This is a genomic window from Streptomyces sp. NRRL S-244, assembly GCF_000717915.1.
Lineage (GTDB): Bacteria > Actinomycetota > Actinomycetes > Streptomycetales > Streptomycetaceae > Streptomyces.
In genome coordinates this window covers 1-43894 of sequence record NZ_JOCX01000041.1, presented here as the reverse complement: position 1 = coordinate 43894, position 43894 = coordinate 1, and the positions used below count along the sequence as shown (strand labels likewise).

37 protein-coding genes are annotated in these 43894 nt (G+C 74.2%); 17 read left to right on the top strand and 20 right to left on the bottom strand.

The window, feature by feature from the left end; all coding sequences use genetic code 11:
* The first annotated feature begins 512 nt into the window (after positions 1-512).
* Both IF02_RS0130330 and ptsP read left to right on the top strand, forming a co-directional pair.
* Positions 513-962 carry a PTS sugar transporter subunit IIA gene (locus IF02_RS0130330; RefSeq protein ID WP_030162663.1) on the top strand — a complete coding sequence of 150 codons (450 nt, stop codon included), beginning with the start codon at positions 513-515 and terminating at the stop codon, positions 960-962.
* 75 nt (positions 963-1037) lie between these two features.
* Positions 1038-2708, top strand: coding sequence for a phosphoenolpyruvate--protein phosphotransferase (gene ptsP / locus IF02_RS0130325; protein ID WP_030162661.1), 1671 nt, complete (start codon positions 1038-1040; stop codon positions 2706-2708).
* Positions 2709-2817: 109 nt separating this feature from the next.
* Here the strand turns inward: ptsP and IF02_RS0130320 are convergent, their stop codons facing one another.
* Positions 2818-3768: a hypothetical protein gene (locus IF02_RS0130320; RefSeq protein WP_030162659.1), complete on the bottom strand. Its 951-nt coding sequence runs from the start codon at positions 3766-3768 to the stop codon at positions 2818-2820.
* 63 nt (positions 3769-3831) lie between these two features.
* On the bottom strand, positions 3832-5814 hold the full coding sequence (locus tag IF02_RS0130315) for an acetoacetate--CoA ligase (RefSeq protein WP_030162657.1): 1983 nt from the start codon (positions 5812-5814) through the stop codon (positions 3832-3834).
* Between the two features lie 219 nt (positions 5815-6033).
* Here IF02_RS0130315 and IF02_RS0130310 point away from each other — a divergent pair, with 219 nt between their 5' ends.
* Positions 6034-8535, top strand: a complete 2502-nt coding sequence (locus IF02_RS0130310) for a glycoside hydrolase family 31 protein (RefSeq protein WP_078622422.1) — start codon at positions 6034-6036, stop codon at positions 8533-8535.
* Positions 8536-8625: 90 nt separating this feature from the next.
* Positions 8626-9156, top strand: a complete 531-nt coding sequence (locus tag IF02_RS0130305) for a hypothetical protein (protein ID WP_158708586.1) — start codon at positions 8626-8628, stop codon at positions 9154-9156.
* Positions 9157-9231: 75 nt separating this feature from the next.
* On the opposite strand, the gene IF02_RS0130300 is transcribed toward IF02_RS0130305, so the two are convergent.
* Positions 9232-9744 (bottom strand): NUDIX domain-containing protein, encoded by a 513-nt coding sequence (locus tag IF02_RS0130300; protein ID WP_030162651.1) that lies wholly within the window; start codon positions 9742-9744, stop codon positions 9232-9234.
* Between the two features lie 118 nt (positions 9745-9862).
* On the opposite strand from IF02_RS0130300, the gene IF02_RS0130295 reads away from it, so the two are divergent.
* Genes IF02_RS0130295 through IF02_RS0130285 form a run of 3 tightly spaced genes read left to right on the top strand, consistent with a single transcriptional unit; the run spans position 9863 to position 11948 of the window.
* Entirely contained in the window at positions 9863-10231 is a 369-nt protein-coding gene (locus IF02_RS0130295; RefSeq protein WP_030162649.1) for a DUF962 domain-containing protein, read from the top strand.
* A gap of 41 nt (positions 10232-10272) precedes the next feature.
* Complete coding sequence (locus tag IF02_RS0130290) at positions 10273-10761, top strand: Zn-ribbon domain-containing OB-fold protein (protein WP_030162647.1); 489 nt, start codon at positions 10273-10275, stop codon at positions 10759-10761.
* Positions 10758-11948, top strand: a complete 1191-nt coding sequence (locus IF02_RS0130285; RefSeq protein WP_030162645.1) for a lipid-transfer protein — start codon at positions 10758-10760, stop codon at positions 11946-11948. The genes IF02_RS0130290 and IF02_RS0130285 overlap by 4 nt, the downstream gene beginning before the upstream one ends.
* A gap of 270 nt (positions 11949-12218) precedes the next feature.
* Here the strand turns inward: IF02_RS0130285 and IF02_RS0130280 are convergent, their stop codons facing one another.
* The 4 genes from IF02_RS0130280 to IF02_RS0130265 are packed head-to-tail and all read right to left on the bottom strand — an operon-like array spanning position 12219 to position 16479.
* Positions 12219-12845 (bottom strand): GTP-binding protein, encoded by a 627-nt coding sequence (locus tag IF02_RS0130280; RefSeq protein WP_030162643.1) that lies wholly within the window; start codon positions 12843-12845, stop codon positions 12219-12221.
* Complete coding sequence (locus IF02_RS0130275; RefSeq protein WP_030162641.1) at positions 12826-13263, bottom strand: DUF742 domain-containing protein; 438 nt, start codon at positions 13261-13263, stop codon at positions 12826-12828. Before IF02_RS0130275 ends, IF02_RS0130280 begins: the two co-directional genes overlap by 20 nt.
* A 10-nt stretch (positions 13264-13273) precedes the next feature.
* A complete protein-coding gene (locus IF02_RS0130270) occupies positions 13274-13711 on the bottom strand; it encodes a roadblock/LC7 domain-containing protein (protein WP_030162639.1) in 438 nt (145 codons plus the stop codon).
* Positions 13708-16479 carry a nitrate- and nitrite sensing domain-containing protein gene (locus IF02_RS0130265; protein WP_420708221.1) on the bottom strand — a complete coding sequence of 924 codons (2772 nt, stop codon included), beginning with the start codon at positions 16477-16479 and terminating at the stop codon, positions 13708-13710. Before IF02_RS0130265 ends, IF02_RS0130270 begins: the two co-directional genes overlap by 4 nt.
* A gap of 383 nt (positions 16480-16862) precedes the next feature.
* Between IF02_RS0130265 and IF02_RS35785 the strand changes: the two genes are divergently transcribed.
* Positions 16863-17357 carry a hypothetical protein gene (locus tag IF02_RS35785; protein WP_051696648.1) on the top strand — a complete coding sequence of 165 codons (495 nt, stop codon included), beginning with the start codon at positions 16863-16865 and terminating at the stop codon, positions 17355-17357.
* A gap of 103 nt (positions 17358-17460) precedes the next feature.
* Here the strand turns inward: IF02_RS35785 and IF02_RS0130255 are convergent, their stop codons facing one another.
* The 4 genes from IF02_RS0130255 to IF02_RS0130240 form a co-directional block, all read right to left on the bottom strand.
* A complete protein-coding gene (locus IF02_RS0130255) occupies positions 17461-22140 on the bottom strand; it encodes a hypothetical protein (RefSeq protein WP_030162633.1) in 4680 nt (1559 codons plus the stop codon).
* Positions 22141-22246: 106 nt separating this feature from the next.
* Entirely contained in the window at positions 22247-23185 is a 939-nt protein-coding gene (locus IF02_RS0130250; RefSeq protein ID WP_030162631.1) for a hypothetical protein, read from the bottom strand.
* On the bottom strand, positions 23182-23604 hold the full coding sequence (locus IF02_RS0130245; protein WP_030162629.1) for a hypothetical protein: 423 nt from the start codon (positions 23602-23604) through the stop codon (positions 23182-23184). The genes IF02_RS0130250 and IF02_RS0130245 overlap by 4 nt, the downstream gene beginning before the upstream one ends.
* Positions 23601-25106 (bottom strand): hypothetical protein, encoded by a 1506-nt coding sequence (locus IF02_RS0130240; RefSeq protein ID WP_030162627.1) that lies wholly within the window; start codon positions 25104-25106, stop codon positions 23601-23603. Before IF02_RS0130240 ends, IF02_RS0130245 begins: the two co-directional genes overlap by 4 nt.
* A 113-nt stretch (positions 25107-25219) precedes the next feature.
* On the opposite strand from IF02_RS0130240, the gene IF02_RS0130235 reads away from it, so the two are divergent.
* The 3 genes from IF02_RS0130235 to IF02_RS0130225 are packed head-to-tail and all read left to right on the top strand — an operon-like array spanning position 25220 to position 27473.
* Entirely contained in the window at positions 25220-25990 is a 771-nt protein-coding gene (locus IF02_RS0130235) for a LamB/YcsF family protein (RefSeq protein ID WP_420708222.1), read from the top strand.
* Positions 25987-26604, top strand: a complete 618-nt coding sequence (locus tag IF02_RS0130230; protein ID WP_030162623.1) for a 5-oxoprolinase subunit B family protein — start codon at positions 25987-25989, stop codon at positions 26602-26604. The genes IF02_RS0130235 and IF02_RS0130230 overlap by 4 nt, the downstream gene beginning before the upstream one ends.
* Positions 26601-27473, top strand: coding sequence for a biotin-dependent carboxyltransferase family protein (locus IF02_RS0130225; protein WP_030162620.1), 873 nt, complete (start codon positions 26601-26603; stop codon positions 27471-27473). The genes IF02_RS0130230 and IF02_RS0130225 overlap by 4 nt, the downstream gene beginning before the upstream one ends.
* A gap of 84 nt (positions 27474-27557) precedes the next feature.
* On the opposite strand, the gene IF02_RS0130220 is transcribed toward IF02_RS0130225, so the two are convergent.
* Together IF02_RS0130220 and IF02_RS0130215 are read right to left on the bottom strand one after the other, a co-directional pair.
* A complete protein-coding gene (locus IF02_RS0130220) occupies positions 27558-28955 on the bottom strand; it encodes a hypothetical protein (RefSeq protein WP_030162618.1) in 1398 nt (465 codons plus the stop codon).
* A 344-nt stretch (positions 28956-29299) separates the two neighbouring features.
* Positions 29300-29722 (bottom strand): ankyrin repeat domain-containing protein, encoded by a 423-nt coding sequence (locus tag IF02_RS0130215; RefSeq protein WP_051696646.1) that lies wholly within the window; start codon positions 29720-29722, stop codon positions 29300-29302.
* 292 nt (positions 29723-30014) lie between these two features.
* Between IF02_RS0130215 and IF02_RS0130210 the strand changes: the two genes are divergently transcribed.
* Positions 30015-30209: a hypothetical protein gene (locus tag IF02_RS0130210; protein ID WP_030162614.1), complete on the top strand. Its 195-nt coding sequence runs from the start codon at positions 30015-30017 to the stop codon at positions 30207-30209.
* 54 nt (positions 30210-30263) lie between these two features.
* Positions 30264-31931 (top strand): membrane protein, encoded by a 1668-nt coding sequence (locus tag IF02_RS0130205; RefSeq protein WP_030162612.1) that lies wholly within the window; start codon positions 30264-30266, stop codon positions 31929-31931.
* 110 nt (positions 31932-32041) lie between these two features.
* On the opposite strand, the gene IF02_RS0130200 is transcribed toward IF02_RS0130205, so the two are convergent.
* On the bottom strand, positions 32042-33544 hold the full coding sequence (locus tag IF02_RS0130200) for a PLP-dependent aminotransferase family protein (protein WP_030162610.1): 1503 nt from the start codon (positions 33542-33544) through the stop codon (positions 32042-32044).
* Positions 33545-33736: 192 nt separating this feature from the next.
* On the opposite strand from IF02_RS0130200, the gene IF02_RS0130195 reads away from it, so the two are divergent.
* From IF02_RS0130195 to IF02_RS0130185, 3 genes are all read left to right on the top strand, one after another.
* Positions 33737-34507, top strand: coding sequence for a glycerophosphodiester phosphodiesterase family protein (locus IF02_RS0130195; protein WP_030162607.1), 771 nt, complete (start codon positions 33737-33739; stop codon positions 34505-34507).
* Positions 34508-34574: 67 nt separating this feature from the next.
* A complete protein-coding gene (locus IF02_RS0130190) occupies positions 34575-35960 on the top strand; it encodes an MFS transporter (protein ID WP_030162605.1) in 1386 nt (461 codons plus the stop codon).
* Between the two features lie 299 nt (positions 35961-36259).
* The gene (locus IF02_RS0130185) at positions 36260-36634 is read left to right on the top strand and encodes an RNA polymerase-binding protein RbpA (RefSeq protein ID WP_007262928.1); all 375 of its coding nucleotides are present in this window, start codon (positions 36260-36262) and stop codon (positions 36632-36634) included.
* 110 nt (positions 36635-36744) lie between these two features.
* Here IF02_RS0130185 and fxsA read toward each other — a convergent pair whose 3' ends face one another.
* The 4 genes from fxsA to IF02_RS0130165 form a co-directional block, all read right to left on the bottom strand.
* Positions 36745-37329: an FxsA family membrane protein gene (fxsA, locus tag IF02_RS0130180; RefSeq protein ID WP_030162602.1), complete on the bottom strand. Its 585-nt coding sequence runs from the start codon at positions 37327-37329 to the stop codon at positions 36745-36747.
* Positions 37330-37389: 60 nt separating this feature from the next.
* Entirely contained in the window at positions 37390-38223 is an 834-nt protein-coding gene (locus IF02_RS0130175; RefSeq protein WP_037837398.1) for a polyprenol monophosphomannose synthase, read from the bottom strand.
* 327 nt (positions 38224-38550) lie between these two features.
* Positions 38551-40185, bottom strand: a complete 1635-nt coding sequence (locus tag IF02_RS0130170; RefSeq protein ID WP_030162597.1) for an amidohydrolase — start codon at positions 40183-40185, stop codon at positions 38551-38553.
* A gap of 66 nt (positions 40186-40251) precedes the next feature.
* Positions 40252-40692 carry an Lrp/AsnC family transcriptional regulator gene (locus tag IF02_RS0130165; protein ID WP_030162595.1) on the bottom strand — a complete coding sequence of 147 codons (441 nt, stop codon included), beginning with the start codon at positions 40690-40692 and terminating at the stop codon, positions 40252-40254.
* Positions 40693-40909: 217 nt separating this feature from the next.
* Here IF02_RS0130165 and IF02_RS0130160 point away from each other — a divergent pair, with 217 nt between their 5' ends.
* The gene (locus tag IF02_RS0130160; RefSeq protein ID WP_030162592.1) at positions 40910-41353 is read left to right on the top strand and encodes a hypothetical protein; all 444 of its coding nucleotides are present in this window, start codon (positions 40910-40912) and stop codon (positions 41351-41353) included.
* 129 nt (positions 41354-41482) lie between these two features.
* Here the strand turns inward: IF02_RS0130160 and IF02_RS0130155 are convergent, their stop codons facing one another.
* Positions 41483-42580, bottom strand: coding sequence for a phosphotransferase family protein (locus tag IF02_RS0130155; RefSeq protein ID WP_030162590.1), 1098 nt, complete (start codon positions 42578-42580; stop codon positions 41483-41485).
* A 13-nt stretch (positions 42581-42593) separates the two neighbouring features.
* A complete protein-coding gene (locus IF02_RS0130150; RefSeq protein WP_030162589.1) occupies positions 42594-43727 on the bottom strand; it encodes a hypothetical protein in 1134 nt (377 codons plus the stop codon).
* Between the last annotated feature and the right edge of the window lie 167 nt (positions 43728-43894).

Genomic DNA, 43894 nt, shown 5'->3' with positions numbered 1-43894 from the left:
AAGGAACGGACGCTTCCTTTGTACTCACCCTCTCGGGCTTTCCTCCGGGCTTTCGTTCTTCGTTCTTGCGTTTCCGACTCTATCAGAGTCAGTTCCGCTCGCTTTCCGGGGTCTTCGCTTTCGCGTTTTCCCTTTCCGGCGATTCCGACTCTATCAGGGCTTTTCCAGCTCCCTGACCACTCACTCGATTCACCGGGAAGGCAAAAAGAAGAGCAGCACGGATCAAGATCGGCACTGAAGAGGAGGATTCCCGTCCATCCGTTGTTCGCGAGAAGTTCACGCGGCACGTCCTGGCGGGAGTCACGACAGTACAGGGCCCGTGGTGCCCAAGCAAATCGATTCAGGCGTATGGTCTAGTCCACTACGTCGTCGCGGTCGCGCGTCGTGCCCTCCGAGAGGGGGTGCACATCGAGCGAACCGGGACGTGTCATGACATACCCTTCTGAAAGTACGTCGCCACAGCACAGGTTGTGACGACGACACGTAGAAGCCCCACCCCTGGGAGGCCCCCCATGACCAGCGTGACGTCCCCACTTGCCGGGCGCGCCATCGGACTCGCGGCAGTGCCCGATCCGGTGTTCTCCGGCGCAATGGTGGGTCCGGGCACCGCTATTGACCCCGTGCGCGAGCCGTCGGAGGCGGTGGCCCCCGTCGACGGTGTGGTCGTCTCCCTGCACCCGCACGCGTACGTCGTCGTCGACGGCGAAGGGCACGGCGTACTCACCCACCTCGGGATCGACACCGTTCAGCTCAACGGCGAGGGCTTCGAGCTGCTCGTCAACAAGGGCGACACCGTGACCCGTGGCCAGGCCGTCATCCGTTGGAACCCGCAGGCCGTCGAGGACGCCGGCAAGTCGCCGATCTGCCCCGTCGTGGCCCTGGAGGCGACCCCGGACTCCCTGTCCGCGGTCGTCGAGTCCGGAGACGTGAAGGCCGACGACGCCCTGTTCAGCTGGCAGTGACTTCGTCCGCCTGCACGGGCGAGTCGGACATCCACCGCGGCGGCTGGGCCCGCCGCTCAATCGGAGACGGGTGAAATGGAGACAACGCTGCGAGGCGTCGGCGTGAGCCACGGTGTGGCGATCGGCGAGGTGCGGCACATGGGCACGGCGGTTCTCGAACCGCCGGCCAAGCAGATCACCGCGGACGAGGCGGAGCGCGAACAGGGGCGCGCCCGCAAGGCCGTGGAGGCTGTGTCCGCCGACCTGATCGCGCGCGGCCAGCTGGCCGGCGGCGAGGCCCAGCACGTGCTCGAGGCCCAGGCGATGATCGCCACGGACCCCGAGCTCATGGCGGACGTCGACCGGCGCATCGCCGTCGGCAGCACGGCCGAGCGCGGCGTCTACGACGCGTTCGCCTCGTACCGCGACCTGCTCGCGGGGGCCGGGGAGTACATGGCCGGCCGGGTGGCCGACCTGGACGACGTACGGAACCGCATCGTGGCGCGGCTGCTGGGCGTGCCGATGCCGGGTGTGCCGGACAGCGACGAGCCGTACGTGCTGATCGCGCGGGACCTTGCCCCCGCCGACACCGCGCTGCTCGACCCGGCGCTCGTCCTCGGCTTCGTCACCGAGGAGGGCGGCCCGACCAGCCACAGCGCGATCCTCGCGCGGGCGCTGGGCGTGCCGGCGATCGTGGCGCTGCCGGGTGCCGGTGAGATCGCCGAGGGTACGGTCATCGCCGTCGACGGCAGCACCGGTGACCTGTTCGTCGAGCCCACCGCCGAGAAGCGGGCCGAGCTGGAGGCTGCGGCCGCCGAGCGCAAGGCCGCTCTCGCGGCCTCGTCGGGTCCGGGTGCGACGTCCGACGGTCACAAGGTGCCGCTGCTGGCCAACGTCGGCGGTCCGGCGGACGTTCCTGCGGCCGTGGAGGCCGGGGCCGAGGGTGTGGGCCTGTTCCGCACCGAGTTCCTGTTCCTGGACGACAGCAAGAAGGCGCCGTCCGAGGAGAAGCAGATCGAGTCGTACCGCAAGGTGCTCGAGGCCTTCCCCGAGGGCCGCGTCGTCGTACGTGTCCTGGACGCCGGCGCCGACAAGCCGCTGGACTTCCTGACGCCGGCGGACGAGCCGAACCCGGCGCTGGGCGTGCGCGGTCTGCGGTCGCTGCTGGACCACCCGGACGTGCTGCGCACGCAGTTGACCGCGCTGGCGAAGGCGGCCGAGGGGCTGCCGGTCTACCTCGAGGTCATGGCTCCGATGGTGGCCGACCGGATCGACGCGAGGGCGTTCGCGGACGCGTGCCGCGAGGCCGGGCTGCAGGCGAAGTTCGGCGCGATGGTGGAGATCCCCTCCGCCGCGCTCCGGGCGCGCTCGATCCTCCAGGAGGTCGAGTTCCTGTCGCTGGGCACCAACGACCTCGCGCAGTACGCGTTCGCCGCGGACCGTCAGGTCGGTGCGGTGTCGCGGCTCCAGGACCCGTGGCAGCCGGCACTGCTCGACCTGATCGCCATGTCGGCCGAGGCCGCCAGGGCGGAGGGCAAGAGCTGCGGCGTCTGTGGTGAGGCCGCTTCCGACCCGCTGCTGGCGTGTGTGCTGACGGGTCTGGGTGTCACCTCTCTCTCGATGGGTTCCGCTTCGATTCCCTACGTGCGGGCGACGCTCGCCAAGTACACGCTGGCCCAGTGCGAGCGTGCCGCGGCCGCGGCGCGTGCGGCGGACAGCGCCGAGGAGGCCCGCGTGGCCGCCCAGGCGGTGCTGTCCGGCGAGTAGCCGAGCAGGGTGGTGTCGATCGAGGGGCCTTCGCCGGTGGCGGGGGCCCCTCGGTCGTCTCCGGTCGTCTCCGGTCGTGTCCGGGCGCGTCCGGCGTGTCCTCCTTGGGTCAGTGGTTCGGCGTGGGGTCGTCCACCTCGTAGCCGGGGCAGTATTCGACCCCGGGCTCGGGGGCCACGGGGTCCCCGGTGTCGGCGTCCGTGCAGTAGGCGTTGAACACGGCCGCCGCGGAGAGCGGGACCAGGCGGCCGCGGTCCAGGCGCCAGCCGTGGACCCGGTCTCCGATGCCCCCGGTGGTGCTGCGCAGCACCAGTCCCCCGGGGCCGCCGAGGGCGAGGCCGGTGGCGAGGACGGTCACGAAGTCGAGTCCTTCGCGGCCCTCGATGCGCGGCGGGCCGTCCCGGTCCGGGGTGACCTCGGCGTGCAGGACGGCGACGAGCTGTTCGTCCCGGGTCGGGACGCTGCAGACGAGGTGGTGGTGTCCCGGCCCGGCGCCTTCGACGAGTCGGGTGAGCGCCCCGCTCGCCCGGGTGAAGGAGGCGTGGCCGATGTCCTCGCCGCAGTCGGCGCAGCTGCCGACGCCGGCGAGCAGGGTGGTGGCGTACTCCCAGGTGGCCTGGCGGACGGCCTCGTCGACGAGGAGCGGGACGAGCTCGTCGATGGGCTGGCCGGTGTAGGGCAGTACGGCCCCGGCGCCGGCGAGTTCGGCCGTGAAGCGGGTACGGGCCTCGGCGGTGTCCGGGTCGATGCCGTGTTCCCTGCAGAACTCGGTGTACTCGTCGGGGTCGAACAGGGCGACGGTGGTGTGGATGCCCTGGGCCGCGAGGGACCGGAGCAGGCCGTCGACGTGGCGGAGGTAGTCGCCGTAGTCGTCGTGGTGGTCGAAGGTGAAGCTGCGGTAGCCGCGCATGGCCGCGAAGTCCCCGGCGTCGGCCAGGAGGCCGACGGTGCTGGGGACTTCGCGGCGCAGCATGCGGCGCCGGGTGGTGCGGCGGCCGGTCTGCGAGGCCTTTGCGGCCTTCCCGGCGGTCTGACCGGTGTCGTGGCGTGTCCGTGGCATGGCTCCCCCTGAGTGGCGCATTCGATTGCTCACTCACGGTAACCGTCGCCACTGACAGTGACCTCAGTCGCGCGTGCGGGTGCGGCCGAGCTCCTCGTAGAAGTGCAGGAGTTCGATGTTGTCGACTGAGCCCGGGTTGACCGCCTTCGCCATCGGCGTGCCCTGGAGGAGGCGCTTGACCGGGACCTCGATGCGCTTGCCCGTCAGGGTGTGCGGGATGGCGGGGACCTCGATGACCTCGTCGGGGACGTGGCGCGGGGAGAGCTCCTCGCGGATCGTCGCCTTGATCCGGCCGCGGAGGTCGTCGTCGAGGGTCGCCCCGGGCGCGAGGTGGACGAACAGCGGCATCCAGTAGCCCCCGTTCGGCTCCTCCAGGCCGATGACCAGGGACTCCTTGATCTCGGGGAGGCGTTCGACGGCCTCGTAGATGTCGGCGGAGCCCATCCGGACGCCCTGCCGGTTGAGGGTGGAGTCGGAACGGCCGTGGATGACGACGGAGCCGTGGTCGGTGATCGTGATCCAGTCCCCGTGGCGCCAGACGCCGGGGAACATCTCGAAGTAGCTGTCGCGGTAGCGGCTGCCGTCCGGGTCGTTCCAGAAGCGGATCGGCATGGAGGGCATCGGGTTGGTGACGACCAGCTCGCCGACCTCCCCGATCAGCGGCTTGCCGGACGGGTCCCAGGACTGGAGGTCGGTGCCGAGGCAGGCGGCCTGGAGCTCCCCGATGTGGACGGGGAGGGTGGGGACGGCGCCGGCGAAGCAGCTGCAGACGTCGGTGCCGCCGCTGACGGAGGCGATCCAGAGGTCTTCCGCGACCTCGTCGTGCAGCCAGCGGAAGCCGTCGGGCGGCAGCGGGGAGCCCGTGGTCGCCACGCACTTCACGGCGGAGAGGTCGAAGTCCCGGCCGGGGTGGACCTCCGCCTTGCGGCAGGCCATGACGTACGCCGCGGAGGTCCCGTACAGGGTGGCCTTGGTCCGCTCGGCGATCCGCCACTGGGCCCCGGTGTCGGGATGGCCCGGGCTGCCGTCGTACAGGACGACCGTCGTCCCGGTGAGCAGGCCGGAGACGAGGAAGTTCCACATCATCCAGCCGGTGGAGGTGTACCAGAAGAACCGGTCCTCGGGGCCGAGGTCGCAGTGCAGCCCGAGCTGCTTCAGGTGCTCCAGGAGGATGCCGCCCTGGGACTGCACGATCGCCTTCGGCAGGCCCGTCGTACCGGAGGAGTAGAGCACCCAGAGCGGGTGGTCGAACGGGACCGGCTCGAAGACGGGCTCGGCGGCGCCGGAGACCAGGTCCGACCAGGCGACGGCGCCTTCGGGGGCCTGCGTGCCGAGCAGTGGGATGTGGACGACGGCGCGCAGCGAGGGGAGCTCGGCGCGCAGTTCGGCGACGGTGTCGCGGCGGTCGTGCTCCTTGCCGCCGTAGCGGTAGCCGTCGACGGTGAACAGGACCACCGGCTCGACCTGCTGGAAGCGGTCGAGGACGCTGCGGGCGCCGAAGTCGGGGGCGCAGGAGGTCCACACGGCGCCGACGGCGGCCGTGGCGAGGAGGGCGGTGACGGCCTCGGGGATGTTGGGGAGGTAGCCGCTCACCCGGTCGCCGGGGCGTACGCCTAGGGCGCGCAGCTCGGCGGCGAGTGCGCCGACCTGGCGGCGGAGCTCGGCCCAGGTGACGGGGGTGGCCTCGTGGGTCTCGTCCACGTACAGCAGCGCGGCCTCGTCCGCGCGCGCCGGGTCCTCGGCGGCGCGCAGGGCGTGCTCGGCGTAGTTGAGGGTGGCGCCGGGGAACCAGCGCGCGCCGGGCATGGAGCGGTCCGCGAGGACGGACTCGTATGGGGTGGTGAAGCGGACGTCGAACCACTCGGCGACGGCCTGCCAGAAGGTGTCGAGCTCGTCGACGGACCAGCTGTGCAGTGCGGGGTAGCCGCCGTCCGCGGGGGCTCCGAACCGCTCCGCGGCCCAGGCCTGGAAGGCGGTGATGCGGGCCGCGGCGATCCGGTCGGGGCCCGGGGACCAGAGGGGTTCCGGCGGGGTGGCTGAGGTCATGGGTCGGCTCCCGGTCAAGACTGCGGCTCGCGCGTCGTGTGCGTGATGTGTGCGTGGCGTGTGCGTGGCGTGCGTACGGCGCCCCCGCGCGATGGGTGTGCGCGGCGGCCCACAGGGACCATGCCACGTGATCCACCTCCGCACCAGGGGCCTCTTGGACGAGTGAACGGAAGTTGAACGCCCCCCGCTCGCCGCGCCGCCGGTGGCAGGGTGAGCAGCATGAACGGTCGCGATCTGATGCGTGCGGTGAAGGAAATCGGTACGGAGCGCGGGCGGCGCGCGTGGCGCTCGGCCTTGCGCAACCGGCGCGCGGACGCGGTGGGGCTCCCGCGCCGGGGCGCGGAGCGGGCCCGCGTGCCGGGTCTGCTCACCGGTACGGAACCGCGGCCGGGCGGCGGGGTCCTGCGGTTCACGCGCTCGGAGCTGCTGGTACGGGTCACGGCGGGCGGTGCGGTGTTCTGGGGCTGGGACGGGGCCGGGCCGACGCCCTCGTACGCGCTGGTCGGCAGCGGCCCGGAGCCCGATCCGCGGGCCGTGCTGGAACCGGACACCGGCGGCGGCTGGCGGGTGGTGTCGGAGCGGGTGACGGTGGCGGTGTCGCGGCACGGGGCGATCGAGGTCCGCACGCCCGGCGGGACGGTGCTGCGCCGGGAGCTGCCGCCGCGCTGGTGGGAGCCGGCGCAGCCGGTCGCCGGGGAGCCGGTCGAGGCACGGTGGCTCCAGCGGGCGGAGGTGCCGGCGGACGCGCGGTTCTTCGGGCTGGGCGGGCGGGCCGGCGGTCCGCGGCTGCGCGACGGGGTGTACCGGCTGTGGAACACGGACCCCAAGGGCGGCTTCGGGCCGGGTGACGATCCGCTGTACATCACGATGCCCGTGCAGTTGGTGGTCGCGGACGCCGGTACCCACCTGGTGTTCCACGACAACTCGTGGGACGGCCGGGTGGCGCTGCGCGAGGGCGAGGAGGGCGCCGGGTCGGGGGCGGACCGGCCGGGGGCGAGCGAGCTGCGCATGGAGGGCGGGCCGCTGCGGTGCTGGGTGCTGGTGGGGACGCCGGCGCGGGTGCTGCAGGGCTGGTCGGGGCTGACCGGCGGGGCCGCCGTACCGCCCGAGTGGGCGCTCGGGTACCAGCACGCCCGGTGGGGGTTCGGGAGCGCGCAGGAGGTGCGGCGGGTGGTGTCGGGCTACACCGCGCGCGGGCTCCCGCTGTCGGCCGTGCACCTGGACATCGACCATTACGACGAGCACCGTGTGTTCACGGTGGACAAGGAGCGGTTCCCCGATCTGCCGGGGCTGGCGCGGGAGCTGGCGCAGCAGGGCGTACGGCTCGTGTCGATCGTCGACCCGGCGGTGAAGGCGGGCGACGCCGTGCACGAGGCGGGCCGCGCGGTGGGGGCGGGCGGGGCCTTCGTACGGGACGCCCGGGGGCAGGAGGTGCGGGGCGAGGTCTGGCCCGGGGAGTGCGCGTACCCGGACTTCACGGATCCGGCGGTGCGCGCCTGGTGGGGCGGGCTGTACGCGGAGCGGCTGGAGCAGGGCTTCGCCGGGGTGTGGCACGACATGAACGAGCCGGTGTCCTTCGCCCCGTTCGGGGACATGACGCTGCCCCGTTCGGCGCGCCACGCGATGGACGGGGCCGGCGGGGACCACCGGTCCGCGCACAACGTGTACGCGCTCGGGATGGCGCGGGCGGGCTGGGAGGGGCTGGTCCGGCTGCGGCCCGCGGAGCGGCCGTTCCTGTTCTCCCGGTCGGGGTGGGCGGGGATGCAGAGGTACGGGGGCACCTGGTCCGGGGACGTGGAGACGGGCTGGGAGGGACTGCGGGCCTCGCTGGCGCTGGTGCTGGGGCTCGGTCTGTGCGGGGTGCCGTACTCGGGCCCGGACGTCGGCGGTTTCGGGGGCTCGCCCTCGCCGGAGCTCTATCTGCGGTGGCTGCAGCTGGGGTCGTACCTGCCGCTGTTCCGGACCCACTCGGCGATCTGGGCCGGGCGGCGGGAGCCGTGGGAGTTCGGGCCGGAGGTGGAAGAGGCGGCGCGGGCCGTGCTGGCGGAGCGGGAGCGGCTGCGGCCGTACTTCCTGACGCTGGCCCAGCTGGCGCGGCGGACGGGGGCCCCGTACGTGCGGCCGCTGTGGTGGGGGGCGCCGGAGGACCGGGCGCTGCGGGACTGCGAGGACGCGTTCCTGCTCGGCGACACGCTGCTGGTGGCGCCGGTGCTGGAGTGCGGGGCGGACCGGCGGGCGGTCCGGCTGCCGCGGGGGCGCTGGTACGACACCGCGACGGGGACGGCGTACGAGGGCCCCGGGCAGGTCCTGCTGGACGCCCCGCGGGGGCGGATCCCGGTGCTGGCCCGGGCGGGCGCGGTGCTGCCGGTCCGGCGGGCCGGTGACGGCGGGGTGGGGTTGGAGGTGTGGGCTCCGGCCCGGGGGCGCGCGGGCGGCGGGGTGGTGATCGGGGACCCGGGGCCGGGGTTCGAGGCGGGCGCGGTCGAGCGGTACGCGGTGCGGTGGGTGGAGGACGCGGTGGTGGTGGAGAACGAGGCCGGCGAGCCGGTGGAGGGGGTGGAGGTACGGGGGCTCGGTCTCGGGGCCGGGACCGGGGACGGGACCGGGCCCGGGGACGGGACCGGGCCCGGGGACGGGACCGGGCCCGGGGACGGGACCGGGCCCGGGGACGGGACCGGGCCCGCGCGAGGATCCGCTCAAGGGGTTCCGGGGCGGCTCTAGGGCGGTTCCAGGCGGCCGCGGGACCCTGTCGCTGCGCGCGGAGCGGCCGCGCCGCCGTCGGAACCGTCGTTCAGGGGGACAGTCGTGGTCATGGCGAATCCGGCCGGCAGCCGTTCGCACCGCTGGGACATCGCGCCGGGGTCCGAGGTCGTGGGCGCCTGCCAGCTGCTCCTGGCGTGGGGGCTCCTCGTCGCGGCGCGGCAGACGCCGCCGGTCGCGTCCCTGGTCGTGTTCGGGGTCGGGTCGGTCGCCGCGGTGGCGGTGGGGTTCCTGCACGGGCTGCTGCTCGTCAAGCCCGTGGCGGTACTGGGGCGGCTGACGGCCCGTCTGACGGCGTGGCCGGAGCCGATCGCGGTCCTGGTCCTGACGGTGCCGGTGTCGGCGCCGCCGGCCCTGCTGGCCCACGAGTGGCTGAGCGGCCACCTGGCGTCGGCTCCCGGCTTCGAAGTGGTCTGGGCGGGCGCGGCGGCGAGCGCGGTGCTCCCGATGGCCGCGGGTGCGCTTCTGCGGGCCCGGCCGGTGCCGTTGCGCGCGCTGTGGACGCGCGGGCTGGCGGTGACGGCAGCGGTGGCCGTGGCGGTGGTGGCCATGGCGGACTTCGTCCTGACACCGGGGGCGTGAGCCGCAGGCGCCGGTCGGCGGGGCCCCGCGCCGTCGCGCCCCGGCGCGAGCCGGAGTGAGCCGGACCGCCCGGCGTCAGCCGGTGTAGCGGCCCGCGAACCAGGCTGCCGTGGCGCGGGTGTGGAGGGGGAAGGCCAGCTCCGTCGGGGTGCGCAGGACGTGCCAGCCCGAGGTCTCGTCCGTCGGGGCCGACGGCGGGAGGGATGCCGTCGGACGCGGCGGCAGCAGCCCGAAGAGCAGCAGGTGGCCCGCCGGGGAGCTCATGGCGTCGGCCAGGGCGACCTCCGAGGCCGGGGCGTGGATGCCCGTCTCCTCGCGCAGCTCGCGGACGACCGCGTCTCGCCAGTCCTCGCCGAAGTCCATGAAACCGCCGGGCAGGGCGATGCCCCCGAGGGCCGGCTCGATGGTGCGGGTGATCACGACCAGCCCGGTGCCCGCCTCGTCCTCGACCGGGAGCAGCGTGACGGCCACCGGGAGCGGGTTGCGGTACGTGACGGCCCCGCACGAGGCGCACGTACGGGGCCAGGCGGTCGTGTCGAACAGCGATCCGCAGGTGGAGCAGTGCGAGTCCCTCTGTTGTGCCGGCATGCGGCGATGGTATGCCAAGGGGTGTGCGGGTGCTCTCAGTTGTGCGGTCACGGCTTCGGATTCGGCTTCGGCTTCCCGGTCCCTGTCGCCCCGATCCGGCCGTGAGTACCGTGCCCGCATGACTTTCGCTTCGTACGAGGAGTTCTGGCCCTACTACGTCGCCCAGCACTCCCGCGCCGCCACCCGCTGGATCCACCTCACCGGCACCCTGACCGGGCTCGCCCTCACCGCGTACGGCCTGGCGCGCGGCCGCAAGCGGTTTCTCGCCGCGCTGCCCCTGATCGGGTACGGGACGGCCTGGCCGGCCCATTTCCTGATCGAGGGGAACAACCCGGCCACCTTCGGACATCCGGCGTGGTCGTTGCGCGGGGACGCGCAGATGATCCGGATGATGCTGGCCGGGCGCGACGCGGAGCTGGGAGCGATCGCGCAGAAGTGGCTTGCCGAGAACCCGTGCCAGGACTGCCTGCCCGTGACAGACTTCTGACGATCCGTCAGATCGCTGTGACCGGCTGGGGAGGGGTTCCCTTGGGACGTACACGTACACCCGTCGTGAGCGGGTGGTTCACCGAGGACGGACCGGAGGGCGGCGGCTTCCGGCTGCTCGGCACCCGGTGTTCCGCCTGCGCGGCGGTGTTCTTCCCGCGCGAGGACGCGTACTGCCGCAATCCGCACTGCCCCGGCGACGGCCTGCTCGCCGAGGTTCCGCTGTCCCCGCGGGGCCGGGTGTGGTCCTACACCGACGGGCGGTACCGGCCGCCCGCGCCGTACGTGTCCGACCCGGACGCGCCCTGGGAGCCGTACACCCTGGTCGCGGTGGAGCTGGAGGCCGAGGGGATGGTCGTGCTCGGGCAGACGGTCCCCGGGGTCACCGTCGCCGATCTGGCGGTCGGAATGGAGGTCGAGGTGGTCGGCGGCGTGCTGAACGAGGACGCGGACGAGGACGCGGACGAGAACGCGGACACCGGGACCGTCTGGACCACCTGGCGGTTCAAGCCGACGGGGGGCACCGCATGAGCGCCGACATCGCCGTCCTCGGGGCCGGTATGCACCCCTGGGGCAAGTGGGGCCGCAGCTTCGTCCAGTACGGACGGGCCGCGGCCCGGAGCGCGCTCGCCGACGCCGGGCTGGACTGGGCCGACGTCCAGTCGATCGTCGGCGCCGACACCGTGCGCTCCGGGTATCCCGGCTACGTGGCCGGGGCGACCTTCGCCCGGGCCCTCGGCTGGCAGGGCGCGCGGGTGACCAGCGTGTACGCGGCCTGCGCCTCCGGGGCCCAGGCCATCGGGGCGGCGCGGGCGCAGATCCTGGCCGGGCTGGCCGACGTCGTCCTGGTGGTCGGCGCGGACGCGGCGCCCAAGGGGTTCTTCGCCCCGGCCGGCGGGGACCGGCCGGACGATCCGGACTGGCTGCGGTTCCGCGTCCTGGGCGCCACGAACCCGGCGTACTTCGGCCTCTACGCGCGCCGCCGGATGGCCGTGTACGGGGACACGCTGGAGGATTTCGCGCAGGTGAAGGTGAAGAACGCCGCGGCCGGCGCCCTGAACCCGCTCGCCCGGTACCGCAAGCCCGTCACGGCCGAGGAGGTCGCGGACTCGGCGGTCGTCGCCGATCCGCTGCGGCTGCTCGACATCTGCGCCACCTCGGACGGGGGCGCGGCGCTGGTCCTCGGCAGCATGGACTTCGCGCGCTCGCGCGGGGTCGCCGATCCGGTGCGGATCCGGGCGGTGTCGACGGTGACGCCGACGTATCCCCGTACGGTCCTGGACCTCCCGGACATCGCCACGGACTCGGTGACCGCCGTGCGGCCGGCGCCGGGCTCGTTCCGGGCCTCGATCGCGCGGGCCGCGTACGAGGAGGCCGGGCTCGGGCCCGGGGACCTGTCGCTCGCCGAGGTGTACGACCTCTCCACCGCCCTGGAGCTGGAGTGGTACGAGGACATCGGCCTGTGCGCCGAGGGCGAGGGGGCCAAGCTCGTACGGGAGGGGGCGACGGCGCTCGGCGGGCGGGTGCCGGTGAACACCAGCGGCGGACTGGCCTCCTTCGGGGAGGCGGTGCCGGCGCAGGCCATCGCCCAGGTGTGCGAGCTGACCTGGCAGCTGCGCGGCACGGCCGGGGACCGGCAGGTGCCGGGGGCGCGGGCGGGGATCACCGCGAACCAGGGGCTGTTCGGGCACGGATCGGCCGTCGTCGCGGTGCGGTGACGGGTCGGCCGCGCAGGGGTGACCGCTGCGGGGCGGGAGGCCGGTCTGTGACGCCTGCGGCTACGCCCGGGTGACGGCGGCCGACCGGGTGCGGACCCTGAACAGGGGCTGTTGTCCGAAGGCTTGACGGCCCCGGGAGGCAGGTTCACACTCGCTCCACAGCCTCCCGCCGCGTACGACGCCGCGGCCGGGGCCCCCGTCCCCCATGAGAGCCGCGGCCCGTACCCCAGTCGGCGGGGGTACGGGCCGCCTCCTGTGTGTCCAGGGGCCTCAGGTCCCCGCGGTCAGGCTCCGGCGGCGGGCCCGCGCCAGCGACATCGCGTGTTCCACGACCCCCACCAGCACGTCCTTGACGGACTCCCGGTCTCGCGCGTCGCACAGCAGCACCGGCACCCCGGGGTCGAGGTCGAGCGCCTCCCGTACGGTCACCACCGGATGGCGTTCGGCCCCGTCGAAGCAGTTGACGGCGACCGTGAACGGGATCCCCCGCCGCTCGAAGTAGTCGACGGCGGCGAAGCAGTCGGCGAGGCGGCGGGTGTCGGCGAGGACCACGGCGCCGAGCGCGCCCTGGGCCAGCTCGTCCCACAGGAACCAGAACCGGTCCTGTCCGGGCGTGCCGAACAGGTACAGCACCAGGTCCTCGCGCAGCGTGATGCGACCGAAGTCCATCGCCACGGTGGTGGTGCTCTTGCCCTCCACTCCTCCGGTGTCGTCGATGCCGACGCCCGGCTCGGACAGCAGTTCCTCGGTCCGCAGCGGTCTGATCTCGCTCACCGCACTGACCAGGGTGGTCTTGCCCACCCCGAAGCCGCCCGCGACCAGGATCTTCAGGGTCAGCGGCTCGACCGGTGACACGGCATGCATGGCACCGGTGCGGCTAGAGCGCCCGAAGGCCATCGATCACCTCACGCAGAATGGATTCATCGGGCAGTTCGGCCGGGGGTACCGGCCGGTTCACGTGGACCAGTTCCTCATCGGCCAGGTCGCCGATCAGGACGCGTACGACCCCGACCGCGAGGTCGAGTTCGGCCGCGAGTTCGGCGACCGACTGCGGCCGCTCCCGGCACAGTCCGAGGATGTGGGAGTGCTCGGGGGGCAGGGTCAGGTCCCAGACCGGATCGTCGGCCGCTGGTTCGGCGACGACGAGCGCGATCAGGTCGAGCCGGTGCTGGCCGGCGTGGCTGGTCCGGCCGCGGGTCATCGCGTACGGGCGCACGACGGGGCCGGCCTCGTCGTCGAACCAGTGCGGGTGGGCGGGGTCGTGCGGCCGGCCTGGATCGTTCTCGGCCGGATCGTTCTGGCCTGGATCGCTCATGCCGTCCGCCTCACCCTCCGGCTGGCAGCCCGGAGCGGGGAGCGGTCGCCAGGTGGTCGCCTACCCGCTTGACCATGAGGGTCATCTCGTACGCGACCTGCCCGACGTCGGAGTCGGCGTCGGAGAGCACGGCCAGGCAGCTGCCGTCGCCGGCGGCCATGACGAAGAGGAAGGCCTCGTCCAGCTCGACGACGGTCTGGCGGACGCTGCCGGACTCGAAGTGGCGGCCGACGCCCTTGGCCAGGCTGTGGAAACCGGAGGCCACGGCGGCCAGGTGCTCGCTGTCCTCGCGGGTCAGGTCCTTCGAGCTGCCCGTGGGCAGGCCGTCGCCGGAGAGGACCACGGCCTTGCGGATGCTGCCGACCCGGTCGACGAGCTCGTCGAGGAGCCAGTTGAGCGGACCGGAGCCGCGGCCCCGGGTGTCGTTGCCGGTCTGCGGTGCGGTCATCGACCGTCCCCCTCGTTCTCGTTTCCGGGACCTGTGGCGGCGGAAGTGCCGGCCCCGGTTCCGGACTGCTGCTGGGCCTGCTGCTGAGCCTGCTGCGTCTGCTGTGCCTGCTGCTGCGCCTGCTGGGTGCGGCCCGCCGTCCAGCCGCGCTGGAGTGCGGACATGCGCGTACGTACCTCTTCCGCGTCGCGGTCGGCCACCTGGTCTGCGGCGGCTTCGGCGGGTGCGGGGGTCTGGGCGTTCTTCAGCTGGGGCGCCAGGTTGGCCTGGCGGACGCGCTTGGGCAGCCCGCCGGGGCCCGGGGCGGCCGGCTCCGGCTGCGCCGCGGGCTTCGGGACCGCGGTGACCGGTCGGGGCTCCACGCGGCGGCCGTGCTCGGCGACCAGCGTCGGGGTGGGCCTGCGGCGCGGCAGCGGCACGGAGCCGGCGGACCGGGCCCCGTCGGGGCGGGCGCCGCGGACCGGGTCGGCGCGGTGGCTCTCCAGCCGGACCGGGCCGGTGGGGGCCAGCGGCTCCCGCTCGCGCTCGCGCTCCGGGCCGCCCTTGCGGTCGGTGTGCGCCCGGTCCGCCGGGCGGAGCCCCAGCAGGGCGCTGCGCGGGGTGCCGTTCGGCGGGGTCTCGTCGTCGAGGGTGGCCATGGCGGGGCGGCCGCCGATGCCGGTGAGTCCGGCGATCCCGGTGGTGATCTCGTCCAGGGCGGCCGGGTCGTCGAGGCCGTCCAGCCCGAGCACGCCGAGCGGGGCCTCCAGTTCGACCGGGCCGCGCAGTTCGGGGGCGGCGAGCGAGCGGCCTGCCGGGGCGCGCTCCATGGCGGCCGGGGCGGGCCGGGCGGAGCCCTGGCCGTTCTTGGCGCCGAGGCCGGCCCGGCCGCCCTTGCCCTCGCCGAGGCGCAGGCCGGTGCCGTTGGTCTCGGGGGCTTCGGTGAGCAGGGCCGCCGGGAGGAACACCACGGCGGTGGTGCCGCCGTACGGACTGGGCTGGAGGACGACCTTGACGTCGTGGCGCTGGGCGAGGCGGCTGACGACGAACAGGCCGAGGCGGTCGGTGTCGGAGAGCTCGAACTCGGGGGTCTCGGCGAGCCGGAGGTTCGCGTCGAGCAGCGCCTCGGGGTTCATGCCGAGGCCGCGGTCGTGGATTTCGAGGGTGAAGCCGTTGGCCACGCGTTCGCCGTGCACCTGGACGGCGGTGTGCGGCGGGGAGAACACGGTGGCGTTCTCCAGGAGTTCGGCGACGAGGTGGGTGACGTCGGCGACGGCGGGGCCGGCTATGCCGAGCCTCGGCAGCCTCCGTACCTCGATGCGCTCGTAGTCCTCGACCTCGGCGACGGCGGCCCGTACGACGTCCATGAGCTGGACGGGCTTGCGCCACTGGCGGGAGGGGGCCGCGCCGGAGAGGATCACGAGGCCCTCGGCGTGGCGGCGCATGCGGGTGGTCATGTGGTCGAGGCGGAAGAGGTCGGCGAGCTCCTCGGCGTCCTCGGTGCGCCGCTCCATGGTGTCGAGCAGGGTCAGCTGGCGGTGCAGCAGGACCTGGTTGCGGCGGGCGAGGTTGACGAACACCTCGGAGACGCCCCGGCGGAGCTCGGCCTGCTTGACGGCGGCCTCGACGGCGGCGCGCTGGAGGGTGTTGAGGGCTTGGCCGACCTGGCCGACCTCGTCCTTCTCGTACTCCAGGCGCGGGGCCTCGGTCTCGATGTCCACGTGTTCGCCGGCGGCGAGGCGGCGCATGACGGCGGGCAGCCGGACGCCGGAGACCTCGTGGGCCTCCTTGCGGAGCCGGGACAGGTCGCGGACCAGGTCGCGGCCGATGCGCACGGAGAGGACGACGGAGAAGACGAGGGCGATGAAGCCGAGGACGCCGGCGATGGCCGCCTGGACGAGGACGTCCATGGCGACGGGTTCGACGCGCTTCTGGTAGCGGTCGCCGGCGGCGGTGCCCATGCCGGCGAGTTCGTCGAGGACCTTGTTCGCGGCCTCGTCCCACTGGGCGGCGGTGATGCGCGGGTTCTTGCCGGAGCCGCCGGTGATGAACCGTTCCTCGGCGTCGCGCAGCGGTTTGGTGTCCGGGCCGCCCCAGTACTGCTCGAACTGCTCGCGGTCGTCGGCCGGGAGGATCGCGAGGTTGAACTCGTAGAGCAGGGAGCGGTTGGCGGCGAAGTCGGAGACGTGCCGGACGTCCGCGGGGGTGACGTTGCGGGCGGCGAGGGCGGCCGCGATGACGGCGTCCTCGCGGGAGAGCGTCTCGCGGGCGCGGGTGACGCCGACGAGGGCGCGGCCCTGCTTGTCCATCTCCACGTTCTCGAGGGCGTGGAGGTTGAGGAGGAAGTCGTAGCAGGGGTCGACGAGCCGGCTGTAGAGCTCCAGCGCCTGGTTCGGGTCGAGGGTGTTCTGGTCGACGGAGCGGCGCAGCGCGCCGATGCCGTGGAAGGCGTCGAGGATGGAGTCGAGGCGCCGGGCGGCCTCCGGGGCGAGCTCGTCGGAGACTTCGGGGTCCTTGGCGTTCTTGCTGATGCGGTCGACGAGTTCGTCGGTGGCGGCGCGGCGCTTGATGAGTTCGGCGGTGGCGGTGGAGGCGCGGGGGTCGCCGAGGACGACGAGGGTCTGGCGGCGTTCCTTCTGGATGACGCGGACGACGTCCTCGACGGGGTAGCCGACCTTGTCGATGACGTAGGCCACGTCGAGGAGTTGGAGGGCCTGGCGGCCGGTGAGCACGGTCGCGAAGCCCCAGAGGGCGGTGAGGGAGACGAGCGGCACAAGGAGCAACGCCACGATCTTCCGGCGGATGGACTTCCCGCGAAAGCGCATGGCCTCCCCAGCCTCCCCCAGCTCAACCCCGTTGTCGGGGGTCGGTGTTCCGTCATTTAAACGGCGTGAGCCTACTACTGCCGGGAAGCGGCTTCGAAGGCGTGTCCGGACGTTTTCGGCCGGGCGTCATGGCGTAGATCGCCAGTTGTCCGACACATCCGGTCAAGAGCAGCCCGTTATGTGGCAGATGACACTTGGTGGGGTGTCAGTTCCCGCAACCGAATGGATGGCTGGAATTCTTCGTTCCGGGATGGGCAGGTGCTGGGGAGAAGTCCGGTGGATACGGGAATCTCTCGGCGGTGTCGAACGTCTAGCTGGTTGAGGGGACGGGGCAGGGGGAGCGGGCGATGGGGATGTACGAGGACGACGGAGCCATGGAGGGCGCGCGGGGGCGGTCGCTGTGGGAGGAGGAGCCGGCCCGGCGGCGCCGGATGCCGGATCCGGTGCGGGATTCGGCGGTGCGGGCGGTGCTGATCGTGGCCGTCACGCTGACCGGCGCGACGGTCGCCTTCTTCCTGATGGTGACCGGCTCCTGGCTGGCCCTCCCGATGGCGCTCGGCGCGATAGCGGGGACGGTCGTGGCCACCTGGGGCGTACTGGACGTGCTGATCACCCGGCAGATGTGGAACCAGCGGTACGGAGTGGTGTCCGAGCCGAGCAGTACGGCCCGGGACCGCCGGCGCGAGCGGCGCCGGGCCCGCCGGGAGGCCCGGCGCGAAGCCCGTCCGGAGCCGGGCGGCGGCGGGACGGGCCGAATACCGCGGGGCGGCGGCGAGACCGCGGCCCCCCGGCCGGCGGCGTGGCCGCCGCCGGGTGCGGACCGGCGCTACCGGGCGGGCTAGGGGGTGTCCGCCGCCGGCCACGCAGGACTTTGCGGCACCCCCTCGGGCCGGGGCTGACGCCCGTCCGGAGCCGCCGGGCCCTCCGGGAGCGCCGGGGCTGCGGTCAGGAGACGGTCGCGGAGCGGCGGAACATGCGGGTCGCCGTGATCTCTCCGTGGATGGTCTCCTCCTCCGGGGACTGCTGGGGCAGGCCGGGACGCAGGTGCTCCTCGACGCTGATGTACTTCAGGCCCGCCCGCAGGTCCGCGTCGTTGCGCAGCCGGATGACCAGCGGGAACTCGGCGAGGGCCGTGGTGTCGAACAGGCCGGTGGTGTAGAGCAGCTGGACGCCGAGCGCGTCCGAGACGGCCCGCTGGAGTTCCAGCAGGTACGTGGCGTTCGCGCGCCCGATCGGGTTGTCGAGGAACAGCGTGCCCGCGTGGCGGTGCTTGTCGCGGCCTCGGTCGTTGCTGCGCAGCGCCGCCATCGTGCAGTACAGCGCGATCGCGGCGGTCAGCAGCTGGCCTCCGGAGAACACGTCGCCCATCTGGCCGACCGGCACGCGCTCGGCGCGCAGCACCGCGTCCGGCTTCAGGATCTCGACCGAGATGCCCTTGGGCTCCAGGGCCGCCTGCACTCCGCGGAGCAGCAGGGACATGCCGTCGCGGCGGCCCTCGCCGAACGAGGCGCTGCTGTTCTTCTTCACGGCCGTGCGGGTCGCCTCGTCGATGACCTCGCCGAGGCGCTCCGTGAGGGTGGCCTGGTCCGGCTCCTCGAAGCGGATGCGCAGGAACTCCTGGCCCGACCACTCCCCCAGGCCCTCGGGGAGCTGGGAGAGCCGCTGGGCGGAGCGCAGGGTGGCCAGGGCGGACTCCACCAGTCCGCGCAGCCGGTCGACGATGCTGTCGCGGTTGCGCTCCAGCTGGGCCAGTTCGTCGGTGAGGACGCGCAGCCGGGGGGCGAAGGCCGCTGCCCAGGCCGCGGCGTGCTCGGGCAGGGCGGAGGCGGGCAGTTCGCGGATCTGCTGGCGCGCGGGGGTGCGTACCTGCTCGTAGCGGTTGGCGTTGGCGTGGCGGACCAGGATGTCGCTCGCCTCGCGCACCGCCGACTCGGCGGCCGAGAGGTCGGCCGCGCAGCCGCGCAGGGAGCGGCGGGCTTCGGCGGCGGACTGCCGGGCCTCCTCCAGCGTGCCCGGGTGGGCGGCCGGCTCCTGCTCGTCGTCCTGGTGGGTGTGGTCGCGCAGCAGGTCCCGCAGCATCGCGGCGGTCTCGTCGAAGCCCCCGGCGCCGTCCTCGGCAGCGCGGTGGGCGCGCAGCAGGTCGGCGTGGGCGGCCCGGGCGGTCTCGACGGCCGCGGTGTGCGCGGCCAGCTGGGCGGTGGCGGTGCGCAGGAGGGCCTGGGCCTGTTCGACGTCGCCGGGGATCAGCTCCTCGGGCAGGTCGGTGTGGGCCTCGCCCTCGGTGGGGGCGTGCCGTTCGGCCTCGCCGCGCAGCCGGCCGAGCTGCTCGCTGGCGACCTGCGCGCGGGTCTCCAGCATCTGCACGAGGGACTCGGCGCGGGCGGCGGCCGCCTGCCGGGAGGGCCCGTCGGCGCCGTCGGTGCCTTCGAGGAGCTGGGCGGCGCGGGTGCGGACCTTGTTGGTGAGCCGGTCGAGTTCGGCGAGGGCGGCGCTCTCGTCGCTCTCGGCGCGCGCCTGTTCGGCGCGCAGGTCGGCGCCGACGCCGACCTTCTCGTACAGCCGATTGGCGGCCCGGTAGGCCTCGCGGAGGTCGGGCAGCGGCGCCTTGGCGGTCCCGTCGTCCTCGGGCAGGGCCTCGGGGGCGCCGGCGATCTCGGCACGCTCGGCGCGCAGCGCGCGGGCGGTGCGGCGGGCGTCGTCGGCGGCGCGCTGGGCGGCGCGGCGGTCCTCGTCCGCGGCGCGGGCCCGGTCCAGGCAGACCTCGGCGCGGGCCTCGGATTCGGCGGCGTCGTCGGCGAGTTCACGGACCTTGGCCTGCCAGCCGGCGCGTTCGCGCAGCCGGAAGGCGAGCCCGGCCAGGGCGTCGGCGGCGCGGCGGGCCCGCTGGGCGGCGTCCTGGCGCTCGTCGCGGACGCGGGCGGCGTCGGCGGCGGCCTCGTCGGCCTCGGCCCGTACGGTACGGGCCTCCGCGAGCTCGGCGTCGGCCTCCTCCGCGAACGCGCGGGCGGCCTCGGCCTGCTGCGCGAGCTCGGCGAGACGGCCCGGCGGGCAGCCGGTGCGCCAGGAGGCGAGGCGGGCGGCGAGTTCGCGGTCCCCGGCGAGGCGGGCGGCCAGTTCCCGGATCTCGGTGTCGCGGGCGGTGGCGCGGGTGCGCAGCGCCTGGCGCTCCTCGTCGGCGGCGTGCTCGTCGTGCATGGCCGGGTTCGGCGGTACGAGGAACACCCCGGCGTCGGAATGGTCGGCGGGCGGCACCGGCGCCAGCAGGGCGGCGGCCGTGCCGACGGCGACGGTGGAGCGGGGCAGCAGGGCCGCGCCGGAGAGGACCTCGCGGGCCCGGGCGTGGGTGTCGGGGTCGGTGATGACGACGCCGTCGACGAGCTCGGGGCGGGCCGCGAGGACGGCGGCGTGGTCGGCCGGGTCCACGGACTGGGCGAGGTAGCGCCAGCCGGGCAGGGCCGGGATGCCGTGTTCGCCGAGGTACTCGACGGTGGCGAGGACGTCGGGGCCGGGCGGCAGCAGGCCGCCGTCGCCGAGCGCGCCGAGGATGCGGGCGTCGTCGGCGGCGGCGGTGCGCAGCTCGAACAGCTGCCGCTCGGCCGCCCCGACTCCGCGGGTGAGCATCTCGCGCAGCTCGTCGGCGTTCCGGTCGAGGTCCGCGACCGTGAGCCCGCCGCCTGGTTCGGCCGGGGCGGCGGAGCCGGCGGCTCCCTTCGGGCCGGTGGGCGTGCCGGATTCGGCGGGGGTGCCCGTGCGCGGGTGCGGGAGGAAGGTTTCGGGGACCGGCGGGAGGCCCAGGAGCTCCGCCAGGCGGGGGGAGTCGGCCAGGGAGGCGGCCGCGCGGTGCTCGGCGTCGTGCGCGGCCTCGGCCGCGTCGGCGGCGTCCGCCGCACGGGCGGCGGTGAGTTCGGCGCGGGACTCCGCGGCGGCGGCCTCGCGGGCGGCGTCGGCGGTGGTGCGGGCGGCCTCGCGGGACTCGTCCCAGGCGGCAACGGCGGTCTTCTCCGCGTCGGAGGCGGCCAGGGCCGCCCGCGCCGGGTCGGCGTCGGGCGCCGAGTCGTCGAGCCAGCCGGCCCGTACGGCCTCGGCGGTCTCCTGCTGGACCTCGGCGAGCCGGGCCCGCAGGTGTTCGGCCTCGCTGCGGGCCCGCTGGGCCGCCGTGGCGGCGGCGGTGGCGTCGCGGTGGGCCGCCTCGCCCGCCTCCTGGAGGGCGGCGGACCGCTCCTCCTCCTCGTTGGCGACCCGCTCCCCGCCCTCGGCGGCCGTGTGCAGGGCCCGTACGAGCGCGGCGGCGGCCGTGGCGCGGGCGGCGAGCGCCGGGGCGGCGTCCCGCTCGGCCTCCAGGATCGCGGCGGCGACCCGGGCGGAGCGGTCGGCGGCGGCGCGGTGGCGCAGCACGATCTCGGCGGCCTGCCACGCGGAGTGCAGGGTGCGGGCTTCGAGGAGCTCGCGGCGCTGGGCGGCGGCGGCCTTGTCGGCGACGGTCAGGGCCAGCGAGGCGTGCCGGTAGGCGAGTTCGGCGGAGACGGCGGCGCTGCGGGAGCGCGCGGACTCGGCGGAGGTGACCCCGTGGGCGGCTCCGGTGACCCGCTGTGCGAGGTCGGCGGCGCGGCCGCGCTCCTCGGTGGCGCGGGCGGACAGCCGCCGGGCGAGGGTGCGCGTACGGCGCTCGGCGCCCGCGTGGACGTCGCGGAGCCGGGAGCGGGTCTCGGCGGCCTCGACGATCTTGGTCAGGAGGTCCACCGAGCCGGCCGTGAAGTCCCGCTCGGCCATCAGCTCGGCGCGGCGGCCGAGCTTGTTGCCGAAGCCGTGGACCAGGTCGGCGAGGCCGTCGGTGTCGCGGGTGTCGGTGACCGCGCGCAGCAGCAGGTCCGTGAAGTCGGAGTCCTTCTTGACCGCGAAGAGGCCGGCGGCCTCGCCCTCGTCGGCGTTCATCTCGCGCTGGTAGCGGAAGAGTTCGGGGTCGAGGCCGAGCTCGGTGAGGTGCTCGTTCCAGCGGTCGTGGATCTCCTCGAAGTACACCTCCAGGTGCGGGTACGCCTTGCCGGCCTCGGTGAGGGCGTCGCGGAAGCCCTTCATCGTGCGGCGCCGGCCCCGGGCGCCGGAGGCGCCTTCGACGGGCGGGCGGACGGCGGTGGCCTCGGCGACGGGGAGGTTGTCCAGGCTCAGGCCCGGGCCGGGGCGGAAGGAGTACCAGGCCTCGGCGAACTTGCGCGGGTCGTTGGAGACCTGGCGGCCGCGCCATTCGCTGACCTTGCCGACGACCACGCACTCGCCGGTCTGGGTGTGCTGCCACTCCAGGGCCACGTGGCCGCAGTCGTCGGCGAGCAGAAACTTGCGCAGGACACCGGAGCTGGCGCCGCCGAGGGTGTTGCGGTGGCCGGGGAGCATCACCGAGAAGATCAGCTTGAGCAGGACGGACTTGCCGCCGCCGTTCTCCAGGAAGAGCACGCCGGCGGGCGCCGGGCGGCGCGGCGGGCCGGTGGGCTCGTCCTCGAAGAACTCCGCCTGGGCGGGCGCCGGGTGGGGCACCGGCTCACCGACTCCGCGCAGGTCGAGCACGGTGTCGGCGTAGCGCGCACCGGCGGGCCCGATGGAGTAGAGGCGGATCCGGGACAGCTCGTACATGGCGGCGGACTCTCGTGAATTCTCGGTACGGAGGGCGGGTGCAGGTGGCTAGGGGGGTCGTGTGGATCCGGCCGCCGCGAGCCCGGCCTGATCCACAAGACCCCCTCTAGGCGTGGAAGGGCAGGCCGGCGTCGGCGGCGAGCTCCAGGTCGTCGCCCTCGGGCGGCGGCAGGAGGCTGGCGGAGCCGTCGCTGACGGGGACCACGCCGAGTTCCAGGAGCTCGGCCATGGCCGCGCTGCCCGCCATGTCGCGGACCTGGAGCTGATAGCGGGGGGTGGTGCGGTACGTACCGCCGGCGTCGTCGCCGGTGCGCTGCAGGAACCCGGAGTCGGTGAGGAAGGCGGCGGCCTTGCCCACGATGCCGGTGGTGGAGCCGGCCAGGCGGCGGGCGTCCTTGGTGGCGCCCGTCGCACTGCGGCGGGCGTAGACGCGCCAGGCGGCTTCGAGGCCGGGGGCGTCGGTGGCCGGGTCGGTGTTCTCGCCGAGCTCCTCGGCGCGCTCCTCCAGGCGGCGGCAGGTCTGGCGGACGAAGGCGTCGACCCCGTTGACGGTGACGCGGCCGATGTAGCCGTCGTCGGCGAGGTCCTCGGGGCGGGGGAAGGCCAGGGCCGCGACGGCGAGGTGGGCGAGGCCGTGCAGGAACCGGTCGGCGGAATCGGCGGTGGTACGGCGGGCGTAGTCGCCCATCCGGACGGCGAAGACGGAGTCCTCGCCGGCGGCGACGGCCATGCCGGCGCGCGGGGACACCTCCAGGACGACGAGGCCGAGGCCGGTGGCGACGGCGTCGGCGAGGCGGCCGAAGGCCGGGTCCTCGCGGTAGCGGCGCAGCAGTTCGGCGTACTCGGCGTCGCGGGCCGGGAGCAGCTTGGGCTGGAGCCCGAAGGCGACGAGCCGGGCCGCGTCCGCGGCGTCGGCGGGGGTGACGGCGGCTGCCGCGGCGGGCCCCGCGGGGGCGGGCGCGACGGGGGCCGACGGCGCGTCGGCCTCGCTCCACGCGGGATGCCGCTCGCTCCACGCGGGGTGCTCGGCGTGGTGGTCGCTCACGGGTGGGTCTCCTCGGCGGTGCGGTGTTCGTGGTGTGCGATGGCGGGCGGGCTCTGTGCCCCGGCCGCCCGGGCGACGGGCGGGGCCGCCCCCGGGTGCCCGGCCCCGTCGGCCCGGCGGCCACCGCCCAGGACGGCGGTACGGCCCTCCGGCCAGGCGGCCCGGTGGCCTGCGGCCAGGACGGCGGTACCGACTTGCGGCCAGGCGGCCCGGTGGCCCCCGGCCAGGGCGGTGGTACGGCCTTCCGACCAGGCGGCCCGGTGGCCTGCGGCCAGGACGGCGGTACCGACTTGCGGCCAGGCGGCCCGGTGGCCCCCGGCCAGGGCGGTCGTACCGCCTTGCGGTCGGGCGGCGCGGTGGCTCCCGGTCCGGGCGGTGGTGCGCGCGGGGGGCGGGCCGGGCGGACTCGGGGTGGTCATGCCGCCTCCGTGCGGTCCGCGGCCATCGCGGCCGCGTCGAGGAGGGCCGTGCCGACGATCAGGTCCGCGCCGCCGAACTCGGGGTCGTCGAGCTGCGTGCCGTCGTCCACGGCGAAGAGCAGCCGCTCCTCGCCCTGGCGGTACGCCGTGCCGACGGCCGGGCTCGCCGCGTGGACGGCCAGCAGGGCCACCAGGTACGGCAGGTCCGGGTCGGCGCGCCGGGCCTGCGCCAGCAGGCCCGAGAGCCGGCGCGGGGCGTCGTGCGGCAGGTCCAGGAGCTCCATCGCGGCGGCGAGCTGCTCCTCGCTGAACCGGCTGTCGTCCGGCGTCGCGATGAGGTCCGGCTCCGGCATCTCCACGCCCAGGTGCTCGCGCTCCACCGGCGGCGTCAGCAGTATCTCGACCAGGTCGGCGACGCGCACCGAGACCGGGGTCCGCAGCCCGACCGCCGACGCGAAGAAGGCGTCCGTGACCCGGGAGGCCTGCGCCAGCGGCAGCGGCAGCACCGGCGCCACGAGCTGCCCGTACAGGTCGATCCCGGAGCGCGGCGCCGGGGCCGCGAAGGCCTGCCGGTCCTGCTCGGCCCGGAACAGCGGGCCCGCGTCCAGCAGCCTCGACTGGAGCTGGGTGTGGCGGCGGATGCAGTCCTTGACGATGTCGACGAGCTCGGCTGCGCGCCGCTTGTTGTCGGGCTCCTCGGCCTCGTCGCGCGCCCGGCGGATGTTCGTCAGGATCGCGTTCTCGTGCCGGTAGCGGTCGGCCACGTGGTCGAGGGCCTCCTCGATCATGTCCGGCACCGACTGGAGCCAGTCCACCGCCCGCACGTTGCGCCGGGTCGCGTCCAGCGTGCGGCGCAGGGTCTCCGCGTACTGCACCGTGCGGTACCGGGCCTGCTCGGCGGCGAGCTGGGCGTCGGCCAGCCGGCCCCGGCTGATCAGGACCTCCAGCTTCACCTCGGCCGCGATCTGCGCGCTGGTGACGTCCGTGTCGAGGGCGCCGACCAGCACGTTGACGGCCTCGTCCGTCGTACGGAGGTAGACCGCCCCGCCGTAGCCGGGGACCTCTTCGATCAGCTTGAAGTCGTAGTCCCGGCGGACGTACACCCCGTCCGGGCCGAACGTGCCGTAGATCGCGCGGAAGCCCCGGTCGACGCTGCCGACGTTGATCAGGTTCTCCAGGACCCAGCGGGCCACCCGCTCGTGCTCGGCCGCGGGGCGGTGCGGTGCCTGCGCGGCGACGCGCGGCAGCAGCCGGGCCACTATCTGCTCGTGGTCCGCGCCGGTGTCGAAGTCCATGTTGAGCGTGACCAGGTCGATCGCGGAGAGCGCGACCTCCGCCATCGCGTAGATCCCGTACTCGCCGGCGAGATTGGCCTTGCGTACGTCGAGGTCGTGCAGCGGGGCGGTGCAGGCGAGCGCGCGCAGCCGCCGGGCCAGGCCCTCGTCGGCGGCCGGGCCCGGCGCCGGGGACGGAAGGGTCTTCGCCGGGGCAGGGAGAGTCACGGACAAAGACTAGGCGCTGACACCGACAACATCCCAAACGGCATGGTTCGGCCGGATCGGTCCCACGCGCCCCCGCCGTGCGGGCGCTGTTCTACGCTCACCGCATGGCTTCCATGATCACACCTCTGATCGACCTCAACGCCGATCTCGGCGAGGGCTTCGGGCGCTGGACGCTGACCGACGACGAGGCCCTGCTGTCCGTGGTCACGAGCGCCAACGTGGCGTGCGGCTTCCACGCCGGGGACCCGTCCATCATGCGCCGGGTCTGCGAGCTGGCCGCGCAGCGGGGCGTACGGATCGGCGCGCAGGTCTCGTACCGGGATCTGGCGGGCTTCGGGCGGCGCTCGATGGACGTGCCGGCGGGTGAGCTGGCCGACGAGGTGGCGTACCAGATCGGGGCGCTGGAGGTCTTCGCCCGGGCGGCCGGCTCCAAGGTGTCGTACGTGAAACCGCACGGTGCGCTCTACAACCGCACGGTCCACGACGCCGACCAGGCGGGCGCGGTCGTCGCCGGGGTCCTGACCGCGGCCGGAGCCGGTGACCTGCCCGTACTGGGCCTGCCGGGTTCGCTGCTGCTGGCCGCCGCCGAGGCGGCCGGGCTCACGGCCGTACCGGAGGCCTTCGCCGACCGGGCGTACACGCCGGCCGGGACGCTGGTGCCGCGCGGGGAGCCGGGGGCGGTGCTGCACGACCCGGACGCCGTGGTCGCCCGGGCGGTCGGGATGGCCACCGAGGGAGCGGTGACGGCCGCCGACGGCTCCCGGGTGGCGCTGGAGGCGCGCTCGCTGTGCCTGCACGGGGACACCCCGGGGGCGGCCGGTCTCGCGCTGCGGGTCCGCGAGGCGCTGGCCGCCGCGGGAGTCCGGGTCGAGGCCTTCGCGTGAGGCCCCTGGTGGTGGGCGGCGAGGCGCTGCTGATCGAGCTGGACTCGGCCGCGGAGGTGGCGGCGCTCCACGCGGAGCTGCTCCGGCGGCGGGACGCGGGCGAGCTGGGCGGCGTACGGGACCTCGTACCGGCCGCGCGGACCGTGCTGCTGGACGGTGTCCGCGAGCCGGGCGCGCTGGCGGAGCGGATCGCGCGCTGGGAGGTGCCGCCGCTCACGGAGACCGAGGGGCCGCTGGTCACCGTCCCGGTGCGGTACGACGGGCCGGACCTGGCGGAGGTGGCCCGGCTGTGGGGGGTCGCGGAGCGGGAGGTGGCCCGGGTCGTCGGCGAAACCGTCTTCCGGGTGGCCTTCTGCGGCTTCGCGCCCGGCTTCGGCTACCTGACCGGGCTGCCGGAGCGCCTCCACCCGCCCCGGCGGGACACGCCCCGTACGGCCGTCCCCGCGGGCTCGCTGGCCCTCGCCGGCGAGTACGCGGGGGTGTACCCGCGCTCCTCCCCCGGCGGCTGGCAGCTGATCGGGACGACCGACGCGGTCCTGTGGGATCCGCAGCGCGAGCCCGCGGCACTGTTCGCGCCGGGGGTACGGGTGCGGTTCGAGGAGGTGGCGGGGTGAGGGGGGCCGCGCTGGAGGTGCTCCGGGCGGGGGCGCTGACCACGGTCCAGGACCTGGGGCGGCCCGGCCACGCGCACCTGGGGGTGCCGAGGTCGGGCGCGCTGGACGCGGGGGCGTACGCGCTGGCCAACCGGCTGCTGGGCAACTCGCCGGACGCGGCCGCCCTGGAGACCACCCTGGACGGGGTCGGCCTGCGGGCGCTGGCCCCCGTGACCGTGGCGGTCACGGGCGCGCCGTGTGCGGTACGGGTGTCAGGCCGCGCGGTGGCCTGGGGAGCGCCGGTATGGCTCCGGGCCGGGGCGGAGCTGGAGGTGGGCCGGGCGGAGTCGGGGGTGCGCAGCTACGTCGCGGTGCGGGGAGGGTTCGCCGTACCGCCGGTCCTGGGCAGTCGCTCGACCGACCTGCTGTCGGGGCTGGGGCCGCCCGTCCTGTCGGCCGGGACGCTGCTGCCGGTGGGCCCGGCCGGTCCGGATCCGCTCCGCGGGGCGGATGCGTCGGCGGCGCCCGGGATGCCGGCCGAACTGGTGCTGCCGTTGCGGCCGGGGCCGCGGGCGGACTGGTTCGAGCCGGCTTCGCTCGCGGCCCTGTGGCGTACCGGGTTCCGGGTCTCGCCGGCGTCGAACCGGATCGGCCTGCGCACCGAGGGCGGGACCCCGCTGATCCGCCGCCGCGGCGGCGAACTCCCGAGCGAGGGCATGGTCCTGGGCGCGGTCCAGGTCCCTCCGGACGGCCTGCCGGTGGTCTTCCTGGCCGACCACCCGGTGACGGGCGGCTACCCGGTGGTGGGCGTGGTCCCCGCGGGCCCGGCCCTGGACGCTGCGGCCCAGGCCCGGCCGGGGGTGCCGGTGAGGTTCGTGAGGGCCCGCTGAAACGTCCACGAGGAACACGCCGACGGCCCGGCCCCCTCGTCAGGGGGCCGGGCCGGGGGTCTGTCCGGTGGGGGCGGGCCGGGGCTACACGGCCGACTCCGGCGTGATCCGGCTCCTGACCGCCGACTGGACGTCCTCTTCCTCGGCGGGGTCGGCCGCCAGGCGGCGCAGGCGCGGTGCGACCCGGGCGTCTGCCGTCTCCGCGTGGCGGGCCGCCACCTCGCGGGTGGTCTCCTCGCAGTCCCAGAGGCATTCGACGGCGAAGCCGGCCGCGAAGGAGGGGTCCGTGCTCGCCAGGGCGCGCGCCGCGCGCCCGCGCAGGTGGGAGGAGGCCGTCTCGCGGTAGATGTGGCGCAGCACCGGTGCCGCGCAGCCGATGGACAGCCGGCCCGCCCCGTCGACCAGGGCGAACAGTCGCTGGGCGTCGGGCCCGGAGCCGCGGACCGTCGAGCGCAGGGCGCCCAGTACGAGTCCGGTGTCCTCCACTCCGCCCCGGGCCGCCAGCAGCGCGGCGGCGGCCGCGCCCAGGGCGTCGGGGCGGTGGATCCACTGCCGGGCCCGGTCGACGGCGGCGGGGCCGCACATGCGCTCGTAGGCGGCGACGGCGGGCTCGTCCCCGGCGGCTTCGATGAGGTCCAGTACCGCCGGGTTCTCCGGCTCGGCGAGGACCAGGTGGTGCAGGGCGGTGGCCCGGGCGGCCTCGCCGCCCGCTCCGGCGGCGGCCGCGAGGATCGCGGAGCGGTCCTCGGGCGCCGCGACGGCGGCGAGGCAGCGCGCGGCGGGTACGTGCAGCGGGGTGCCGCGGCGCAAGCCGTCGGCGGCCCAGTCGAAGACGGCCTGGACCCCCCAGCCGGGGCGGGGCCCGTTCGGGGTGAGCTGGCGCTGCCAGCGGTCGAAGGAGCCCTGCTGTCGGGCCGCGCGCAGGCGGTCGCCGTACTCGGGTGACTCTTCCCACAGACACCAGGGCCGGGGCTCGTAGGCGTCGCGGACGGCGGCGGCCAGCCGCGCCTCGCCCTCGGCGTCGGCCGGGAATCCGGCGAGCACGGGCGCGGCGAGGCCGCGCAGCCCCTCGTCGTCGTCGCGCAGGGCGAGCTCGTCGAGGGCCCAGGCCCAGTTGGCGCCGGAGGCGGCGTAGCGGCGCAGCAGCATGAGCGCGTCGTCGCGGCCGTACGAGGCCAGGTGGCCCAGGACGGACAGGGCGAGGCCGGTCCGGTGGTCCGTGTCGTCGACGAGGTCGTCGGCGCTGAAGAGGTGGCTCTCGATCGCGCCGAGGGGGCCGTCGAGATCCAAGTACAGCCGTGCGTAGTACAGCGAGCGGTTCTCGACCTGCCAGTCCTGGCGCGGGTCGCTGACCACGCACTGGTTGAGGGCCGCCAGGGCCTCCGCCCGGGGCGCCGCGAGGGCGTGCAGCGTGCCGTCGCCTCGGCCCCGCTGGAGGAGCCCGAGCAGGGTGCCGCTTGGCGCTATGACTGGTTCGAACATGGGAATGGCCTCAAATCAAGCTGGGGACGCAACCGGGAATCGGGATTCACAGGGCCGCGTAACAGCATGTGAGGACGTCCGCCGTCATGTTCCGCTCGATGTAGACCATTGCCTTCTCACTCTCGTCGGTGCTCCGCGACCACGTCGGCCGGGTTTGCGCAGGGGATGGGCCCGGACACCCTTCGTGTCCTGCCCGCTCCTGCCCGTCCGCCGCGTTCGCGAATCGAATCCGTCGCCATGATGACCCAGCCGGTTTGTGCGCCGCGACCACATTTACGGCCGCCGTGACCATTCCGTGAGGTGGCGGACCGGTCGGACCCTGCCAGGTCACGGCCAAAAACGGACTACTCGGCTCCGAACAGTTCCAGCAGGTCGGCCTTGGCGAACATGCGGGCGGTGTCCACGGCGGAGGGGGTTCCGGCGGCCGGATCGGCGCCTCCGTCGAGCAGCGCGCGGATGACGGTCTCCTCGCCCTTGAAGACGGCGCCGGCGAGCGGGGTCTGGCCGCGGTCGTTGGCGCGGTCGGCCTCGGCGCCGCGGGCGAGCAGGGCCGTGACGGTGGCGGCGTGGCCGTGGTAGGCGGCCAGCATGACGAGGGTGTCGCCGCGGTCGTTGGTGAGGTTGGCCGGGACTCCGGCGTCCAGGTACGCGGTGAGCGCCTCGGTCTCGCCCTGCCGGGCGAGGTCGAAGATCTTGGTGGCCAGCTCGATGACGTCCTCGTCGGGAGCGCCCTGGGAGCCGCCCTGGGTGGGCTCGTGCTCGCTCATCTGTCGTACCGCCTTCCACTCGCTGTTGACGTGAGATTCCCCGGGCCGGGCGGGCAGGGGGCCGTACGGCACTGCGACCGTACGGGTGAATCGCCAGAGTAGCGCCCGGACCTGCACATACGGGGCCCCGGCCGAGGCAAGGATCCCCTTCGCGGCGGACGCGCCAGCCGGACTGCGCCGGGCAAGTGAAAAAAGCCGGGATTCACCCGTATGCACCTTTTATCGCATTGATACTTCCTGTGAGCCTGGAACAACTGATGGTGACCGTCCCCTCCCACCAGGAGAACCTCTCATGATCCTGTCCATCTCAGGCGTCGTCCTGCTCGGCATCATCGCCTTCCTCTTCTTCAAGAAGGACGGGATGAAGCTCTCGCACGCGTTCGTCTGCGCGCTGTTCGGCTTCTTCCTCGCCGGCTCCGCCATCGCCCCGAGCATCACGGCGAGCACGGCGAGCCTCGCGAGCCTCCTCGGCGGGATCAAGTTGTAGGGGGCTGTCCCCCACCGCACCGTCCCGCACCGCACACCACTCCAGGAGACGACCGTGGCCCGGCGCCCACTCCCCCGCATCCTCGGCAACGGCACCACGCCGCTGGCACGGGGCCGCGACCTTGCTCGCACGGCCGCCGACAGCGCCACGGACGTCCTCCATCCGCTCATCGTCATCGGGCGCGGCCTGCGCGCCCTGGCCACGGCCGGGCGGCGCAAGTGGGCCCAGACCCCCAAGGACAAGCGTGGTCCCGCGCTGTTCCTGGGCGCCGCCTGCGTCCTCGTGGTCGCGCTCGTCCCGTACGGCCCGCTGCTCGCCCTGATCACCCTGATGGCGGCCGCGGCCTGGCAGGGACGCGACCGGGCCCCGGTGAAGACCGGGCCCAGCGAGGCCGAGACCGAACGGCTCGGCTCCCTCTACGAGGCGCTCGTGCCCTACTTCTCCCTCCCCGAGGACCCGAACCCGCTCTTCGCCCACGGCGGGGAGTGGGACAAGGCCTTCAGCGGCTACGCCTTCGACGAGGCGGGCCGCGTCACCCGGCTCCGGATCCGCTACCCCGCCTACTTCACCGACGGCGAGGCCGCCTCGCGGGCCCGGATCGAGACCCTGCTGCACGCCAAGTCCGGGCGCGGCCGGGAGTACCTCTTCGACTGGGACGAGGAGGGCAACCAGCTCGACCTGACCGTGCTCGCGCCGCTGCCGACGGGCATCGCCGCGCAGCCGTTCGTCACCTCGCCCGGCGAGACCGTGCTCGGCTTCACCGACGCCGCCGCCGTGCAGCGCACCCTGCCGGTCCTGGAGGACGACGAGCCGCGCGACGTGCCGCCGGTGATCTGGCGCACCGGCCCCCGCTCCACCGAGCCGCACCTGCTGGCCGTCGGCCGGCCCGGCAGCGGCACCTCCTCCCTGCTGCGCTCGATCGCCCTCCAGGCCCTGCACCACGGGGGCGAGGTGCTGATCGTGGAGGGCGGCGGCAGCGGGGAGTTCTCCTGCCTGTCCGGGCGCACGGGTGTCCTGGCCGTGGAGTGCGGTCCGGCCGGGGCGCTGGCCACGCTGGAGTGGGCCGCGCGCGAGACCGAGCGGCGGCTGATCGCCACGCACCGGGCCCGCGAGGCCGGCCGGCCGGCGCCCGAGGACACCCGGCGGCCGCTGTGGATCCTGCTGGACCGGCCCAGCGTGCTCGCGCACCTCGCGACCGCCGAGGGGAGCCCGGACCCCCTCTCCCAGCTCCAGGTACCGCTGCGGCACGGGCGCGCCGCGCACGTCACGGTCGTGGTGGCCGAGCAGTTCGACCACCTGGAGCTGCTGAACGACGCCGTCTGGCAGCACACCCGGGCCCGGATCGTCCTCGGCCCGGCCCCGGCGCAGCAGATCGCCGACGTGCTGGGGCTGCCGCCGCACACCACGCCGACGGCGCAGGTGCCGCCGGGGCGCGGGTACGCGCGGCTCGGCTCGGGTCCCGTGCACCGGTTGCAGGTGCCCGCCACGCCGGACCCGTACGACGACGCCACGCACCCGGGACACCGCCAGGCGGTGCTGGAGCTGCTGCCGGGGCGGCAGCTGCCGGGCCCGGGCGGGCCGGGGCGGGTGACGTCGGGGAAGCCGCTGCACATCGTCCAGCCGCCGGCCCGGGCGCAGGGCCCGTCGATCGACTCCGAGGAGGTCGGGGAGGTCCCGGCGGAGGCCCCGCCGGCCCGCGGCCCCTGGCCGGTGGGCCCCTGAGCTCCTGGGCTCCTGTACCTCTGAGCTCCTGCGCTCCTGGGCTCCTGTACCTCTGAGCTCCTGCGCTCCTGGGCTCCTGTACCTCTGAGCTCCTGACCCCCTGATCGCTCTTACGCGACGAACGTGCGCGGGGGCTCCGCGGTGCTGCCCGCCGCGCCCGTGCCGACCAGGCGGGCGGCCGCCGCGAGGCGGACCGCGGCCTCCTCGGCCACCGGCCCGCCGACGGTGAACGGCAGCCGGACGTAGCCCTCGAAAGCCCCGTCGACGCCGAACCGCGGCCCCGAGGGGACCCGTACGCCGACCCGCTCCCCCACCTCGGCCAGCCGGGAGCCGGAGAGCCCGCCCGCGCGGGCCCACAGGGTCAGCCCGCCCCGCGGCACCTCGAACTCCCAGTCCGGCAGCTCCCGGCGCACCGCGGCGACCAGCGCGTCCCGGTTCTCCCGGGCCTGGTCGCGGCGGATCTGCACGGCCTCCGCCCAGCCGCCGGTCCGCATCAGCCAGTTCACCGCGAGCTGCTCCAGCACGGGCGTGCCGAGGTCGGCGTACGCGCGGGCCGCGACGAGGCTGCGGATCACGTCGGGCGCCGCGCGGACCCAGCCGATCCGCATGCCGGCCCAGAAGGCCTTGCTGGCCGAGCCGACGGTGATCACGGAGGAGCCGGCCGGGTCGAAGGAGCAGACCGGACGCGGCATCTCCAGCGCCGGGTCGAGCCGGAGCTCGGCCATGGTCTCGTCGACGACGAGTACGGTGCCGGCCGAGCGCGCCGCCTCCACCATGGCGCGGCGCTGCTCGTCCGAGGCCAGCGCCCCGGTCGGATTGTGGAAGTCGGCGACGACGTACGCGAGGCGCGGCGCGGCGTCGCGCAGCACCTGCCGCCACACCGTCATGTCCCAGCCGGCCAGCCCGTCGGCCATCGCGACGGGTACGAGCCGCACCCCGGCGGCGCGCATGAGCTGGAGGATGTTGGCGTAGGAGGGGGATTCGACGGCGATCCGCTCCCCGCGCCCGGCGAAGAGGCTGCAGATGGCGTCGATGGCGCCCATCGCCCCCGTGGTGACCATGATCTGCTCGGGCATGGTGGGGATGCCGCGCTCGGTGTAGCGGTCGGCGAGCATCCGCCGCAGCGCGGGCAGCCCGGCGGGGTAGTCCCCGTGGGTGTGCGCGTACGGCGGGAGCTCCTCCAGCGCGCCCTGTACGGCCTTCGTGAGCCAGGGCTCGGGGGCCGGGAGCGCGGCGCAGCCGAGGTCGATCATCGAGCCGAGGGATTCGGGCGGCAGCGGCTCCAGGCCCCGGGCGGGCAGCGGGTTCCCGGCCGGTACGGAGGTCCAGCTGCCGGCGCCGCGGCGGGACTCCAGGAAGCCCTCCCCGCGCAGGGCCTCGTACGCGGCGGCGACGGTGGTGCGGGAGAGGGAGAGGGAGACGGCCAGCTCGCGCTCGGCGGGCAGCCGGGCGGCAACGGGGACGCGGCCTTCGAGGACGAGCAGCCGGATGCCGTCGGCCAGGGTCCGGTACGCGGGCAGCTTGCGCGCCCCGGGGACGCTGGGGCGCTCCTGCTGCGAGGTGATGAGACGGGCGAGCTGTGCGGCACCCACCGCCGAAGTCCACTCTGCCATGCTGTCCGGTCCACCTTCGTCGAATTGGCCCCGCCCGACCGCGGGTACGGCCGGTATTGGATTGCTTCCGCCCCCACAGCCTGTCATGCCGGGATCCACCGGACCAGGGGCGCTGCGGCGTTCACCGTGTGGCCACCGTGCGGCCACCGGGTCGCTCACTCCCCACGCGGCGCACGGGGCATACTGCGACGGGTGACGCACGTACGCCTTCGCCATCCGTATCTGGACCACCCGGCTCCGATTCCCTTCGCGCACCGGGGAGGTGCCGCGGACGGGCTGGAGAACACCGCCGCCGCCTTCCGGCGGGCCGCCGACGCGGGCTACCGGTACTTCGAGACCGATGTCCACGCCACCGCCGACGGGAAGCTCGTCGCCTTCCACGACTCCACCCTCGACCGGGTCACCGACGGGCAGGGCCGGATCGCGGAGCTGACCTGGAACCAGGTCCGCCGGGCGCGGGTGGCGGGCACCGAGCCGCTGCCGCTCTTCGAGGAGCTCCTCGAAGAGTTCCCCGAGGCCCGCTGGAACGTCGACATCAAGTCCGAGTCGGCCTTGCACCCGCTGGTCAACCTGATCGCACGGGCGGGCGTCTGGGACCGGGTGTGCGTGGGCTCGTTCTCGGAGAGCCGGGTGGCCCGCGCCCAGAAGATCGCCGGCCCCCGGCTGGCGACCTCGTACGGGGTGCGCGGGGTGATCGGCCTGCGGCTGCGCTCGTACGCGATCCCGGCGGCACTGCGGGTCGGGGCGGTGGCGGCGCAGGTTCCGGAGACGCAGGCGGGCATCCGCGTGGTCGACCGCCGGTTCGTACGCACCGCGCACGAGCGGGGACTCCAGGTGCACGTGTGGACCGTGAACGAACCGGAACGCATGGAGGCGCTGCTCGACCTGGGAGTCGATGGCATCATGACCGACCAGATCGACATCTTGCGCACGGTGCTGGACCGGCGCGGGGCCTGGGCCTGACCGCCCGTACGGCCGCCGTGCCCGGTGGGGCGGCCGCAGCGGTACGGGGACCAGCGAGGGGGCACTCATGAGTGCGCAGACCACAGAAGAAGCGGAACCGGGCGCGGAGGACGGCAGAGCCACCGCTGCCGCTGCGGCGGCCCGCAAACGCGAACAGCACGGCTGGTACTTCTACGACTTCGCCTGCTCGGTCTACTCCTCGACCGTGCTGACGGTGTTCATCGGCCCGTACCTCACGACGATGGCCGAGGCCGCCCAGGACGCGCACGGGTACGTCCACCCGCTGGGGATACCCGTCCGGTCGGGCTCGTTCTTCGCGTACGCCGTCTCGATGTCGGTGATCGTCGCGGTGCTGGCCATGCCGCTGGTGGGCGCGGCCGCGGACCGTACGGGCCGCAAGAAGCCGCTGCTCGCGGCGGCGGCGTACACCGGCGCGGCGGCGACCACCGCGATGTTCCTGCTGGGCGGCGACCGCTACCTGCTGGGCGGTGTCCTGCTGATCGTGGCGAACGCCGCGATGTCGGTGTCGATGGTGCTCTACAACTCCTACCTGCCGCAGATCGCGGAGCCGGCGGAGCGGGACACCGTCTCCTCGCGCGGCTGGGCGTTCGGCTACACGGCGGGTGCGTTCGTCCTGATCCTGAACCTGGTCCTGTTCCAGTCGCACGAGTCCTTCGGGATCTCCAAGGACGCGGCGGTACGCATCTGCCTGGCCTCGGCGGGCCTGTGGTGGGGCGCGTTCGCGATCATCCCGCTGCGCCGGCTGCGGGACCGGGCGGTGGTCCGGCCGGATGCCGGCCACGCGGCCGCCGGGTCGGGGTGGAAGCAGCTCGTCGCCACGCTGAAGGACATGCGGCGGCATCCGCTGACGCTGTCGTTCCTGCTGGCGTACCTGGTCTACAACGACGGGATCCAGACCGTGATCTCGCAGGCGTCCGTCTACGGCAAGCAGGAGCTGAAGCTGGAGGACTCGACGCTGATCACGGCGGTGCTGCTGGTGCAGATCCTCGCGGTGGCGGGCGCGATGGGGATGGGCCGGCTGGCCGTGTCGTACGGCGCGAAGAGGACCATCCTCGGGTCACTGGTGGCCTGGACCGTGACCCTGGCCGCCGGTTTCTTCCTGCCGGCGGGGGCGCCGGTGTGGTTCTTCGCACTGGCGTCGATGATCGGACTGGTGCTGGGCGGCAGCCAGGCGCTGTCGCGCTCGCTCTTCTCGCACCTGGTGCCGGCGGGCAAGGAGGCCGAATACTTCTCGGCGTACGAGATGAGCGACCGCGGGGTGAGCTGGGTCGGGCCGCTGGTGTTCGGCCTGACGTACCAGGTCACCGGCAGCTACCGGGACGCGATCATCTCGTTGGTGGTCTTCTTCGCACTGGGTTTCGTGCTGCTGGCGCGAGTGCCGGTGCGGCGCGCGGTGGAGGCGGCGGGGAATCCTGTTCCCGAGCGGATCTGAGTGGACACGACCCGGATCTTCATACGAATTCCGAACGGATTTCGACGTTGAAGCGAAGGGCCGGTAGTGTACGCCTTTGGCCTGCCAGCCGGACCGTTACTGCGCGCTAAAGAACTGAAGACGTTGGGTGACATCTGCTGCCAGATGTGACAAAACGGGCACTGGTGGGTACAACAAGGGGCGGCACGACGGGCGACGCATCACCCGGAGCGGGAATCTATACCGCCGACCGGACGTTGACCGGATGACGACGACAGCGACACCTGTCCTGTGGGCGACAAGCCCGGGAGGCACGATTCATGAGTGAGCGAGCTCTCCGCGGTACGCGGCTCGTGGTTACCAGCTACGAGACGGACCGCGGCATCGATCTGGCCCCGCGCCAGGCGGTGGAGTACGCATGCCAGAACGGACATCGATTTGAGATGCCGTTCTCGGTTGAGGCAGAGATTCCGCCGGAGTGGGAGTGCAAGGCGTGCGGCGCCATGGCACTCCTGGTTGACGGGGACGGGCCCGAAGAGAAGAAGGGCAAGCCTGCGCGAACGCACTGGGACATGCTCATGGAGCGGCGCACCCGCGAGGAACTGGAGGAAGTGCTGGCCGAGAGGCTGGCGGTCCTGCGTTCCGGCGCCATGAACATTGCCGTGCATCCGCGGGACAGCCGCAAGTCCGCCTGACAGCCGGACCTGTAGCAGAACGAAGCCGAGGGCCCCCGCCACGAACTGTGGCGGGGGCCCTCGGCTTCGTTCCGTTCCTGCTCGCTGCCGACTTCCGGCACGCTGTTCGCTCAGGGAGCCAGCGGCGGCCGGTACCCGGCGTCGGGCCCCGGCTGCTGCGGCGGCTGCTGCCCGTCCTCGCGGATGACCTCGCCCTGGACGACCTTGCCGTCGGGGTGGTGGATGCGGGCCTGCTGGAAGGCGTCACCGAAGCTGCCCGCCGGGGCCGCGGCCATCTTGCGCTCCAGGGAGCCGGACAGCCGGCGGCCGGTCCATGCCCGGACGGGCGGGACCAGGAGGAGCAGGCCTACCGCGTCGGAGAGCAGGCCCGGCAGCATCAGGAGCAAGCCGGCCAGCATGGTGAGGCCATTGCCGCCGCCCGGCTGCTGCGGGGCGGGCTGCTGCCCCTGCTGGGCCTGCTGGAAGGTGTTCGCCAGGTTCTTGAAGGCCCGCCGCCCGGCCCGCTTGATGACCACGGCGCCGAGCACGATCCCGCCCGCGAGCAGCGCCGCGACGGTCAGCCCGCCGGCCGCGCCGGCGACCAGGCTCAGCAGCCAGATCTCCAGGATCAGCCAGGCGGCGACCGCCAGCGGAAGGAAGGTGCGGGCACGCGAGCGCCGTCGGGGGGCCGTCGAGAGGGGAACGCCGGTCGTCATACCACCCAGTGTGCCTGGGGCGGCGTAAAAGCGACCTCAGCCGGAGGTACCGGACATCCCCTAAGGGGCGTCCGGGCCCTTGGCCGGACCCTTGGCCGGACCCTTGGCCCCGTCCGGGGCCCCGCCCTTGGGCTTGTCCTGGCCGATCAGCTTCGCCGCGTGGCCCTTGAGCCCCCACTGGGTGACCCGCCAGAGGGCCTCCACCACGATGTCCTTGCTCATCTTGCTGTCGCCGAACTCACGCTCGACGAAGGTGATGGGCACCTCGACGACGCGGAAGCCCTGGTGGACGGCCCGGCGGGCCAGGTCGACCTGGAAGCAGTAGCCCGCGGAGGCCACCTCGTCCAGGCCCAGCCCTTCCAGGGTCTCGCGGCGGAAGGCGCGGTAGCCGCCCGTCACGTCGCGGATCGGGACGTCCAGCATCAGCCGCGAGTACACCGAGCCGCCGCGCGAGAGGAACTCTCGGCTCTTGGGCCAGTTGACCACCCGGCCGCCCGGCACCCAGCGCGAACCCAGGACCAGGTCGGCCCCGGCCAGCGCGGTCAGCAGGCGGGGCAGCTCCTCCGGCTGGTGGGAGCCGTCGGCGTCCATCTCGACGAGCACGCCGTAGTCGTGCTCCAGGCCCCAGGCGAAGCCCGCCAGGTAGGCGGCGCCGAGCCCTTCCTTGCCCTTGCGGTGCAGGACGTGCACGTGGTCGTCGGCGGCCGCCAGCTCGTCGGCGAGCTTGCCGGTGCCGTCGGGGCTGTTGTCGTCCGCGACCAGGATGTGCGCCTCGGGCACCGCTGCGCGCACGCGGCCGACGATCGGCCCGATGTTCTCCGCCTCGTTGAAGGTCGGAATGATCACCAAGGCCGTGCCGAGCGGTCCGTACCCTCGCTGTCCGCCGTCGCTCACTGAGTCCGCCTTCGTGTTCTTGTCCGTCCTGTCACAGAGGATGACTTTAGAACAGTGGCCGGGGCCCGCGGTCCTTCGGGCCGGTCCCGCTCCCGCTGGCTGCGGGTCGCCGTGACCGTTGTCTACTGGACCGCGGGCCCCGGCCGGGGCCACCTTTCCCCCGAGCTCCTGCGGAGCAGGGGGGACCCCCATCCCGGCGAAACCTTCCCTCGCCCCCGAGGCGCGGGCGCGCTGAGCAGACGGAGCCGCCCGGTACGGACGTCCGGTGGTGGACCCGGCCGAACCTATCCGGGTCCGAGCGCCCGTACCGAACCGAGGCGGACCGGATCACCCCTGTGGCCGTACGAATACCTCCCGCCCGCCGACGACCGTGGCGAGGCACACCGGCAGATCGCCGCCGGGGGTGAGGTCGGGCAGCCCGGGGGTCCCCGAACGGGGGTCCGTGGACCAGCGGGCGACCCGGTCGTCGGGGGCCTGGACCACCAGTTCGGCGGTCTCCCACAGTGCGTAGTCGGCGGGCGCGCCGGGCACGAGCACACCGGCTCCGTCACGGCCGAGGGCCCGCCAGCCGCCCCGGGTGTGGGCGGTGAAGGCGGCCCGTACGGAGATCCGGTGCTCGGGGGTGCGGTGGAAGGCGGCCGCCCTGACGGTGCCCCAGGGGTCGAACGGGGTCACGGGGGCGTCGGAGCCGAAGGCGAGCGGCACACCGGCCTTGAGCAGGGCGGCGAAGGGGTTGAGCGTACGGGCGCGCTCCGCGCCCAGCCGGTCGGCGTACATGCCGTCCTCGCCGCCCCAGGCCGCGTCGAAGGCGGGCTGTACGGAGGCGGTGAGGCCGAGGTCCGCGAAGGCGGCGATGGTCTCGGGGGTCATCATCTCGGCGTGCTCGACGCGGTGCCGCGCGGCGCGGACGCGGGCGAGGCCGACCCTCTCGGCGGCGGCGCGCATGCCCTCGACCACGGCGGTGAGGGCGGCGTCGCCGATGGCGTGGAAGCCGGCCTGGAGGCCCGCCTCGGTGCACGCGGCGACGTGCTCGGCGACTTCGCCGGCGTCGAGGTAGCCGGTGCCGGTGTGGCCCGCGTCGGCGTACGGGGCGTGCAGGCAGGCGGTGTGGGAGCCGAGGGCGCCGTCCACGAAGAGGTCGCCCGCGGCGCCGATGGCGCCGAGCGCCTTGGCCTGTTCGAGGTCCCGGTCCGCCCAGTAGCCGAAGACGCGGGGTCCGGGGCGCTCGCGGGCGAGGTTGAGGAGGTCCGCGAAGTCCTCGGCGGAGGAGATGTCGGGGCCGCCGCACTCGTGGACGGAGCCGATGCCGAGGGAGGCGGCCCGGTCCAGGGCGGCCCGCTGGGCCTCGGCGCGCTGGGCGGGGGTGACGGCGGCGAGCGCGGCCCTGCGGACGGCGTGGTGGTCGTCGCGGGTCAGCGGCTCGTCACCGCGGACGGAGACGGCCGGTACGAGGTCCAGCAGGGCGGTGGTGACGACGGCGGAGTGCACGTCGATGCGGCTGAGGTAGAGCGGGCGGCCGCCGGCGGCCTCGTCGAGCTCCGCGCGGCGCGGCGCACGGCGCTCGGGCCAGCGGGAGGCGTCCCAGCCGTGGCCGAGGAGCACCCGGTCGGCGGGGCGGCGCCCGGCGTACGCGCGGACGAGGCCGAGGGCGTCGGCGAGGGAGGCGGCGCCGGTGAGGTCGAGCCCGGTGAGGGCGAGGCCGGCGGAGGTGGTGTGGACGTGCGCGTCGGTGAAGGCGGGCGTGACGAGCGCCCCGCCGAGGTCGACGACCTCGTCGACGCCTTGTGCGAAGGCGTCGGCGGCGCCTTCGGAGCCCACCCAGGCGATGTGTCCCCGCTCGACGACCATCGCGGTGGCGAAGGGGTCGGCGGGGCTGTGTACCTCGCCCCCGCGGAGGAGGACGGTCCGTTCGGATGCGGGGGCTCCGGCGGCGTCGGCGGAACTGGCGGTGCGGTCGGTCATGGCCCTAGTTTCGCGGGTCCGCGGCCCCGCCTCGACCGCGCCCCCGGGGGCGCGGCGCAAAAGGCGTCACACCCGGGGCGGGCGCGCCTCGTACGGGGTGGAGAGGACCACCGTGGTGCGGGTCGAGACGTGGGCCAGGGCGCGCAGGCGGCTCAGGAGGTCCTCCAGCTCCAGCGGGGTCGCGACGCGGACCTTCAGGATGTAGTTCTCGTCGCCCGCGACGCTGTGGCAGGCCTCGATCTCCGGTACTCCGGCCAGCCGGTCGGCGATGTCGTCCGGCGCGCTCGGGTCGAAGGGCTTCACCGAGATGAAGGCCGTCAGGGGCAGGCCCACGGCTTCGGGGTCGACGACGGCCGCGTACCCGCGGATCACTCCGCGCTGTTCCAGACGGCGTACTCGCTGGTGGACCGCCGACGTGGACAGTCCCGTGGCCTTGCCCAGATCCGTGTAGCTCATCCGCCCGTCCCGCACGAGCAGATCAACGATCTGGCGGTCCAGCTCCTCCATTGCGCTCATAGCCGCTCAACCTAAGGCCCAAGGGCGCTCCAGGCACAGTGCTGTCCGCCCACAAGTGGCACCTGCGGCGGGCATGTGACCAAGGCCACAAGGGTATGCAGGCGTACGCCGGGATGTTGTGGTTACTCGTGCCGCGCGGCGGGAAGTGCTTGCTGTGGCCGAGGCCGTAGATCCTGCCCGCCCGGCCCACCCAAGGGGGAGTACAACCATGCTGAACACCAAGCGCGCCGGTCGCACCGAACCGGAGCCCCTGGAATTCGTCGACGCCGAGGACGGTGAGTACCTCGAAGACGCCGACGGGTTCGACGGCTTCGAGATCCACCACGCGATCTGCCCCGACTGCGGCCAGTCGATCGCCCTCGTCGCGGACGAGGAGTACCTGCCGGAGCACGCGCTCTGCCTGACCCCGTGGAACCCGTTCGGGCTCACGGTGTGCGCGGGCACGGGCCGCCCGGCCTCCGACGCGCTGCCGACGGTGGGCATGGGCCAGAGCGAGCCCCAGGAGCTCGAGGTCGTGCTGCTGGACCTGCCGCAGGGTCTGGACTGGCGGACGCAGCCGTTCTCGCACGTCGGCGGTCCCGGATCGCGTCCCGTGCGGATGCCGGCGCCGGCGCTGCTGCCGCAGATGCGGCAGCACGCGCAGGCTGCCTGACGGCCTTCCCGGCCGCGCGCCGGACCTGGCCGGACCTTCACCCTGACCCTGATCGCGCCCCGACCTGACCTGAACTGCCCGACCTGACCTGGCCCGGATCTGGCCGGGCCTGGCCGGATCCAGCCGGATCTACCAGTACGTGCCCTGCACCATGGCCCGGAGGCTGGCGTGGTGCAGGATCAGGCCGTCCGGATCCTCGGGGATCTCGACCTCCCCGAAGTGCGCCTGCCGGTAGGCGATGCGCAGCATCACGATCCCGTGCCGCAGGGCCGCGTACAGGGTGTGGAACTCCATGTCCCGCGGGGTGTGCCCGGTGAGTTCGGCGTACCGGCGCTCGATGTCGTCGCGGCGCAGGAAGTCCGGCAGGCCGCTCTGGCCGAAGCCGACGGTCAGGTCCTGGAAGAAGCGGTGGAGGTACACGGTCCAGCCGAGGTCGACCTCGCGCGGGGCGTACGCGGCCATCTCCCAGTCCAGGACGGCCACGGGCTCGAACCCGTCGGCCCGGTAGACGACGTTTCCGATGCGGGCGTCGCCCCAGTTGAGGACGGCGGGTCCCTCGTCCGCGGGCCACAGCTCCTCCAGGCGTTCGAAGGCCCGCTCCAGCAGCGGGGACGGCGCGAGTCCCTTTACCACCCAGGCGTAGTAGGCGCGTTGGGCGTCGACGTGGCGGCGCAGCGGGCTGCCGGCGCCCTCGGGGAGGAGGAACTCGGCCTCCTTGGCGGGGAACTGGTCGTGCAGCCGGGCCAGCAGCGAGATGCTCGCCTCCTGGAGTGCGGCGCGTTCGGAGTCGTCGGCGGCGTGCAGCCAGTTTCCCTCGTACGTGTAGGGCATGACGTCGGGCGGGACCCGGCCCTCGGCGCGGGCCATGACGAAGAAGGGCGCGCCGAGGGGCGAGGGGTCCTGTTCCAGCCACAGCACGCGCGGGACGGGCAGGTCGGTGTGGGCGGCGACCAGGCTCATCACGCGGTGCTGGCGGGGCATGTCGTACGTGGGGAACACCGTGTAGGCGGCCGGGTCGGCGGCGAGCCGCAGGGCGCAGGCGCGGACCGGGGTGTCGGGGTGCTCTATGTCGAAGAGCAGGGTCTCGCTGGACATGCCGTTGGACGCGGGGACCGCGACGTTGGCGACCTTCGCGCCGGGTAGCCTGCCGTCCAGCCAGGCTGCGAGGCGGCGGCCGAGTTCCCCGGGCTCCCGGGTGGAGGTGCGCGGACGTGGTGCGGTGGCCATGTGAGCCCCTTCCCTACTGGGCGACGGAGGAGTAGTCGGCGAAGCCGCTCGGGTCGTGACGGCCGAAGCTGCCGTGCTCGAAGATGCCGAAGCCGGTCCGCCCGTCGAGGGTGAAGCGGGCGGAGTGGTCGGTGACGCCGAAGGCGGCCATGGGGTGGGCGGCGGGGTCGGAGAGGTCGTAGACGCGGCGGTCGGTCCAGCCGCGGCCCTGCCAGGTGCCGTGCTGCCAGTCGGCGGCGGGCGGGTAGCCGGCGCCGACGGCGAGCGGGGAGGAGTTCAGTATCTCGACGCCGAGTTCGAGGGGTTTGCGGGCCGGGTCGGTGAGGTGGACGACGGCGCTCTCGGGGTGGCGGGTGCCGGGGCGGTAGCGGATCTCGCTCTGGGGCCAGCCGAGTTGTACGTCGTGGCGGCCGCTGTCCTCGGGGAAGACCTGGACGGCCTCGTTGAGGGTGCGGTGGCCGTCGGCGTCCTCCTGGGCGATGACCATGAGGAAGCGGTCCTCGAAGCGGACGGGGATCCAGACCCAGTGGAAGCCCTCGGGCCGGTGCTCCTCGGCGGCGCGGCCGCCGTCCTCGCCGGGGATGGGGCGCACGCCCCAGCTGCGGTCGCGGGTGCCGGTCCACTCGCCGGGGGTGAGGGCGTACTCCTCGCCCTTGGCGCGGATGGTACCGGTGACGTGGCCGGCCTGGACGAACCGGCGGCCTTCCAGCATGAGGCGGTCGCCGCGCCGCTGGACGTGGTGGGGCTCCCAGACGGCGGGGAACTCGGCGGTCCAGGTGATGTCGTACGAGAGCCCGTCGGGGTCGGCGGGGTCGGCCTCGCACCGGAGGGTGATCCGCTTCAGGGGTTCGTCGACGGTGATCCGCAGCGGGCCGACGGAGAGGTTCATGCGGTCGTCGGTGAGGGCGTCGGAGGCGCGGACGGCGAGGAGTTCGTCGCCGGTGCGGAGGGTGGCGTAGGCGTCGATGACCCCGGCGTTGGGGTAGACGCCGAGGCCGAGGATGAGGACGGCGCGGCCGGCGTGGTCGAAGACGTGGAAGATGCAGCGGTCGTAGGCGTTGCGGTCGCCGGTGACGAGGTGCTTCATCGACAACGGGGCCTGGTGGACGGGGTATTCGTCGAGCGGTACGGGTCGGTCCGCGGGCATGGCAAGCCTCCTGGGGCAGCGGGCTCGGGCGGATATGACGGTACGTCAGATATCGGGTTGGGGGCCAGGGTTCTGTCACTCCCTGACAGTCCGGCACGTCTGGCCACGCGGAAGGGCTCCAGGGCGCGGGGCCAGACGTGCCGGACTGTCAGGGAGTGACAGAACCC

Bases quoted from the DNA above. Each gene is read 5' to 3' on its own strand.
- IF02_RS0130330 (WP_030162663.1), top strand. From the start codon at position 513: ATGACCAGCGTGACGTCCCCACTTGCCGGGCGCGCCATCGGACTCGCG.
- ptsP (WP_030162661.1), top strand. From the start codon at position 1,038: ATGGAGACAACGCTGCGAGGCGTCGGCGTGAGCCACGGTGTGGCGATC.
- IF02_RS0130320 (WP_030162659.1), bottom strand. From the start codon at position 3,768: ATGCCACGGACACGCCACGACACCGGTCAGACCGCCGGGAAGGCCGCA.
- IF02_RS0130315 (WP_030162657.1), bottom strand. From the start codon at position 5,814: ATGACCTCAGCCACCCCGCCGGAACCCCTCTGGTCCCCGGGCCCCGAC.
- IF02_RS0130310 (WP_078622422.1), top strand. From the start codon at position 6,034: ATGAACGGTCGCGATCTGATGCGTGCGGTGAAGGAAATCGGTACGGAG.
- IF02_RS0130305 (WP_158708586.1), top strand. From the start codon at position 8,626: ATGGCGAATCCGGCCGGCAGCCGTTCGCACCGCTGGGACATCGCGCCG.
- IF02_RS0130300 (WP_030162651.1), bottom strand. From the start codon at position 9,744: ATGCCGGCACAACAGAGGGACTCGCACTGCTCCACCTGCGGATCGCTG.
- IF02_RS0130295 (WP_030162649.1), top strand. From the start codon at position 9,863: ATGACTTTCGCTTCGTACGAGGAGTTCTGGCCCTACTACGTCGCCCAG.
- IF02_RS0130285 (WP_030162645.1), top strand. From the start codon at position 10,758: ATGAGCGCCGACATCGCCGTCCTCGGGGCCGGTATGCACCCCTGGGGC.
- IF02_RS0130280 (WP_030162643.1), bottom strand. From the start codon at position 12,845: ATGGCCTTCGGGCGCTCTAGCCGCACCGGTGCCATGCATGCCGTGTCA.
- IF02_RS0130275 (WP_030162641.1), bottom strand. From the start codon at position 13,263: ATGAGCGATCCAGGCCAGAACGATCCGGCCGAGAACGATCCAGGCCGG.
- IF02_RS0130270 (WP_030162639.1), bottom strand. From the start codon at position 13,711: ATGACCGCACCGCAGACCGGCAACGACACCCGGGGCCGCGGCTCCGGT.
- IF02_RS35785 (WP_051696648.1), top strand. From the start codon at position 16,863: ATGGGGATGTACGAGGACGACGGAGCCATGGAGGGCGCGCGGGGGCGG.
- IF02_RS0130255 (WP_030162633.1), bottom strand. From the start codon at position 22,140: ATGTACGAGCTGTCCCGGATCCGCCTCTACTCCATCGGGCCCGCCGGT.
- IF02_RS0130245 (WP_030162629.1), bottom strand. From the start codon at position 23,604: ATGACCACCCCGAGTCCGCCCGGCCCGCCCCCCGCGCGCACCACCGCC.
- IF02_RS0130235 (WP_420708222.1), top strand. From the start codon at position 25,220: ATGATCACACCTCTGATCGACCTCAACGCCGATCTCGGCGAGGGCTTC.
- IF02_RS0130220 (WP_030162618.1), bottom strand. From the start codon at position 28,955: ATGTTCGAACCAGTCATAGCGCCAAGCGGCACCCTGCTCGGGCTCCTC.
- IF02_RS0130215 (WP_051696646.1), bottom strand. From the start codon at position 29,722: ATGAGCGAGCACGAGCCCACCCAGGGCGGCTCCCAGGGCGCTCCCGAC.
- IF02_RS0130210 (WP_030162614.1), top strand. From the start codon at position 30,015: ATGATCCTGTCCATCTCAGGCGTCGTCCTGCTCGGCATCATCGCCTTC.
- IF02_RS0130200 (WP_030162610.1), bottom strand. From the start codon at position 33,544: ATGGCAGAGTGGACTTCGGCGGTGGGTGCCGCACAGCTCGCCCGTCTC.
- IF02_RS0130190 (WP_030162605.1), top strand. From the start codon at position 34,575: ATGAGTGCGCAGACCACAGAAGAAGCGGAACCGGGCGCGGAGGACGGC.
- IF02_RS0130185 (WP_007262928.1), top strand. From the start codon at position 36,260: ATGAGTGAGCGAGCTCTCCGCGGTACGCGGCTCGTGGTTACCAGCTAC.
- fxsA (WP_030162602.1), bottom strand. From the start codon at position 37,329: ATGACGACCGGCGTTCCCCTCTCGACGGCCCCCCGACGGCGCTCGCGT.
- IF02_RS0130170 (WP_030162597.1), bottom strand. From the start codon at position 40,185: ATGACCGACCGCACCGCCAGTTCCGCCGACGCCGCCGGAGCCCCCGCA.
- IF02_RS0130165 (WP_030162595.1), bottom strand. From the start codon at position 40,692: ATGGAGGAGCTGGACCGCCAGATCGTTGATCTGCTCGTGCGGGACGGG.
- IF02_RS0130160 (WP_030162592.1), top strand. From the start codon at position 40,910: ATGCTGAACACCAAGCGCGCCGGTCGCACCGAACCGGAGCCCCTGGAA.
- IF02_RS0130155 (WP_030162590.1), bottom strand. From the start codon at position 42,580: ATGGCCACCGCACCACGTCCGCGCACCTCCACCCGGGAGCCCGGGGAA.
- IF02_RS0130150 (WP_030162589.1), bottom strand. From the start codon at position 43,727: ATGCCCGCGGACCGACCCGTACCGCTCGACGAATACCCCGTCCACCAG.